The following is a 42,990-nucleotide window of genomic DNA, read 5'->3' as shown; positions in this document are numbered from 1 at the left end:
AGAAGCAAAAGCCAAAGCAACGGCAACAGCAACAGCAACAGCAACAGCAACAGCGGGAGCGGGAGCGGGAGCGGGAGCGGGAGCGGGAGATTTGCCTGGGAAAGACATTGGCATGTCTTTCCGAGACTGCGGCATCGCGCCGCAGGCAGTCAACCCTTGGCAAAACCCTGCAAGCCCGTAGAATCGCGCTTCCTTTTCGCCCGTCGCCTTGAACGGTGGCAACCGGCAACCAAGACCGAGTCCGCGCCTGACCCCATGAACGCTCATGTGAAATAGGCTCAACCCTCCCCGCCCGGCCGTCTTCTCGCATGGCCAAGCGGTTGAGTCTTGCCCAGGTCGCATCCGTGCAGCCTCTACCCTATCCGGGTCGATCGGCGTGCGCGCTCGAAAAGGCCAACCTTCGCATATCCAACTTGAGGTACCTATGTCTGCGCGTTTGCTGGCCATGGCGCTGGCGCCGCTGCTCGGGCTGTTCATCATTGCCCTGGGCAACGGCTTCATGTCTTCTCTGACCACCCTGCGACTCGGCGAGGCTGGCGAGTCTGCCACCACCATCGGCATCGTCTCGTCCACCTACTTCATCGGCCTGACCCTGGGCGCCATCTTCAATGATCGGCTCATCCTGCGCATCGGCCATATCCGCGCCTACACCAGCTTTGCATCGCTGATCGGCGTCACCATCCTGCTGCAAGGCCTGTTCTATGACGTGACCTGGTGGTCGGTGCTGCGCCTGATCAATGGCTGGGCGGCCGTGGGTGTGTTTCTGGTGATCGAAAGCTGGTTGCTGCTGGCCGGGGACGCCAAGATCCGCGGTCGCCTGCTGGCCTTGTACATGATCGCTTTCTATGGCGCCGGGGTGCTGGCCCAGGCAGGGCTTGGCGAGATTACCCGCCTGGGCGAGACGGCGCCCTTCATGCTGGCGGGTGTGCTCACCGCGCTGTCGGTGTTGCCGATCGTGATCCTGCCACGGGTCTCGCCACTGCTGGACCAGGTCGAGCCGCTCAAGCCGCGGCAGCTGCTGGGCGTGGCACCCTCGGGGCTGGTGGGATGTTTTGGTTCCGGCGTGGCCATAGCCGGGATCTACACGTTGCTGCCGCTGTACCTCCAACGTATCGGGCTGGACGTTGGCGAAGTGGGCAATATGATGGCCTGGGTCATCCTCGGGGCCATGCTGCTGCAATACCCCGTGGGGCGTTGGTCGGACCGCAGGGACCGCCAGGACGTGCTGATTGCCCTGGCTGCGGTGTGCGCTGCGCTGGCGCTGGGCACCGTATTCCTGCCCTCGGATGCGTTCCTGCTACCGGCGATGCTGTTTCTGCTGGGCGGCGGGGTGTTCACCCTGTACCCGGTGGCGGTCAGCCATGCGGCCGACCGTGCCCCATCCGATGCCCTGGTGCCCATGATCCAAGGGCTGCTGCTGATCAACTCGCTGGGCTCGGCGATGGCGCCGATGGCGATTTCGCCCGTCATGACCGAGTTTGGCGAAGCCGGGCTTTTCTGGGCCTTTGCCGTGGTCAACCTGTTGATGGTGGGCTTTTTCCTGTGGCGGCGCGGCAAGCGTCCGGCCGCGGAACACCCTGCCCCGTTCACCGCCTCCACCACCTTCTCGCCTACCGGCGCTGAACTGCGGGTTACCGAGGACCTGATGCATGCTGCCCAGGAGCATCCTCCGATGGAAACGGCCGAACCCAAGCCATCGCATCATGGCGAGACCTGTTGAGGTAAGCGTGCCGTTAACGACCATCCGTCGCCCTTAGGGCACCTCCTGTGCAGGTCTTTGCCAAACCAATGACAGATTCCATGCACAGGAGCTTCGCCATGATTCGCATTCGTAGCCTTTCGCTGTCCGTTGCTTTCGCCTTGGCCACCCTGGCCGGTACCAGTCAGGCCGCTACTGACACTACCAACACCGATATGCACCCGAAAACCGACCAGATGGGCGGCAAGACCGCAGGTGAAGGCAGCAGCGTGAACACCCCAGGCAGCAGCCGTGACAATGACAGCAGCAACGCCGGCGCAGCAGGTGCCCATGACGGTGCGGCAGGCGGCTCCAACAGCACCGGCGAAGCCACAGGCTCCGGCGCAGGTGCCACCGGTGGGCAAGCTGAAGATCAAGACAGCCACTAAGACCACGGTCTCGTGACCCTCTAACGTAATCATCCCATCGATTGCGCTCATAGCATTTTTCCATTGAATGGCCCGCGCAATGTGCAGTAAGCTCGGGTTCATTCACTGGAGAGCAGCATGCAAGCAACCATCCACACACTCGTCCTTGCCACTGGCCGCGCTTCGCGCCCAGTATCGGCTGTGACCGTGTCTGTAAATGCACCTGCCTCCTATTACTTCGGGTATTGGTTTAGCCACTAGGCGCCGATACCCACACGGCGTCCACCTTCGAGGGGCCGCCGAACATGAGAATACTCAAACCCCCGGTCGGCCTCCCGACAGGGGGTTTTGTTTTTTCAGGCCTACACCCAAACGATTCAGAGGACAGATTCATGAAATACGACACCTATTACGTAGCTGGCACCTCCACCTGGCGATTTAGCCACGTCCGCTCGGGCCAGCCTGCCGCCTCCGATCGGTTCTGCACAGGTGGCACAGCCCCAACCAATAGCCAATCACCGATCTGTCGAACACCTCGATAGGGCCGACCGCGCAGGATATAGCGCCTGCCGTCCGCCCAAGGAACCCCCCCATGCAAGCATCCAGCCTCGCCCTGCCTCCGACCCAACCTCAAGCTGCCAATACCGCTGTCAGCCGCCGCCTTCCCAGTCCGCACCTGCTCAAACAGCAGATGCCGCTCTCTGCCTCGCTCGCTCATCAAGTCCAGGCGCACCGCCAAGCCATTTGCGACATTCTCGAAGGACGCGACCACCGCCTGCTGGTGATCGTAGGGCCGTGCTCGCTGCATGATCCGCGCTCGGCGCTGGAATACGCCGATCGCCTGGCCGCGTTGAGCCGCCAGGTCGATGATCGCCTGCTGCTGGTGATGCGTGCCTACGTGGAAAAGCCGCGCACGACAGTGGGCTGGAAGGGCCTGGCCTACGATCCTCACCTCGATGGCAGCGACGACATGCACGCAGGCCTGGCCCTGTCGCGGGGGCTGATGCTGGGCATGATCGAACGGGGCCTGCCGGTCGCGACCGAGTTGTTGCAACCCATGGCTGCTGGCTACTTCGACGATGTGCTGGCCTGGGCTGCCATCGGCGCCCGTACCACCGAATCACAGATTCATCGGGAAATGGTCAGCGGGCTGGCGCTGCCGGTGGGCTTCAAGAACGGCACCGATGGCGGCGTGGCCATCGCGACAGACGCCATGCGCAGCGCTGCCCATGCCCACCGGCATTTCGGCATGGATGCCCAGGGCTACCCTGCGATCGTCGAAACCCTGGGCAATGCGCACACTCACCTGGTGCTGCGCGGTGGCCATCAGGGCCCGAACTACGACGCCCACAGCGTCGCCCTAGCCCGCCAGGGGCTCGCCAAAGCGGGTCTGCCTGCGCGCATCATGGTCGATTGCAGCCATGCCAACAGTGGCAAGGACCCGGCCCGGCAACCGGCTGTGTTCAACGAGGTGTTGCAACAGCGGTTGAATGGGGACGCCTCGATCGTGGGCATGATGATCGAAGGGCACCTGTTCGAGGGTTGTCAGGCGCTCGGCAAAGGGGCGCTGAAATACGGCGTGTCCATCACCGATGGCTGCCTTGGCTGGAGCGCCACCGAAACGCTGTTGCACGATGCGGCACGACGTCTGGGTGAGCGGCAGGCCGAACCCTGCGAGACACAACCGGTTGAAGTGCGTTAGGCTTTGCCTCTTTACCCTCCCAAGGAGCAGTACCCCATGGCACGTGCAACCGCCCGTCACATCCTGGTCAACAGCGAAGATAAGTGCAAAGAACTCAAGGCCCAGATCGAAGCGGGTGCTGACTTCGGTGAAATCGCCAAGGCCAATTCCACCTGCCCGTCCAGCCGCCAGGGTGGTGACCTGGGCTCGTTCGGTCCAGGCCAGATGGTCAAGGAATTCGATACTGTCGTCTTCAGCGCCCCGGTCAACACCGTACAGGGTCCGGTCAAGACCCAGTTCGGCTACCACCTGCTGGAAGTGACCAGCCGCCAGGACTAAGTCCTGCGAAGCAAGCCCGGTAGGAGGGAGTGGCTCAAAGCTGCTGCATTGGCGCCATGCGAAGGTACCCACGGAACCTTTGATCAGCCGCTCCGCTCCTACGCTCAGCCCATCCCGGGCGATGCCCAATGGCTTTCTTCGTTCCAGTCAGCGCCGGAGCGCTGCTAGGGAGCTTTGCATGACCCTCAAAGGCAAGACAGCAGTGATCACAGGTTCCACCAGCGGCATTGGCCTGGGCATTGCCCATGTGCTGGCGCGAGCGGGGGCCAGCATCGTGCTCAACGGCTTTGGTGATCCTTCACCGGCCATCGCCAGCCTTGAACAGTTAGGGGTGCAGGTGCGGCATCATCCCGCTGACCTTGCCGATGCTGCTCAGATCGAGGCCCTGCTGGCCTTTGCCGAACAGGCATTCGGTGCCGTGGACATCCTGGTCAACAATGCAGGCATCCAGCATGTGGCACCCGTCGAGCACTTCCCGGTGGACAGCTGGGACAAGATCATTGCCTTGAACCTGTCTGCGGTCTTCCACGGCACTCGCCTGGTGTTGCCAGGCATGCGCGCCCGCAACTGGGGGCGCATCATCAACATCGCCTCGGTTCATGGGCTTGTCGGCTCCACAGGCAAAGCCGCGTACGTCGCCGCCAAGCATGGGGTGATTGGCCTGACGAAGGTCGTAGGGCTGGAAACTGCCATGAGCGGCGTGACCTGCAATGCCCTGTGCCCAGGCTGGGTGTTGACGCCGCTGGTGCAGCAGCAAATCGACGCACGTGCAGCAACCGGCATCGATCCCCAGCAGGCACAGCGGGACTTGCTCGCGGAAAAACAGCCTTCGCAGGCGTTCGTAACCCCTGAGCACCTCGGCGAACTCGTGCTGTTTCTGTGCAGCGAGGCTGGCAGCCAGGTACGCGGTGCAGCCTGGAACGTGGACGGTGGATGGCTGGCGCAATAAGCCATGCCGGTTCGCACGGCTAGCGGTGCGTCGGGCATAATGCCTGCTTTCTCTCGCTGCATGCATAGGTAGATCATGAAAGCCCAAGCCCGCCACATCCTGGTCAAGACTGCTGACGAAGCTGAAAAGCTCAAGCAGCGCATCGCCAAGGGTGAGGCGTTCGATGTGCTCGCCAGGAAGTTCTCCCTCTGCCCCTCGGGCAAGCGTGGCGGCGATCTCGGGGAGATTCGACCTGGGCAGATGGTCGGTGCGATCGACCAGGTCATCTTCAAGAAACCCTTGCGCGTGGTGCATGGGCCTGTGAAGAGCAAATTCGGCTATCACCTGGTACAGACGTTCTACCGCGACTGAGTCTCAACACTGCCACCTCAGTACCCAGCAACTAGCAGTTCTGCCAGTTGTCGCCTTCAAGCCTGCCTCTGTAAAAAGTGCCTGACCCCGCGCAACCGATTCTGCGCGCTGGCTTGGGATGGAGGCTTCGCTATGCGTGTACGACTGATTGTGGGATCCCTGAGTTTACTGGGCGCAGCCCTGCCATCTGCTCAGGCAGCTTGCACATTTCCCCCTGGCGCCGGTAACGACACGTATGTCTGCGACAGCGGGTCATCGCCTTCGCTCGTCGATACCGAGGGCGACAACCGCCTGGTGTTTCCGGCGAATGGCACCGGCGCCATCGAAGGCGATGTCACCTTCGGTCCAGGCCGGGACAGTATCGATATGGGCTCCGGCACGATCGCCGGCAATGTCAATCAGGGCGGCGGCATCGATGACTTCGTCATGAGCGGCGGCGTGATCGAGGGCAACGTCAACCAAGGTGACGGGCTGGACACCTTCTATATGTCCGGCGGCTGGATCAAGGGCACCTTCGACAGCGGCGACTACGCCGAAATGGATGGCGGGCGGATCGGAAACGTCAACCTGCGCCTGGACAAGAATACCTTCATCATGCGCGGTGGCAGCGTTGACAGGAACGTCATCGCCGCGTTCGACACCGATTACATCGAAGTCTTCGACGGCACTATTGGCGGCAATATCAGTGTCAGCGGCGGCGACGACAGCGTTTTGATTCATGGCGGCAGTGTCGCGGGGGATGTACTGCTCAGCACGGGTAACGATCGCTTCGTCTGGGATGGCGGGACGATCGGCGGGAGAGTCGATGCCGGGCCGGGCGACGACACTGCGCTGCTCTCCGGGCTCAACCCGGAAACGCTGACGATCACGATCAATGGTGGCGAAGGCAACGATGCGCTCACATTCGACAATAGCCGCGTGGTGGGCGGTGCTCGTTACCTCAATTGGGAGACGGTGGCGTTGACCAATCTAAGCCAGCTGGCGCTCGACGACACCCTGGTGCTTGGAGACGCCGGCACCGGAACCGGCAGGCTCACGCTCGACAACAACAGCGTCCTAGCCTCCAGCGAGGGCGTGATCACAGCGTTTGGTCCAGGGCAAAGGGCATCGGTGAGCAACGCCGGTACGCTCAACCTCACCGAGGGTGGCGATGCCCTGGGCCGTCTTACTCTCCAGGGCGACTATGTCGGCGAAAATGGCTTCTTGCGCGTGAACAGCGTATTAGCCGGCGACAATTCGCCCTCAGATCGCCTGGTGGTCAGCGCTGGCTCCATAACGGGGACGACCGGCCTGATCGTCAACAACCTGGGTGGAGCCGGCGCGCCGACATACCAGAACGGCATTCAGGTGGTGGAAGCACGCGATGGTGCCACCAGTACGGCGACAGCCTTTGTGCAAACGCAAACCCTTTCAGCGGGCGCTTACGACTACCGATTGTTCAAAGGCGGCGTCACCGCCGGCAGCGAGAACAACTGGTACCTGCGCTCGACGCTGGTGGCGCCACCGGTGGTGACAGCGCCGGTTGAGCCCGAGGTGCCTGGCGAGCCGGACCCCGAGCAACCGGCTGCACCGCAGCCGGCGATCACCCCGCCGGTTGCCGCTCCGGCCCCAGGGCAACTGGACTTGCCCGCCCCAATCGCCGGCAACCAAAGCCTGCCACTGTATCGTCCCGAGGTCGCGGTCTACGCCGCCGCCCCCAGGGGGGCTGCTGTCGTGGTGCGCCAGGCACTGGGCACTTTCCATCAGCGTCAGGGTGACCAGCAACTGCTGGAGGGCCAGGGCGCATTGCCTGCTGCTTGGGGTCAGGGGTACGGCGGCGCGCTCCGTCAACAGTGGAGCGGTACTGTCAGCCCCAGCCTCGATGGCGACCTGTATGGCTTCAAGGTTGGTCAGGACGTGTACGCTCATGTGAGTGATACCGGCGCCCGTCAACACGCAGGGGTGTACGTGAGCCAGTCTCGCTTGACGGCCGGAGTCAAGGGCTTTGCATTGGCACAGGAGGACCGCAGCGTCGGTGACCTGCGCCTGGATGGCAAGAGTGCAGGTGTGTACTGGAGCTGGGTAGGTGCAGACGGTGGCTATGTGGATGGCGCTTTGCAGTACACCCGTCTGGATGGGCGGGCGCGCTCGGACCGAGGCGACAAGCTGGACCTGGATGGGGACGCCTGGGCCGCTTCGCTGGAAGCCGGCGTGCCCATAGCCTTGTCATCGCACTGGGCAATCGAGCCGCAGGCTCAGGTCATCGCCCAGAAAACCAAGTTCGATACCACCAGCGATCGTGTATCGCACATCGACCATGACGCGCAGGTCGAGCTCACTGGCCGCGTTGGGCTACGCCTTGAGGGGCGATTCAAGGCCAACGGCACCCGGCTGCTGCAGCCCTACGCGCAAGTGAACCTGTGGCATGGAGACGGCGGGCGGGACACGCTGGTGTTCGACAACACGGACAAGGTAAAGACCGATTACCGCTATACCGCCCTGCAAGCCGAGGCAGGTGTTGCAGCGCAACTCAACACATCATTGAGCGTGCACGGCGGGGTTCAGTACACGACGCACCTGGACAGCCGTGAACAGGAGGCTAGCGGCGTCAACCTGGGTGTGCGCTGGCAGTTCTGACACGCAAGAGGGGCGCGAGGGTAATACGCGCCCTGGCCTTCTTCAACGCCGGACGACCAACAGCCCTGCTCCAGCGCTTGCCAGCATCGCGGCACTGGTGCGATTGAACAACCTACGCGGCCGCGGCCTTGAAAACCATCGCTGCAAATAGGCGCCGATTGCGGCGTAGAGCGCGATAGCTGCCCACTCCAGCAGCAGAAACAGAGCGCCCAGTAGCAGGAACTGTTGACCTACAGGGACGGGGCTGGCGACCGATACGAACTGTGGCAAGAAAGCCGTGAATATCAAGATGGCTTTCGGATTGCCTGCTGCAACCATGAACTCCTGACGCGCCAGACGCCAACTACTGCATGGCGGGTACCCAGCCTCGACGGCCGCGGCCACTGGGGCACGCCACAGTTGCCACGCCAGGTAGAACAGATACACCGCCCCCACCACCTTTATCGTCAGGAATAGGGTTTCGCTGGTATGCAGGACCACGGCCAGGCCCATGGCCGCAAGGCCTATCATGCCGCTGAAGGCCAGCAGGCGTCCTACCCCGGCAAAGCACGCGGTACGCAAGCCATAGCAACTGGCGTTGTGAAGCGACAACAGGTTGTTGGGGCCTGGTGCCATGTTCAGGGCAAAGCAGGCCGGTATGAAAAGCATCAGGCTGGCAATGTCCATCTCTCTCTCCTCTGAATTCACGGGTTGTATCGCAGGTACCGGGCCGCAGCGTCAAGGTACAGCCACGTGCCACAACTGTACGGGCGAGCAGCGGCTGTTTAAGCTGTCGGTCATCACAAGGACCCTTCGATGCCCCATTCCACTATCACCCTGTGGCGAGACCCGCGCTTGCCGCAGGTCGAGAGCCGCCGCGCCTGTAACAGCCGAGCCTGCTACAAGGCCCATAGCCATCCGACATTCTCTATCGGTGCCGTGGACGCAGGCTCCAGCTTGTTCACGGGTGCAGGCTGCGGTACCGAGCGGCTCACCCCCGGTACGCTGGTGGCGGTCCCCGCGCACCGGGTCCATGCCTGCAACCCCGAGGCAGACCAGCCCTGGAGCTACCAGATGGTGCATGTGGATGCGAGCTGGCTGGCCGAGCTGCGCACTGAGTCCGGCCTGCCCTGCGGCGCCCCTGAGCAACCGGCGCGTGTCAGCCGGGATGCCGAGGCGTACCGCCGGTTCTGCCAACTGAATGCCGTGCTGTTTTCCGAGGCGACCCCGGTGCAAAAGGAGGCCGAGTTGATCGCTTTTCTGTGCGACATGGATTTCGATACTTTCTCGCCCTCGGCCGCAGCACCCGTCCTTCAAGCGCCGGCGCTGCAGGGCTTGCTCATGGACCTGCGCGACCAGGACCCGACTCGCCTGACCGTGGAGTCACTTGCCCGTGAGGCCGGCCTTGGCCGTTATCAACTGATTCGCGCGTTCCGCGCTGCCACAGGTCTGACTCCGCACGCCTACGTGCTCAACGCCAGGATCAACCAGAGTCGTCGACTGCTCCGGCAGGGTCACCGATTGGTGCAAGTCGCCCACGACCTGGGATTCGCTGATCAAAGTCATTTCCAGCGGGTATTCAAGGCGCATGTCGGGATCACACCCGGGCTATACCTCAAGGGGCAGACCACGAAGTAAGGCTGCGCGGTCATCACCTGCAATATTGTTCAATACGCGGGGTTCATGTGCCCGCACACTCGGGCAACTGACCTCAAGCGCCGAGTAACCTGCGACCATGCAAGCGTTTATCCTGATTGCCCTCGCCCACTTCCTGGCGCTGTTGTCGCCAGGGCCGGACTTCTTCCTGATTGCCCGAACTGCCATTGCCAGCGGCTGGCGCGTGGCCAGCGGTGCATGCCTGGGCATTGCATTGGGCAACGGGGTATTCATCGTGCTGGCATTTACCGGAGTATCCATACTGCACGAGGGCAGCGTGCTGTTCGACCTGTTGCAACTGGCTGGTGCGGTTTATCTCATCTACCTGGGTATTGCCTTTGTGCGTCATGCCGGCAGTACCAGCGTCTGCGCGACTTCGGGCAGCACATCGCCCACTTGGTGGCGCAACCTGCAGATGGGCCTGCTGTCAGGCCTGCTCAATCCTAAAAATGCCTTGTTTTATGCAAGCCTGGCCAGCCTGGTGGCGGGCAGTTCCACGGTGTGGAAGGTGTCGTACGGAGTCTGGATGCTCTGCGCGGTGCTTGCCTGGGACTTGCTGGTCGCCGTCGGCATAGGCCACCCGCGGGTGCTGCGGCGATTCAGCGCCGCCCTGCCCTTGCTCGAACGGTTGTCGGGCCTCGTGTTGCTGCTGCTCGGCATGGGTTTGCTGATCACGCTGGCCTGGCGTTGACGAGCGTCAGCGTACGCAGGTCCATCAGACTGAAATGCCCACTGGTCCATCCCCCGGTATCCAGATGCCACACATTGCCCAGCTGCCTGACAGACTGGACGGTGGTATGGCCGACCAGCAGGGCACGCAGCCCATTTATGGGCGTGGTATCGCCCTGCTTCAAACGTCGCCTTGACCACAGGCAGGTTTCAAGTACGTCTGGATCGTCGCCCAGTTCGAGCCAGGTACCCAGGGTCGACCAGTCATCGAACGGGCTGTCGGCATGCAGCAGGCCCACAGGGCCGCTTGCCGACTCGACCTGCAAAGCGATTGGCATCTGTTCGAAGCGTTCGACGAAGCGCAGCTGCTCAGCGGCCGCTGAATCGATGAACCATCCACCCCCGGCCGCACGGTACATGTCCAGGTCCAGCCGGCCGCCACGCACCAGGTTGATCGCCAGTGACTCGTGGTTGCCCTGGACCGCGTAGAACCATGGCTGCTCCAGCCAGTGCAGGGCTGCCCGGCTCATTGGACCGCGATCAACCAGGTCGCCAACGCTGAACAGCCGATCCTTGCCCGTATCGAAACCGACGGCGTCCAGGCTTTGCTGCAACCGGTCGAAATGGCCGTGTATGTCTCCCACGGCCAGGTCTCGACCCAGAACATTGGCGCCAACAACCTGGAAACGCTGCATGACCTGATCCCTTAGCAAGTAGGCAAAGACCCTAGGCCCTTGCCTGGACAGCATGGCACAAGCGTCTGGTCGGGAGTATGCTCGGCGATCACTTACCAGGGAAGGAAGTGTCATGAAGCTGTGCGCTGCGCAACTGGGTTCACTCAAGGGCGATGTGGCTGCTAACGTCAGGCGTCATCTGGCCTGCATCGAACAGGCCGCGAACGTGGGCGCTGCCGTGATCGTCTTTCCCGAGTTGTCGTTGACCGGTTACGAACCCAGCATTGCCCGTCAGGCTGCGCTGCCCCTATGCTCTCCACATCTGGACCCGCTGCAAGCGGCAAGTGACCGCCTGGGCATCATCGTTGCGGCGGGATTACCACTGCCAACCCCGAACGGCATCCAGATCGGCATGCCGATCTTTACCCCGAGCGCCCCGCGCCAAGCCTATGCTAAACAGCGCCTGCACGAAGATGAACTGCCCTACTTCTACGCTGGGGCGAGCACCTCGCTGATCCAGGCGGCGCAGCACCGAATCGCGCCGGCCATCTGCTATGAATCCATGTTCATGGCCCACGCTGCATCGGCCAAAGAACGAGGGGCAGACATCTATCTGGTCAGTGTGGCCAAGACGGCAAAAGGCGTAGGGGAAGGACACGCGCATTATCCGCAGGTGGCGCGAGAACTGGGCTTGATCGTGCTGATGGCCAACTGCGTTGGACCTGCCGACCATTTCGTGGCGGCCGGTGGTTCTGCGGCATGGGACAGTGAGGGCCGCCTGCTGGGTTGCCTGGACCCTCACAGCGAAGGCATGCTGCTACTGGACACCGAGGCTGGCACTGCCAGCATCATGCCGCTGGACGCGCCAGCGTGATCTACCTGGTAATGGCCCTGGCGAGCTACGGGCTAAGCTACTACGTGGTCGGATTGCTACTCGATGGCCAGGTGGCTGACATCGCCGAGGGTATGCGCCATCGCACCGATGCCCCGACCCCAGGTCAATACCTGCGCGCCGTTGAGCAACGGTTGCGCCGGGTGCGCTGGGAGTACTCGCTCATGGTAGGTACGGTCCTGACGGCGACGTCGTGCGCCGGCGTCTACTGGCTAGGCTGAAGCTGCAAGTGCAATGGCAACGTTTGCCGGCCTTCGAGGGCCAGTAGCAACTGCTTGGCTGCCAGCCCACCGGCAAAGCCGGTAAGCCCGCCGCTAGCCCCTATGACGCGATGACAGGGTGCGATGATCGAAATCGGATTGCGCCCATTGGCAGCCCCCACCGCCCGCACGGCACTGGGGTTGCCGATTTGCTGGGCGATCTGACCGTACGTGCGGGTTTCCCCGAAAGGAATACTCAGCAGCGCGTCCCACACCTGGCGCTGGAGTGCCGTTCCTGTGAATGACAAAGCCAGATCGAATCGTTGACGTCTGCCGGCAAAGTATTCGCCAAGTTGACGTGCGGTTTCGATCAGAACAGGGCAGCGGTCTTCACGCTGCAGCGGGCCAAGGCGTACCCTGTTCTCTCGTTCCTGCTCCCACAGCACCGCACTCAGCCTTTGATCCTGAGAGACGAGGGTCAGCGTGCCAACTGGCGATGGCATGAGGGTGTACAAGCTGGGCATATCGCGACTCGGGATCCAAAAGGCAGCTTGCGACGGGGTGCTTATGACAAAGCGACTAACCGTAATGGAACTGAATTACTGCGAATCAGCACCGGTCAACACTTGTGAACGCTGCAAGAAACTGACGAGGTGAATCATGACTATCGAAGCTGAGACGCTCGCACAACTCGCACAAGCCCTGAAAGCACAAGGGGCCAGGTTGATCGCTGACCTTACGTTCATCCGCGCGCCTTACCGGTGCGGCAAGCGCTGGGTATGCAATGTAGTACGCCGCAAAACCGCACGCAAGCCTGCACTGCTCCAATGAACGGCGGGCGAAACCACCACACACTTCAGTAGGCGAAGGACCGCCCTTTTTCCTGCAATCACCTACGTAAGCAAATCCGCCCACCACTGGTGTCAATCAAGACATTCGCGTGCCGCCACCCTCAGCTTGTCGCCCGACAGAAAGCTGCCTTTGTAGAACGTTGCACGGCTACCCTCGCCCGATTCGATCACCTCCAACACATCATCGGTCGTCACCGCACTTGGCGCTGTCATACGTACGCCATGGGGTATGGATTTCTGCGTTGAATTGGGTGCCAGTGCCTGCCACTGCGGCATTACGCAGGCTGCATACTGCTGGGGCGTTTTGGATGTGAGTTTGCTGGCAGTGGGCTTGCCTGGTGAGGCGCAGCCCACAAGTGCTACGCACAGCGCCGGCACGACATAAAGGTAATTAGGCATTTCTTTGGCCTCGATCAGTTGCGGGCATTTTAGCAAGCAGAGCAGGAACGAGTAATGGACCATCGTCGAATGCTGAAAACATCGCGGTTGCCCTTTATTGAACTACCTACGGAACGAATGCAGCCTGTGTTGTTTCTGATGAGCAATCATGCACGGCCACGGTGATGTGGCACTGATTGACTGATCTAATTTGGCTATTCGTTGGAGTCCTACATGGTGTGGTGGCTTGAAGTGCTTGCACAGTTTGCAATCTCCACTGGTCTGGCCATGGTGTGCATCCTGGTGTTCTGGACCTATGGGCTGGCGTTCGGCAGGCTTTACATGAAGCTGCTCGCTTGTCTGCTGGCCAGTGTTCTACTGATGGTTGCTGCATTCCCGCACGGGGTGAATTTTGCTACAGGACTGGGCGCATCAGTGGGCAACAGTCACTCACTGTCGTTGTTCCTGGCTGACGCCACCGGGGTTATCGCTGCGGTTCTGATCGCATCTTTTTTCTTCAATCCGGAACGCTTGATAGAGTAGCCGGCGCTGCGCGCGCTGTCGCCTGACAGTTCTGCCAGTAGCATGGGCAGGTAGAGACTGGCAATGTCATCAGGCCAATCCCGGCACAAGAACGCCTTACCTAAGGATGCCGAACCCATGAAAGAGCCGTCCAAACAAACGCGGTTGTTTTACCAGAGCGGTAAGCTGGTGACCCTTGTAAGTCCCGATCAGCGTCAGCAGATTTTTCGCACCCCTGATACAGCGCTTGCAGAAGCCCGTGCTGATGGCGGCCCTGCCCTACTGGGCACGGACGCTCAAGGATCGGTGCTGATGGTGCAGTCCGAAGACCAGGCACCGTCCTGATGGGGCGCGCGGCCAGGTGGAGAAACAGAGTGCGTCCAGGCGCTCCATCGCCCTGCGCCGTTGCCGCAAGCGTCGCCAGGCGCAGCGGACGCGAACATGCTAACGTTGACTCATCTTTCAGCGAGTCAACGTGTTCATGGAATCACTCGATTGCATCAAATCGGACTTGGTCAAAACCGCAGATCATCTAGAAGCGCTTGGCAAAGCCCTCAATGGCCATGCGCGCTTCATACAGGCGCGGGGTGCCCATCCTGATCAGATCGACGTGGACGCGCACATCCAAGCCCTTGCACAGGTGACCGAAGCCCTGCGCGAGGTAGCAACCAAGATGCAGAGCTCGCTTTGCCCTACGGTGCCTAACAAGTAACGCATTGTGTTCGATCCCCATGCACTGCAGATCGCCTCAACGAAACCTGAGCTTGACCACCTTGCTCAAAGCCCACCCGCTGAACACGTAGAACAGGTCCAAGTACAAGCGGCCGGCATAATTGGGCATTGGGTGGTTATCGATGAGCTGCTCAGGGCCGGGGTTAGGCGGCATGAGCGTGTAGAATGCATTCGGGATCAGAGCCAAGGCGATCAACAGCAAATAGGTTGCCCTTCTGATCCACTGCGCGCTTGGTGTAGGCTTGGCTGACCATTTGACGCCGTAGTATGCGATCAGACCTGCTACGGGCAATACCCAGAAATGTGTTGGAATACCAATGAACATTTCAGCCACAGCACTTCTTGTTTCCACGCAAGTTCCTCCAATTGAATAAGCGAAGTATTGCGGTTGGGTTTGTCAAAAGCAAAGCACCCATGACGCCTCTACCCGCCTGGCTGCTATTCGAGCGTTCAGTTGACCTCTTGAGTGAAGGCATCTGTCACTTCCGGAGCGCAGTCACTGTCGCTGGGTTTGCATCCAGCGTGGATGCAAACCCAGTACACGTTCCGTATCGCGCGTAGTAGCGTTCGGCTTTCGACGAACTGCCAGGGTCCGTTGCTATTGCCCACGGACCGGGCCACTCACGAACTGGGAAGTCAAATGGAACACGTTCATTCCGTCAGCCAAGACGTCATCGATTCAGCACTCATCGCGTTTTCACGTTTCAAAATTGGTGAAATCAAGGTATTCGATCTTGAAAGTTCAATGAGTTATGAAGCCGGGCAAGCGCTTGCCCGCAGCGGACTGGTGCGATTCTCGATTCACAAGATGCCTTCGGGGCGGTACCGCATCAGTGACGAAGGCGAAAACGCGATTACCGAAGCAGGCCGAGCACGGCTAGAGGTGATCAGGGGCTGAGTCGACGATTGGCTGCGATCGATCACCGAAGATGCAGCGGCACGGGGTGACCCGTGCCGCCTCGCTCCATCAGATACCCTGACTCCAGTGAGCGGCGATCGCCAATATAACGAAAGCCACCACCGCTTCCACAACGAGGTAGATACCGTAGAAATCCTCTGAAAACATACGCAACTATCCGCTTGAAAGACGACTGTCCACGGCCGGGCGAGCCGGCGCGTAAGTCAGATAAGCGATGGCATTCAGAAGTTCACGCCCAGTGAGCACTATCAGGCAACGCCGGGCGGTATCCCATCTTTGTTCTTGTCCTTGAGCCTCGCTTTTTCCTCCTCGGTGGCGTGAGCCGGTACCTCATTTTTCTTGGGTTCATGCTGCTGATCAGTCATGCTCAAGCTCCTCAACGTGTCATGCGTTAGGCATTGGTCGCGCCCAGCAGTTCAGGCGCATACGCAGCCATCACGTTCCATGATCACGCTTGGGGATGCCCAGGGAATTGCACGAAGCCACTTCACGGGCCTTCATGACGCCCCAGGCCAATGCCCGGGACATGGACTCCTTTGGGCGGTCGTCGAACGCCTCCTCATAGACAGGCATGCCGCCCGGGGCATAGACACCGATGAACAATTGAACCCGGCCGTTTCGCGACAAGCGAACCTGAACATTGATCGACGTTCTGTCGATCAACGTCTCTTCGTGCGCGCGGTGGTGCAACGTAGGATCAGCCCAGGACCAGAACACACTGCCGCGCATCCGCATCGCGCCTCCTAATACTTTAGTCTAATGGCCACTACGGGGGACATTAGCGGCCCGCCGCTTGGGCTACTAGCAAAATATGGCATCGAGCGTTATCGATCAGACGAGCGGAAAACGTCAGTGCCATAATGCAGGACCATGCCGACAGGGAGCCATTGGCGATGCCTGGACACACTGCACATCTGCCGCGAGCATAAATCATGAACACGTTAGTTACCTTCTTCTCAGCCGCGGTGATGCCACTGTTGGCGATTAGCCTGACGGTCATGGCGCACCGGCACGTCATGAAGAAATGGCGAGCGAAGATCGATACCGAACTTGCAGATGCCTTGAGCACCTTAGGGGTCACTAGGTACACATTACTGGTCGACAAATTAACCTCGCCCAGTACGGACAGAACCGCCCAGGTCTATCGCATCCTCCGTGGCGAGCGTGGAGACCATTATCTGTTCATGAAAATTGGAGACCAGCCAGGCCTGCTCAAGCCGCTGAGCAAGGAACGGGCTTTGTTGGCTGTGCGGGTCAATGGTTAATATGCCTTGAAGGACGCATCAGCCTGACTTCGATAAGCACAGAGCGTCAGACTCAGACCGATAGCCTTACTCGTTAAAGGACCAAGAGGTATCAACTCCATGGATGGTCATCCCACGCTTTTTACTGATCGGCTGGTGCTCACGCGTCTGTGCTTGGAGGACGTTGCCTTCATCCAAGAGCAATTCCCCCAATGGGAGGTGGTGCGCTATCTGGATAGTCGGGTTTCATGGCCTTACCCAGTCGACGGCGCCCTGGCCTATGTTCGCGACATTGCGCTGCCGGGAATGGCGGCAGGTTGTGAATGGCATTGGATGATTCGCATGCGTGATGACCCTGACTGCAGACTGGGCAGCATTAGCCTGTTCGAACAGCCCGGAAACAACAGGGGTTTCTGGCTGGCACCGCAGTGGTGGGGTCGCGGTTATATGCGTGAGGCGTGCGCAGTCGTCACCGCCTACTGGTTCGAAACACTGGCGCGGCCGATCATGCAGGTGCCCAAGGCGGTGGCCAATCACGCATCTCGTCGAGTATCAGAATTTGAGGGCATGCGCTTGGTGGGCTTGCAGAAAGGATGGTTTGTAAGCGGCTTGATGGATGTTGAACTCTGGCAGATGACGCGGGCTGACTGGTTGGCAAATACCGCAGCTTACAGGGCTGATGGTCGCGGTATTGGTTGAACTGGAAAGGAGCCATTTGATTCGACTCACCTGTGCCCTGCTTATTGCCAACGCCGTCCTAACCGGGACACTTGGTGGATGAGGTTGCAATGAATAAAGGTCTACTAATCGCGCTGATGGCGACCCTGCTTACAGGATGCAATCACTACTTCAACAGCCCCTATGGCAGTCGCTGGGATCAGCGAAACATCCCCTGCGACGCCACACCACCCAACCAGCCTGGGTGCTACGACAATGTGCATCAAGAGGGGCTTCTCAACAGGCTTTTCGAAAAGGGCTAGTCATGCCTACCTTCTTCACGCGCTTGTTCAAGCGCAAAAATAAGTCAGGGCAGGCTGGGCTCAACCGTTCAACCGATTCCAGCCAGATCAGCCATGCCTGCTCCTTTGCGTTCACGAACAACGACGAGCCAGCGCCCATTACCTGTTCGGGACGACACCATGACGGCCATCATGTCAGCAACAGCGACCCTTCGAGTGACAGCCATTCTGGCGACAGCGCATCGAGTTCCAGCAGTTGTGACTGACGATGCGTCATCTTCTGGGTAACCAGGTCGCGATCAGCCAGATCACACCAGTCGCCAGCACCCAAGGCCACCTGCTTGCGGGGTTCATTGCCATTGCGACCAACGCGATAACGATCAATGCTGCCCCAGCCCATCGCTTGCGTGCTGGTGTAAACCATCTCTGAAAACGCTTATGCATGCATGTCCCGTTTATAGGCAGGTCAGGGAACAGCACCGCCCGCCTGCTTCATTTCCTGCAAGGCTATCCGCCTGTGCTGCAGCGCTGACTGATCTTCGATCCTACGCACCGCCAGTGTTCTCAATACCTCATAAGCAAGCGCGTTACAGGCAGGCTCCGATACGCCGTCCCCATGCTTGATGTCGATAGCCGCTTGCCGGCGCTCAATCTCCATCCTTGCGGGGTCATACTGAAATGCTGCCGCATGCTCTTCAAGCATCACACTATTGGCAGCAGCCAGGTCGACATCCAGCAGTCCGGTGATCGCGCACTGCTCCCCAGTAATGGATGACAGCGCAAAGCCCTTGTACTGAGCCTCCTCCATCACTGGCCGTGCAGGTTGCGCAGTACAGCTTGAAAGCATGACAGTGGCCATAATTAGGCATTGATAGTTTTTCATCAGGTCATGTCAGGTCTAATAAAGTTGATGAGCCATGCATTACAATCGGCCTCGTCAAATCCGCGCTCAAGGCACTGCACGCTCGGCCACGATACTGATGACGCGTAGGCTTCCTATCACGCCTACCGCGCCCCTTTCCAACTATTACCTGTTAAGGATGATGCCATGATCATTCGCCAGGCCACTAATGTCGACCATCCGCAGCTGCTGGACATTTGGCTGCGCGCTGTGCGCGCTACCCACCATTTCTTGCAGCAAGCCGATATTGAGGCATTGCTTGTTCAACTGCGCGATGTCTACCTGCCTGCTGTCGAATTATGGATCGCGGAAGAGCCCAAGGACGGACCGCTTGGGTTCATCGGGCTTAATGAAAGCCACGTAGAAATGCTGTTTATCGAACCCGATCGGCGAGGTGAAGGCATCGGCCGCGCGCTATTGGATCATGCCCGCGGTTTGCGCGGTCAAATCAGTGTTGATGTGAATGAGCAGAATCCGGAAGCGGTTGGGTTCTATCTGCATTATGGCTTTATCCAAACAGGCCGCTCCCCTCTGGATGGCGAGGGTCGCCCCTTCCCCTTGCTGCACCTGAGCTTGCCTGGCTAGCACTGTTGTCAGGGAGCGCTCTATTTCGCTCGTTGGTCAGGACGAAAAGCTCATCGGACCCCAACTGCTCACCTAGAGAGGCAGAGAAATGATCGACCATCTTGATCACCTCGTTTTGACAACCATCGATGTCGAGGCATGCAAGGATTTCTACACCCGCATCATGGGCATGAAGCTGGAAAACTTCGGTGCTGGGCGCTTGGCTATGCGCTTCGGTGAGCAAAAGATCAACGTGCACGTGCGTGGCCACGAATTCGAACCCAAAGCTCACTTGCCGGTACCGGGCGCACTGGACCTCTGCTTCATCGCCTCGATCAGCCTTGAGGAAGTCGTGGCCCACTTGAAAGCACAACAGTGGCCAATCATTGAAGGCCCCGTTCAACGTACCGGCGCCACAGGACCTATCCGATCCATTTATGTGCGCGACCCGGACCTCAACTTGATAGAGATATCGGAGCGGCTCTAGTCGGTTTCGCAAAGCAGAACGTGGAAATCCAGACAGGCCTGGATTGGCCTCAAGAAATTGAGCAGGCTATCGGGGGCTGCCGGTGGCAGCCCCAAATGATCAGGAAAAGAGCTTGAACGCTACCCAGCTCGTCGCCAGGGCGAACACTGCGCCTGCAGCAGCCGACAGAAAGATGCTGCGCGCTTGGTGTTGCGTGCCCTCACGGACCTCGCTGCCCAGCTGTGCTAGGTTCTCTTTCATCTGCTTGATAACTTGATCATGGCTCATGGTCGTCCTCGCTTGGGATGCCAGGTCACGCCTGTCGCAAGACCCTATGGCGCTAGTGTCGACCGAATCGGCGTAAAGCTCAAGACCGCTCGGCGCAAGCCTGTTTTCTCAGTGGGCAGGCTAGAGCTTTTGAATGAAGGCAGCAGCGGTAACGATGACGGTGACTAGCCCTCCCACCGCGACAAATGGGTAAAACAGCGTCTCGCGCTTCATTTTGTTGGCCTCGGCGATCAATTTTCGCGCCTCGGCAGTGAGCTTGTGAATTTCAGCCTGAAGCTTCTCAAGCTCCAGCTCCTCCTTCTCGGTCATTGGTCGTCCTTCCATGCCTCGAGCCGCACCCCGTCGTGCGTCCTGCGTGCTGCATTATGTGCGCTTGAGTTAGATAATGCAGCATGCCGCTATTTTGCAGTTTGGCAGCTTTTCCGACTTCATGAGATTCCACACGGCGCCTGGGGCAGCCGCCGTTAGCGGCTGCACCTCGCTGCATGACATCCAGATTGACGCACCAGCAATACCCTTTGCTATTCCAGCCGAACAAAGGTGGGCTGTGGATCGGCGAGACAAGTGTTACAATCCGCCAGTTCAAATCAGCGCCCAAGGCGCTGAACATCCGTGACCGCCGGCAGTACGCCCCCCCACACCTACGCAACCATGTGCTTGATGCCTGGGATGAACCCTGCGTTCATTGCAAATCAGCTCGGCCATAGCGTTGAGATGTTGCTCTCGACCTACGCGAAATGGATCAGCTCCTCCTCGGACCGGAGGGAGCTGGAGAAGCTGCCGCCCCGCGTCACGATTGGCCCATGCGTGGTCCAACCGTGACGCAAGGGGCTAAATACACCTCTGCCCCCCGCAGGACAAGCACTTGATCTCCACAGCAAACATCACCATGCGCTATGCCATGGGGTTTTGCGGGTGGGAATGTGTCGATTTTGCTGGGCCAGACTCCTCTCACTTCCTCACCGATACTCATGAGTTGGTTCGCGAATTGGTCCGATGGCTTTCATCCGGCCATGATGCCGATCCGGCATAACGCACGTCGTTCCCGGCGTATGCTCCGCTGATTCAAAGTCTGCTATCGACCCACAGCGGACTTTCAGACCGTATCTGCTTGCATCACACATATGTATATTCGTATATTCGGATTTCCATATGTTATGGTGCAGCCATGATTACCCCGCCCGATGTGTTCAAGAACTTATCCGACGAGACCCGTGCTCGCGCCACCTTGCTGATCGCTAGCCTCGGTGAACTCTGTGTCTGCGAACTGATGTGCGCTTTGCATGACAGCCAACCCAAGATAAGTCGCCACCTAGCGCAGTTGCGCAGCAGTGGCATGCTGTTGGACCGTCGACAGGGTCAATGGGTGTACTACCGCCTAAATCCGGATCTTCCCGACTGGGTGCATGAAATGCTGCAGGTAACCTTGCAGGCCAACTCACAGTGGTTGGCAGAAAACTCGCTTCGGCTGCAAAACATGGACGGCCGCCCCGTTCGTGACGCTGCCTGCTGCTGATCAACATCGGGCGAGGCTTTCATGCTGATTGCAATTGCCGTCTTTGTGTTCACCCTAATCTTGGTAATTTGGCAGCCGAAGGGACTTGGGGTTGGCTGGAGTGCCGCACTCGGTGCCCTCATCGCCTTGGCGTCGGGTGCCGTTTCGCTGCACGACATCCCAACCGTGTGGGCGATTGTCTGGAACGCCACCGCCACCTTCATCGCCATCATCATCATCAGCCTGTTGCTGGACGAGGCAGGTTTTTTCGAGTGGGCCGCGTTGTATGTGGCGCGCTGGGCAAACGGCAGCGGCTACCGCCTGTTCGGCTTCTGCGTGCTGCTCGGTGCTGCCGTGTCGGCGCTGTTCGCTAACGATGGTGCGGCGCTGATACTCACGCCCATCGTCATGTCGATGCTTCTCGCGCTGCGTTTTTCTCCTGCCGCGACGCTGGCTTTCGTCATGGCCGCCGGCTTCATCGCCGATACGGCGAGCCTGCCGCTGGTAGTCTCCAACCTGGTGAACATCGTCTCGGCCGACTACTTCAGGCTGGGTTTCAGCGAGTACGCCTCGGTGATGGTGCCGGTGAATTTCGCCAGCGTGGGCGCAACGTTGCTGGTGCTATTCCTGTTCTTCCGCCGTGACATCCCTAAGCAATACACGGTCGGGGCCTTGAAAGTCCCAAGCGAGGCGATTCATGACCGCGCAACCTTCAACGTCGGTGGCTGGGTGCTGGTGGTGCTGTTGATCGGCCTGTTTGCCCTGGAACCACTTGGTATCCCGATCAGTGCGGTAGCCGCAGCCTGTGCGGCGATCCTCTTTGCCGTCGCCGCTCGCGGGCACCGCATTTCGACCCGTCGGGTGCTACGCGAAGCGCCTTGGCAGGTGGTGATCTTTTCTCTTGGCATGTACCTAGTGGTCTACGGGCTGAAGAACGCCGGCCTCACCGATATGCTCACTCACTTACTCGACAGACTTGCGCAGCAAGGGCTGTGGGCTGCCGCCATCGGCACTGGGTTGATCGCCGCATTACTATCCTCTGTCATGAACAACATGCCCAGCGTGCTGGTTGGCGCCCTGTCGATCCAGGCCAGCGAGGCGCAAGGGCTGGTGCGTGAGGCGATGATCTACGCCAACGTCATCGGTTGCGACCTCGGCCCAAAAATCACCCCTATCGGCAGCCTCGCCACGCTGCTCTGGCTGCACGTGCTTGAGCGCAAAGGCGTGCGCATCACCTGGGGTTACTACTTCAAGGTCGGCATCCTGCTGACGCTGCCGGTTCTGTTGGTCACTCTTTCGGCCCTGGCATTGCGCCTGAGCCTCTGACATCCGCCACGAAGCGGAGGAGCCCCCATGCGAGTCCTGTTCATGTGCACGGCCAATAGCTGCCGCAGCATCCTTTCCGAGGCAATGTTCAGTCACTTGGCGCCTCCCGGATTTGAAGCCGTCAGTTCCGGCAGTTTTCCGAAGGGCCAAGTGTTGCCTCGTACCCTGACCACTTTGCAGCATGCCGGCATCTCAACCGAAGGGCTGAGCAGCAAGGGCAATGACGCGTTCGTGGACTGTCCTCCTGGCATCGTCATCACGGTGTGCGACAAGGCAGCAGGTGAAGCTTGCCCGGTGTATTTCGGCCCTGCACTGAAGTCTCACTGGGGGCTGGAGGATCCGTCCGATGTCGTGGCTGACCATGCATCGGTCGAAGCAGCATTCCGCGCCACGCTGGCTCGCATCGAGTTACGCTGCCGGGCGTTCTTCGCCCTTTCTTTTGGCACCCTTAGCCGCGACGAACTCAAACGCGAGCTGGATCGCATTGGCGCTCTGTAACCAGGAGGAAGCATGTCCGATCAACTGCCTAATCTCGATCTCTCGCTGTTTGACCTACCGACAGCGACAACCTCTATCAGCGAGCACAAGCCGCGCATCCTTTTATTATACGGATCGACCCGCGAGCGCTCATTCAGCCGCCTACTGGTGGAAGAAGCAGCGCGCCTGCTTGAGCACTTCGGCGCAGAGACCCGCATCTTTAACCCCTCTGGTCTGCCGCTACCTGACGACGTGCCGGTGGAGCATCCCAAGGTGCAGGAGCTGCGTGACCTGGTGCAGTGGTCGGAAGGCCAGGTCTGGTGCTCGCCGGAGCGTCACGGCGCAATGTCCGCCGTGTTCAAAGCCCAAATCGACTGGGTTCCCCTCGCGCTTGGGGCCGTGCGCCCCACCCAGGGCAAGACACTGGCGGTAATGCAGGTCTGCGGCGGCTCGCAGTCATTCAACGTAGTCAACCAGCTGCGGGTGTTGGGCCGCTGGATGCGCATGTTCACGATCCCCAACCAGTCGTCGCTCCCAAAGGCCTATCAGGAGTTCGACGATGTGGGCCGCATGAAGCCGTCTGCGTACTACGATCGCGTGGTGGACGTCATGGAAGAACTGGTCAAATTCACCCTGTTGTTACGTGATCGCCAGCAGTTTCTGGTGGATCGGTATTCGGAACGCAAAGAAAGCGCCGAGCAGCTTTCCGTCCGAGTAAATCAGCGCTCAATCTGAGGCAGACATGTGCATTGAAGTCAGACAAGCCCGGCCCGATGACGCTGCGGCGATCCAGGCCATCTACGCCCCTTTCGTGACGACGGCGGCAGCGAACTGGGCTGCGTCGCTGCGCAGCCGCTGGCCAGCAGCGTCAGCGCTAGCACCACCGGCAGCCGCGACAACTCTTTGATCATGGGCAGTGGCTCTCGCCTCCTCCTGCGCCCGCGCGCCTTGACGTTGCTGCTGACGAGCGTCACGCTCACCGATCACCTCGGCAAGACGGTCGCCGCTATCGCGCTTGGCCGACACTTGGCCAGCCTGCGCCTGCTCTACACTCCGGCCGTGCTCGTAGGCGCCCCAGTGGCTGGCCACCAAGACCACGGCAGCCGCCAAGCCAACCCAGGGGCTCATGCCACGGTCCCGCCCAGCTCTACCCACCGCCCCAGCAGCTTGTCTAGGCGGTGCGGGTTTTGCCCATAGGTGTTCCTGGGGAAGCTCGTCCAGATGTTCGAGCATTTGGCGATCGCTTGCTGAATACTGCCAGCCTTGATGTCATCCAGCGCGCGCCGCCCCCGGATCTGCTGTGGGGCTATGCGATCCTGGTTCTCAGGACGCACGTCCGAAGGACAGTCGCTTTGGGCAAGGTCGAGGAGAGAACGAAGACAGGAAGGGACCGTTTTGTGCTGCTGAACGATCGGGCATTGCGTGCTACCCAGTTCGCCAGGCAATACGCCGATCGCCGCAGGAATGGCAAAGGAGCGGTGGCCGTAACGCCGTTTGTTTTCCCGCCTTCCAAGAGCGTCGAGTATGTCAAGCAGACCTCTGACCTGCATAAGCAGTGGGTACAGGTGCTCAGTGAGCTTGGGATTCGACGTCGCCGCCCATATAACTGCCGCCACACGTATGCGACAATATGCTTAATGTCTGGTCTGAATCCCGCATTTATCGCCCAACAGCTGGGTCACAGCGTTCAAATGCTGCTATCCACCTATGCTCGTTGGCTTAACTCAAGCTCCGACTGGAGCGAGCTGGAAAAACTCAAAATTGGTATCAAATCGGTATCAGGTTGAGATCCAGCCCCGTAAGTGACTGATAGGTTAGCCCTTTGATCTCTACCGCCAACATCACCATGCAATTCGGCTCCAAGCCGCTGTTCGAAAACGTTTCGGTCAAATTCAACAACGGCAACCGCTATGGCCTGATCGGCGCCAACGGCTGCGGCAAGTCGACCTTCATGAAGATCCTGGGCGGCGACCTGGAGCCTTCTGGCGGCCAGGTGATGCTCGAGCCGAACACGCGCCTGGGCAAGCTGCGCCAGGACCAGTTCGCCTACGAAGAATTCACCGTGATCGATACCGTGATCATGGGCCACGGCCATCTCTGGAAGGTCAAGGCCGAGCGTGACCGTATCTATTCGCTGCCTGAAATGTCCGAAGAAGACGGTATGGCGGTCGCCGAGCTGGAAACGGAGTTCGCCGAAATGGACGGCTACACCGCCGAGTCCCGCGCAGGCGAATTGCTGCTGGGCCTGGGTATTCCGCTGGAGCAGCATTTCGGCCCCATGAGCGAAGTGGCGCCAGGCTGGAAACTGCGCGTGCTGCTGGCCCAGGCGTTGTTCTCCGACCCGGACGTACTGCTGCTCGACGAGCCAACCAACCACCTGGACATCAATACCATCCGCTGGTTGGAAACCGTGCTCACCGCGCGTAACAGCACCATGGTGATCATTTCCCACGACCGCCACTTCCTCAACAGCGTGTGCACCCACATGGCTGACCTGGACTACGGTGAGCTGCGCCTGTTCCCCGGCAACTACGACGAGTACATGACCGCCGCCACCCAGGCCCGCGAGCAGTTGCTGTCGGACAACGCCAAAAAGAAAGCCCAGATCGCCGAACTGCAAACCTTCGTCAGCCGCTTCTCGGCCAACGCCTCCAAGGCCAAGCAAGCCACCTCGCGGGCCAAGCAGATCGACAAGATCCAGCTGGCCGAGGTCAAGCCGTCGAGCCGGGTCAGCCCGTTCATCCGCTTCGAGCAGACCAAGAAACTGCACCGCCAGGCTGTGACGGTCGAAAAAATGGCCAAGGCCTTCGACGACAAGGTGCTGTTCAAGGACCTCGGCTTCACCGTCGAAGCCGGAGAGCGCGTCGCGATCATCGGACCCAACGGCATCGGCAAGACCACCTTGCTGCGTACGCTCGTGGGCGAGATGACCCCGGACAAGGGCGAAGTCAAATGGACCGACAGCGCGGAAGTGGGCTACTACGCCCAGGACCACGCCCATGATTTCGAAGACGACATGACCCTGTTCGACTGGATGGGCCAGTGGACATCGGGTGAGCAGGTGATCCGCGGCACGCTGGGGCGCATGCTGTTCTCCAACGATGAAATCCTCAAGTCGGTCAAGGTCATCTCCGGTGGCGAACAGGGCCGCATGCTGTTCGGCAAGCTGATTCTGCAAAAGCCCAACGTGTTGGTCATGGACGAACCGACCAACCACCTGGACATGGAATCGATCGAAGCGTTGAACCTGGCACTGGAAAACTATCCAGGCACCCTGCTCTTCGTCAGCCACGACCGTGAATTCGTCTCCTCGCTTGCGACCCGCATCATCGAGCTGTCAGCCGATGGCGTGGTGGACTTCAGCGGCACCTACGACGAATACCTGCGCAGTCAGGGCGTGGTGGCTTGATTCAGCGTAATCGCTGAACGCCTCTGAGGCTGCGGCGCATCGAGCGTCTGCTCGAAAAACGCAGCCGTCTCGCGTTGCAGCGAACGATGGATGTGCCGGCGGTCCACACCCTCGGCATCCTTGCACAGCGCCGGCATGCGCAGGGCCTGCTCGGCGTCGCAATGCGCCATGAATACGAAATGACCGGCGCCTGCCAGCAGGCGGTAGTCAGGTGTGAGGGGTAACTTGCGAGCCAGGGCCTGGGCGTTGCGATCCACCGCCACGAGCTGGTCCTTGTCGCCGCTGTAGATGAGCGCCGGCAGGTGCACATCGACCAGGGCGTGGCGTCCGAACAGCAGGCTCAGCGGCGCCATCAGCATCACTGCGCCGACGCGTGAGTCTGCCTGTGGCGAAAGTTCGCTGCGGTCGGCAATCAATACACCGTGGGTTTTGCAGGCATCGTGATCATCCGGTCGCTCGAGGCAATACGCACGCAGGCGATCAAGGTCAGGGCGCGCGCCGGCCAGGATCAAGGCAGTTTCGCCGCCAGCCGAATAGCCAATCAATCCGACTTTCCCGCCATTGAGCCGAGGCCCAAGCAGTGCATCGCTGCGCGCTGCGGTGATAGCAGCGCTGACTTGCAGCGGCCGACCGTACAGATTGCTCAGGGTGCCCAGCCGGCTGGGGTCGCGGGCATTGTCGCCTGGGTGGACCACGGCCACCACTACATACCCTTGCTTGGCCAGTGAGGTTGCCAAATAGTGCAAGGCCAGTGGGCTACCGGTGTTGCCATGCGAGAGCACGAGCAACGGAAAACGCCCTTGGGCCACAGGCGCCTCTTCAGCCACCTCCAGCGCGTAACCGTCGATGTGGCTGGCGCGGGTATGCCCCTTGGCGGGATAGAACGCCAAGGCTTGCATCGGGCGGTTGTCTACCGGGTCGGTCAGGGTCATGTGATGCAGCCCTGCCACCCAGGGCCCAGCATCAGCGGCGCCCATCGGGCCAACGACCATGGCCAGTGCCAGCAAGCAACGAGAAAGGATCATGGGGGCTCTGCGCATCTGCCACTGAATAGCTTGAGCTTAATCGCTGCCCTCCCGTCAAAAATGAAAAACCGATGAAACATCGGCTGCGCCATGGAAGATCCGTTCTGTGTTTGTGCGCGTCATCGAACCCATGGCATATAGGCAGGTCAATCAGACGTCGTCGATCATTCGCAATCGTGGAGAGCCGAGCATGAGCACACCCGCTTACCAACCCCCGAAGGTATGGCGCAACGAAGCGGCCTCGGGGGGCCACTTCGCCAGTATCAACCGGCCGGTCGCCGGGCCTACCCATGACAAGGACCTGCCAGTGGGCGAGCAACCGCTGCAGCTTTATTCGCTGGCGACACCCAATGGCGTCAAGGTCACCATCGCCCTGGAAGAGCTGCTGGAACTTGGCCATGCCGGCGCTGAATACGATGCCTGGCTGATCAGAATTGGCGAGGGTGACCAGTTCTCCAGCGGATTCGTACAGGTCAACCCCAACTCGAAGATCCCCGCATTGCTTGACCGCAGCGTCGAGCCGCCGGTGCGGGTATTCGAATCAGGCTCCATCCTGCTGTACCTGGCCGAGAAGTTCGATGCCCTGCTCCCGCAAACGGCCGCCGAGCGCACCGAAGCCCTGAACTGGCTGTTCTGGCAAATGGGCGCGGCGCCGTACTTGGGTGGTGGGTTCGGGCACTTCTACGTCTATGCCCCTGAAAAGATCGAGTACGCGATCAATCGCTTCACCATGGAAGCCAAGCGCCAGCTGGACGTGCTCGACCGCCGTTTGAGCGAGACCACCTACCTTGCCGGCGGCCATTACAGCATCGCCGACATAGCCGTGTGGTCATGGTACGGCCAGCTGGTGCTGGGCAACCTCTACAACGCTGCTGAGTTTCTCGCGGTTCACGAATACCCCAACGTTCAGCGCTGGGCCCAGGCGATCGCTGCACGGCCCGCCGTGCAGCGGGGCACGCGGGTCAACCGGACCTGGGGAGATGAATCCAGCCAGGTACCGGAGCGGCATTCGGCAGCGGACCTGGACTGAACGGCCCGCTGATGTCGGGCGGCCCTGATTGCGGGGCCGCCCAGGCGTCAACGAAGCGTCCTCGCTCAATGCCCGCATGCATGCACCCGTTTGCCCGTGCGCACACCTGCGCACGCTTTAACCTTCTTGTACACTCCCTGCATCAGCCTGATGCCATTCACCTCTAGGGCCGCTGCGCGGCCCATCGCGGCACGAGGCCGCTCCTCCATTGCTCTGTGAGCCTATGAACTCAGGTGTCACGCGGTCATTGTAGGAGCGGCCTTGTGCCGCGATGGGCCGCGCAGCGGCCCCAACGATCCTGGATGAACAGCATTACCGCATTAGCCCAACCTGCATTTTCTGGTGAACGCATGATCGAGGTAACCGAGGTTTCCATCGCCGAGCTGCGCAGCGCGCTCGAGTCGGGCCGCACGACGGCGGTCGAACTGGTCAAGGCCTACCTGGCCCGCATAGACGCCTATGATGGCGCCGACACCGACACCGCCCTCAATGCCGTGGTAGTCCGCAATCCTGATGCACTGGCCGAGGCCGAGGCCTCCGACGCCCGCCGGGCCCGTGGAGAGGTGCTCGGGCCATTGGACGGGATACCCTACACCGCCAAGGACAGCTACCTGGTAAAAGGCCTGACCGCAGCGTCCGGCAGCCCGGCCTTTAAGCATCTGGTAGCCCAGCGCGACGCCTTCACCATCGAACGGCTGCGCGGGGCCGGGGCCATCTGCCTGGGCAAGACCAACATGCCACCCATGGCCAACGGTGGCATGCAGCGCGGCGTCTATGGCCGCGCCGAGAGCCCCTACAATGCGGCATACCTGACCGCGCCCTTCGCTTCAGGCTCTTCCAACGGTGCCGGTACCGCGACAGCTGCGAGCTTCAGCGCTTTTGGTCTGGCCGAGGAAACCTGGTCCAGCGGCCGCGGCCCTGCGTCGAACAATGGCCTGTGCGCCTACACACCCTCACGCGGGGTCATTTCGGTAAGGGGTAACTGGCCCCTCACGCCGACGATGGATGTGGTCGTGCCATTCGCCCGCACCATGCATGACCTGCTGGAAATTCTCGACGTGGTCGTGGCCGATGACCCTGATACCCGGGGTGACCTGTGGCGGCTGCAGCCTTGGGTGTCGATCCCGAAGCCCTCGCAGGTACGCCCAGCCAGCTACCTCGACCTGGCAGCGGGCACCGCCGCCTTGCAAGGCAAAAAGTTTGGCGTACCGCGCATGTACATCAACGCCGATGAGCACGCGGGCACGTCGGAAAAGCCGGGTATCGGCGGCCCCACTGGCCAGCGTATCCATACGCGGGCAAGTGTCATGACGCTCTGGCAGCACGCTCGCCAAGCCCTGGAAAACGCCGGTGCGCAGGTTGTGGAAGTCGACTTCCCGCTGGTCTCCAACTGCGAAGGCGACCGCCCCGGCGCCCCCACCGTCTACACCCGTGGCATCGTCAGCAAGGCTTTCCTGCACGATGAGCTGTGGGAACTCTCCGGCTGGGCGTTCGACGATTTCCTGCGTGCCAACGACGATCCGAATCTCAATCGGCTGGCGGATGTGGACGGCCCGCAAATCTTCCCACACGACCCCGGCACTTTGCCTAACCGTGAGGATGATCTGGCCGCTGGCATGGACGAGTACGTCACCATGGCCAAGCGCGGCCTGAAGACGTGGGATCAGATCGAGACCCTGCCTGACGGCCTGCGTGGCCTTGAACAGACCCGCAAGATCGACCTGGAAGACTGGATGCAAACCCTTGGGCTGGATGCCGTGCTGTTCCCTACTGTGGCCGATGTAGGGCCTGCCGATGCTGATGTGAACCCGGCGTCGGCTGACATTGCCTGGAGCAATGGCGTGTGGGTGGCCAACGGCAACCTGGCCATACGCCACCTGGGCGTGCCCACGGTCACCGTGCCCATGGGCGTGATGAGCGACATTGGTATGCCGGTAGGCCTGACCTTCGCGGGGCGGGCCTACAGTGATAATGCACTGTTGAGCTTTGCCGCAGCGTTCGAAGCCACGGGTTCACGACGGATCATTCCACCACGCACCCCAGCCTTGGGCTGAAAGCACAGGTAAGCGCCAGTCAACTCGCGCAAATCAACATTATGTGTAAATATGCACAAAATGTTGATTTGAAGAGTTCGCATGGCCCTGTTGCCCGAAGATGAACGCCGCTTGACCTTGAGCGTGCTCAAAGCCTCTATCGAGGCCTTGGGCAGTGTCGTCACTCACAACACCGAAATTCTGCTTCACGACCTGGACCAGCCCGAGCGGTCCGTCGTGGCCATCGTCAATGGGCACCTTTCTGGCCGGCAGGTGGGCAGTCCTATCCTGGCTGTGCCGGAGCAGGATCAGGGCCTGCAAGCCTTGCTGAAGGCCGCGGCCGATCAGCAAGGCTGTGGGCCCGTTGTGCTGCCCGACTATCCGACCGCCATCAAGGGCCGCACGCTGCGCAGCGCTACCGCGATCTTTAGCGACAGCGCTGGCCACCCTTTCGCCAGCCTTTGCGTCAACACCGATGTCACCGGCCTGGACGCTGCCATGGGCTTTCTACAAAGCTTCGCGCCCATGGGCAGCTCGCCCGCAGCGGCAGAGCCCGCGGACATGGAGGCGCTGATGAGCGAGATCATCCAGGCGGCGCTGCATGACACCGGCCAAGGCCGCATGACCCGGCAAGCCAAGATCGAAGCGGTCCGCGTGATGCAGGAACGCGGGCTGTTCATCGTCAAGGGCGGCGTCGAGAAAGCGGCCAACGCCCTCGGCGTGACCCGCTATACCGTCTACAACTACCTCGAACATTTGCGCGGAGCCTCCCAGTGACCTTGCACATCCGTACCCCCCTCATCGAATCACGCCCACTGTCGCTGGCTGCCGATTGCACTGTCTGGCTCAAGCTCGAGGCATTGCAGCCCTGCGGCTCCTTCAAGCTGCGCGGCGTCGCCCACGCCTGTGAGTTCCACCATGCCCGCGGCGCGAAACGGTTCGTGTCTTCCTCAGGCGGCAACGCCGGGCTCGCCGTCGCCTATGTCGGGCGCAAGCTCGGCGTTCCCGTGACCGTGGTCGTGCCCGAGACCACCACCGTGCGTGCCCAGGAATTGCTGCGTCTTGAGCACGCTGAGGTCATCGTCCACGGGCAGTCCTGGCAGGAGGCCAATGCGTTGGCGCTGAGCCTGATGGGTGACGATGCCGCGTTCATTCACCCGTTCGACGACCCTTTGCTGTGGGAAGGCCATGCCAGCCTGGTCGATGAGGTGGCCGAAGCCGGCATCAAGCCCGATGCGGTTGTGCTTTCGGTGGGCGGCGGGGGTTTGCTGAGCGGCGTCGTGCAGGGGCTACAACGTAATGGCTGGGCCGATGTGCCGATCCTGGCCGTGGAAACCCATGGCGCAGCCTCCCTGCATGCCGCCATCGAAGCCGGCGAATTGGTGACCTTGGAGCGGTTGGATACGATTGCCACCACCCTGGGCGCGAAACAGGTAGCCGAGCACGCGTTTCGCTGTACCCAGCAACACCCCGTGCAAAGCCTGCTGGTCAGTGACCGACAGGCCCTGGAGGCGTGCGAGCGCTTTTTGCTGGATCACCGCCTGCTGGTCGAGCCCGCCTGCGGCGCCGCCTTGGCGGTAGGGTATGAGGCCAGCGCGCTGGCAAGCTACCGCAATGTACTGGTGGTCGTGTGCGGGGGCGCCACGGCTACCTTGGCGCAGATCCAGGCATGGCGTGCAGCGCTCGAGGCATGAACCAGCCTGCCGGGAGCGGTCATGAACCGCTCCTTGCATAACCCCGCTGCACTCTGCACGTATAGACACGGCCCAAAAAAAGCCCGTGATACACACGGGCAACTGAGCATCAACGCAATAACCTGTGTTCTCAGCCCTTCTTCAATGCCTGCTCCTTGTGCATGGCCATGTGCCCGGTCTTGTCGCTCTTGACCTCGTACTGTGGCTCCTCTTTTGAGCAATGCCGCTGACGCCCCATGAACTCGACGTCCTGGGTATGCACTTTTTCTACGGTGCCGTGTACGACCCCGGCCTCGGAATTCCAGTGCACCTTGTCACCTTTCTTGAATGTATTGCTCATCGATTTCTCCTTGTAACCTGCGCGGGAGGATTGAGAGTGTCATCTGTCGTTGTTCTACTGAGCACGCCGAGCATAAAAAGATTCAGTCACGGCAACGATGCCCGGACGAAATGCAATTGCACCCTTTCGGTCTGCGGCGAGTGAAGGCACAATGCGTGTCCTTTTTTTGGCCGGCCTTGCCGAGGGCCTCTAAATGATCAATACGCCGTACTACCTCATCGACAAGACCAAGCTGCTGAGCAACATGCAGAAGATCGCCTATGTGCGCGAACACTCGGGTGCCAAAGCGCTGCTGGCGCTCAAGTGCTTCGCCACTTGGTCGGTGTTCGACCTGATGCAGCAGTACATGGACGGCACCACGTCGTCTTCGCTGTACGAGCTCAAGCTCGGCCGCCAGAAGTTCGCCGGCGAAACCCACGCCTACAGCGTGGCGTGGGCCGACGACGAGGTCCAGGAGATGCTCGAGAACTGCGACAAGATCATCTTCAACTCCATCGGCCAGCTGCAACGTTTCGCCGAGCAGTCCGAAGGCAAGGTACGGGGTCTGCGCGTCAACCCACAAGTCAGCAGCTCGGACTATCAGCTGGCCGACCCGGCACGCCCGTTCAGCCGCCTAGGGGAATGGGACCCTGCCAAGATCGAAACCGTAATCGATCAGGTATCGGGGTTCATGTTCCACAACAACTGCGAGAACGGCGACTTCGCCTTGTTCGACCAGATGCTGACTCGCATCGAGGAACGTTTCGGCCACCTGCTGCACAAAGTGAAATGGGTAAGCCTGGGCGGCGGCATCCATTTCACCGGCGAAGGCTATGCGCTGGACGATTTCTGCGCGCGTCTGAAGGCGTTCTCGCAAACCTATGGCGTACAGGTTTACCTGGAGCCAGGTGAAGCCGCGATCACCCAGAGCGCTTCGCTGGAAGTGACTGTGCTGGACACGCTGTACAACGGTAAGCACCTGGCCGTGGTCGACAGCTCGATCGAAGCGCACATGCTCGACCTGCTGATCTACCGCCTCAATGCCAAGATGGCGCCCAACGACGGTGAGCACACCTACATGGTATGCGGCAAATCGTGCCTGGCCGGCGATATTTTCGGTGAATACCAGTTCGAACGCCCACTGGCGATCGGCGACCGCCTGTCCTTCGTGGATGCTGCGGGTTACACCATGGTCAAGAAAAACTGGTTCAACGGTTTGAAGATGCCATCCATCGTGGTCAAGCAACTCGACGGCAGCGTCGAGGTGGTGCGCGAGTTCGGTTTCGAAGACTACGTTTCCAGCCTGTCGTAAGACAGGCCTCGTCTGTAAGGAGCAACAGGTAAATTGAAGAAGAACGTTCTTATCATTGGTGCAGGAGGTGTCGCCAAGGTGGTGGCCCACAAGTGCGCGCAGCATAACGACGAACTGGGTCGTATTGCCATCGCGTCACGGAACATCTCCAAATGCCAGGCCATCATCGACAGCGTCAAGGCCAAGGGTAGCCTCAAGGTACCCGCCGACATCCAGGCCTTTTCGCTCAATGCCCTCGACGTCGAGGCGACCAAGGCATTGATCCGCGAAACCGAATCGCAAATCGTGATCAATGTCGGCTCTGCATTCCTGAATATGTCGGTGCTGCGTGCATGCATCGATACCGGCGCTGCCTACCTGGATACTGCCATCCACGAAGAGCCGGGCAAGATCTGTGAAACCCCGCCATGGTACGGAAACTACGAGTGGAAACACCTCGAAGAGTGCCAGGCCAAGAACATCACGGCCATTCTCGGTGTCGGTTTCGACCCGGGTGTGGTCAACAGCTACGCAAAGCTTGCGCAGCAGCAGTATTTCGACCGCATTGATTCGATCGACATCCTCGACGTCAATGCAGGCTCGCATGGCAAGTACTTTGCCACCAACTTCGACCCGGAAATCAATTTCCGCGAGTTCACCGGGCAGGTGTGGAGCTGGCAGAACAGCCAGTGGACCAGCAACACCATGTTCGAAGTCAAGCGCACCGATGACCTGCCCGTGGTGGGTTCGCAAAACCTGTACCTCACCGGTCACGATGAAGTGCACTCCATCTCCAAGAACCTGAACGTACCCAACGTCCGGTTCTGGATGAGTTTCGGCGAGCACTACATCAATGTGTTCACGGTCCTGAAAAACCTGGGCCTGCTCAGCGAGCAGCCGGTCAAGACCGCAGAAGGCCTGGAAGTGGTACCGCTGAAAGTGGTCAAGGCCGTGCTGCCTGATCCAGCGTCCCTGGCGCCTGGCTACACCGGCAAGACCTGCATCGGTGACCTGGTCAAGGGCACCAAGGACGGGCAACCGCGTGAAGTGTTCATCTACAACGTGGCCGATCACGAGGAGGCGTACGCCGAAACGGACAGCCAGGGTATTTCGTATACCGCTGGCGTACCACCGGTAGCCGCTGCCTTGCTGGTGGCTCGCGGCGAGTGGGATGCCAAGCGCATGGTCAACGTCGAGGAGCTGCCTGCCGAGCCGTTCCTCAAGACGCTGGACGTGATGGGCCTGCCAACCCGTGTGAAGGACGAAAAAGGCGACCGTCCGTGGGACGCTGAAGCCTGATTCACCCAAGAGGGCGCCTTCGAGGCGCCCTCTTCTTTTATCGACAAACCCCACCATGTCTTTCACGATCGCTGAAACCCAGTAGCTGCCCGCGCCATCAACCACTCATCGGATAACCTAGGAATCTGCTCGGATATTTCGCCAGGCGGCGTTCAGCACTTGCAATTGACCTTAGCCCTCAATACTGTATGAATATTCAGTACGACAGGTAAGAGTCATGCAACTGATCGCCAAACTGGGCATTCTTGCCGATGCCGCCAAGTACGATGCATCTTGCGCCAGCAGTGGTGCGCCAAAGCGCAGCTCGCGTGGCGGCAACGGTTTGGGCGCTACCAACGGCATGGGCATTTGCCACAGCTACACCCCAGATGGTCGCTGCGTGTCTCTGCTGAAGATTCTGCTTACCAACTTTTGCCTGTACGACTGCCAGTATTGCGTCAACCGACGCTCCAGCAATGTGCCCCGCGCACGGTTCAGCCCTGAAGAAGTGGTGCGTCTGACGCTGGACTTCTACCGGCGCAACTGCATCAGTGGCCTGTTTTTGAGCTCGGGCATCATCCGCTCGGCTGACTACACCATGGAGCAGCTGATCAGGGTCGCGCGGTTGCTGCGCGAAGAACATAACTTCCGTGGCTATATCCATCTCAAGACCATTCCGGACGCCGATCCGCTGTTGATCGAAGAAGCAGGCCGTCTGGCCGATCGCTTGAGCGTCAACATCGAACTGCCTACCGACGACAGCCTCAAGCGCCTGGCACCGGAAAAGCAAGCATCGACCATCCGTCAAGCCATGGGCGTGATTCATCAAGGGCAGCAAGCGGTAGCCAACGAGCCTCGCGCCCCGCGCTTCACCCCTGCCGGTCAAAGTACCCAGGTCATCGTCGGGGCTGACAGTACTGACGACAGCACACTGCTGCGCAATGCCGAATCGCTGTACCAGGGGTACGGCCTCAAACGTGTCTACTACTCAGCCTTCAGCCCCATTCCCGACAGCCCTGGCAGCGTGCCACTGGCCGCCCCGCCTCTGCTGCGTGAACACCGCCTGTACCAAGCCGATTTTCTCTTGCGCGGGTACGGGTACAAGGCCGGCGAGCTGTTGGGACAAACCGGCAACCTGGCGCTGGATATCGATCCCAAATTGGCATGGGCGCTGGCCAATCGCGAAGTGTTCCCGCTGGATGTGAACCGCGCAGAGCCCGCGCTGCTCGCCCGCATTCCAGGCATAGGCCTGCGCAGCGTGCAGCGCCTGGTCGCCTTGCGCCGTGAGCGGCGTATCCGCTATGACGACCTGATCCAGCTGCGTTGCGTGCTCGACAAGGCCCGGCCCTTTATCGTGACCAGCGATTATCGCCCTGCCCAGGCCGACCTTCGCAGCAGCCTGCTGCGTGCCCGCCTGCGTGAACCACAGGCACCGGTTCAAATGGGGCTATGGGGGTGATAGCGCTCGATTGCGATGACCTGTTCGGCGTCTGGCGGGATCAGGCCAGAGCCTTGCTGAGCCATGGCGTCGATCCGTCACAAGTCACCTGGTCCCAAGGGCCCATGACCGACATGCTGGCCGACACCACCACGCTGCCGGCCGGTACGGGCCCGTTTCGGGCGAAGGTGCCGGCGGCCTTGCTCGGTCAACTGGAGGAAGCGGCACGCTATCACGGCGAGCAGCGGTGGAATCTGTTGTACGAAGTGCTGTGGCGGGTCGCTCACGGCGACCGCACGGCGATGCTGGCCGGTGATCGGCTGGGCAGCGAGCTGCATCGACGCATCAAGCAAGTCAGCCGCGAAGCCCATCACCTGCATGCGTTTTTGCGGTTCGTGCCGCTGCCTGAAGCGTTGGTCGAGCACTTGCAATTGGACCTGGTCGCTTTTCACGAACCTGCTCACGACATTCTGCAAAGCGCCAGCCCGCATTTTGCCGACAGGCTGGGGCGGCTGCGGTGGCTGATCGCGACGCCACGCGATGGCATCCGCTATGACGGCCGCCGCTTCGACTATCAGCGGCAATGCCCGGAGCTCTGGCGGCAATGGGCGCAGCACGCAGAAGACCCTGGCGCCGAATTGTGGCGAACCTACTACCGCCACACCTTCAACCCCGCCCGCCTGAACCCCAATGCCCTGCGCCTGCACATGCCTGGCCGCTTCTGGCGCCACTTGCCAGAAGGGATGCTTATCCCTCAACTCGAGGGCCTGGCACGCCAAGGCAAGCAGCGGGACGGCCAGGCCTTGGAAGTCGCAGCCCAGGCTGGCAAGCAGATCAACAAGGCCTCGCGGAACAGTTGACTGCCGGAGCCCGAAAAGCGCGCCTGCCACAAACCCCGTGTTGAGCCGTAATGCTGTTCACTTAGGGCCGCTTCGCGACCCATCGCGGCACTAGGCCGCTCCCACCCTGACTGCGTGACGCTTGAGTCAAAGGGCTCACAGGACAGTGTGGAAGCGGCCTTGTGCCGCGATGGGCCGTGAAACGGCCCCAACGATCTTAAGTGAACAGCACTACGTGTTGAGCCGAACGTTCCGCGTGCCCTGCCGTCATAACCTGAGCCGGTGCCGACACGCAAAGAGGACGCGAGATGACCCAACCCGACCCGTCATACGTCAAGTGGCTTGAAGAACGCTCCATGCTGAAGGCATCCCAGGAGCGGGCCAGCCTGTACTCCGGGCAAGCGCGACTGTGGCAACAGCCCTACGCCCTGGCCCAGCCGCGCCGTGCGACAGAAATCGCTTCGGTCTGGCTGACGGTTTACCCCGATGCGATCATCGCGCCCGACGGTTGCTCGGTGCTGGGCGCTTTGGCCCATGAAGCGCTATGGAAGCGCCTGTCAGAAATTGGTATTCAAGGTGTCCACACCGGGCCAATCAAGCGTTCCGGCGGTATCAGCGGGCGCGAGCTTACGCCGAGCGTGGACGGCAACTTCGACCGGATCAGCTTTGACATCGACCCGCTCTACGGTACCGAGCAGGAACTGATACAGATGAGCCGCATGGCCGCCGCCCACAATGCCGTCACCATCGATGACCTGATCCCGTCGCACACCGGCAAAGGCGCCGATTTCCGCCTGGCCGAGCTGGGGCTGGCGCCCTACCCAGGCCTCTACCACATGGTCGAGATCCGTGAAGAGGATTGGGGGCTGCTTCCTGACGTGCCCGAAGGCCGCGATTCGGTCAACCTGCTCCCCGCTCAGTGCGACGAGCTCAAGGCACGCCACTACATCGTCGGTCAGCTACAACGGGTGATCTTCTTCGAGCCGGGCGTCAAGGAGACCGACTGGAGCGCCACGGCGCCAATCACGGGCGTGGATGGCAAGACCCGCCGGTGGGTTTACCTGCATTATTTCAAGGACGGTCAACCCTCCCTGAACTGGCTCGACCCGACCTTCACGGCGCAGCAGATGATCATAGGCGATGCCCTGCATGCCCTGGACTGCCTGGGCGCACGTGGTTTGCGCCTGGATGCCAATGGTTTCCTGGGTGTCGAAACACGCGCCAGCGGCACCGCCTGGTCGGAAAGCCACCCCTTGTCGCTGGTCGGTAACCAGTTGATCGGTGGCATGATCCGCAAGGCAGGGGGGTTCAGCTTCCAGGAGCTGAACCTCACCCTCGATGACATCGCCCAGATGTCCAGCGGCGGGGCCGACCTGTCCTACGACTTCATTACCCGACCGGCCTATCAGCACGCGCTACTGACCGGCGATACCGAATTCCTGCGCTTGATGTTCAAGGAAATGCACGCCTTCGGCATCGACCCAGCCTCGCTGATTCATGCGTTGCAAAACCATGATGAGTTGACGGTCGAGCTGGTGCATTTCTGGACCCTGCATGCACATGACATGTACCTGTACAAGGGCCAGACCTTGCCCGGCAGCATCTTGCGCGAGCATATCCGGGAGGATATCTACGAGCGCCTGTCCGGTGAGCATGCACCTTACAACCTGCGGTTCGTCACCAATGGCATCTCTTGCACCACGGCCAGCTTGATCACCGCTGCCTTGGGTATCCGGGAGCTTGATGACATCACCTCCGAGCAAGTTGAATCGATTCAGAAGCTGCATCTGCTGCTGGTGATGTACAACGCCATGCAGCCTGGTGTGGTGGCCATATCCGGTTGGGACCTGGTGGGTGCCCTGCCCTTGCCTGCCGAAGCGGTGGCTGAGCGGATGACCGACGGCGACACACGTTGGATACACCGCGGCGGTTATGATCTGGCAGGTCTGGACCCAGAGGCCCAGGCCTCAGTGCGCGGTATGCCGCGTGCCCGTGCCTTGTACGGCAGCCTTGATGAACAACTCGAGCGCAGTGACTCGTTCGCCAGCAAGGTCAAAAAGCTGCTCGCGGTTCGCCAGGCATATGGCATCGCCACTAGCCGGCAACTGCTGGTGCCCGACGTGACCTCGCCTGGCCTGCTGGTGATGGTGCATGAACTGCCTGCAGGGCGCGGTATCCAGATAACCGCCCTGAACTTCAGCCAGGACGAAATCAGTGAGGAGCTGCAACTGACCGGTTTCACGCCAGGTCCTGTGGTGGACATGATCAACGAAACGGTCGAGGGCGATTTGACCGAGGACGGACGCTTGATGGTTAATCTGGACCCCTATGAGGCGTTGTGCCTGCGCATCGTCAACAGCAGTGGTCACGTCTGAGGTGCGGTGACTTGCATTTGCGGGCGCCTGGGCATAGTTTGCGCAAGTCAACTTACCCGTGCCCAGGAGCAACGCAATGTACACCGGCATCGTCCAGGCCGTCCGCCCTCTGCTTGATGTAGCCCGTCACCCTGGCCACAACCAGTTCACCATCGACCTCACCCCGGCACTGCTCGACGATCTGAAGATCGGTGCCAGTGTCAGCGTTGAAGGGACCTGCCTGTCGGTCACCGAGATCGAAGGCACACGCGTCCGCTTCGACGCCATGACGGCAACGCTGGAGCGCACTAACCTGCGTTGTTTGCAGGCCGGCCAAGGAGTGAACATCGAGCGTTCGGCGAAAATGAACGCAGAGGTGGGCGGCCACCTCATGGCTGGCCACATCGCCACCACTGCAGACATCGTAGACATCTCCATCGCTGCCACCGGTGCATACATCAAGTTCCGCATGCCGCCTGAATGGGCCAAGTACGTCTTTGCCCGCGGCTTCATTGGCGTCAATGGCTGCAGCCTCACCGTCGCCGACATCGAGGACAACGTGGTCACTGTCAACCTCATTCCAGAAACCCTGCGCCAGACCACGTTTACCCGTTATCAGGAAGGCGACTTGCTCAATATCGAAGTCGACCACCACACCATGGTGCTGGTCGATGTCGTGGAGCGCACCATTCGCAATACCCTGGCCCGCGAGCAACGGTAGACCCGAGGACTGCACATGCTACCTGCCGCCGCAGCCACACCTAGTTCCAGGCGCCGTCGTGTCCACCGGTTACGAGGCCGCGTAGGGCTCGGTCTGGTGGCCGGCCTGTCGGTACTGGCAGGGATGACCGATGCCATCGGTTTGTTGGCCTTGGGCGATTTCGTCTCGTTCATGAGCGGCAACACCACGCGCCTTGCCGTCGCCATCAACGACGTCAATGGCCCGATGATCCTGCGCCTGGCAGGCGCGCTGCTGGGCTTCGTGGCTGGCAATACCTTGGGTGTGGTGCTGGCGCACAAGTGCCGGCGCCGTGCCTGGCCCGTACTGCTGGTGGTAGCGGTGCTGCTTGGGTTTGCGGGGATGCTGCCAGCGCCGGATACCTCAATACTCTTGTTGGCCGCCACACTGGCGATGGGGATGATCAATGCCGTGGTTGAGCAGGTCAACGGTCTGCCGATTGGCCTGACCTATGTTACCGGTGCCCTTTCGCGATTTGGCCGTGGCCTGGGCCACTGGATGCTGGGCGCTCGCCGCCATGGCTGGCGGGTGCAACTGGTGCCTTGGCTGGGCATGCTGCTGGGAGCAGCATGTGGCGCTTGGTTGCAGAAACACCTAGGGCTGCAGGCTATGGTCGGCAGTTGTGTGCTGACCTGCCTGCTGACCCTGGTGTCGCTGTTCATCCCTCGTGCCTGGCAGCGACGCTACATGCCCCGCTGATCAATCGATACGTGGATGCTGCTGCACCAGCAGCTTGCGCTTGGCTTCCAGTTCAGCGATCTGGGTATCGATGTCTTCGATCTTCTGCTCGATATTGTCGTGGTGCTCCTGAAGCAGTTCGCGAGCCTCGTCGATGTCAGACGCTGCTGGCGCCGCGCCACGCAACGGCTTGTTGGCCGTTTCTTTCATGGTCACCCCAGTGATGAAACCAATCACGGCAATCACCATCAGGTAGTAGGCGGGCATGTACAGGTTGCTGGAGCTTTCCACCAGCCAGGCGGCCAGAGTCGGGGTAAGGCCTGCAATCAGCACCGAAATGTTGAAGGCACTGGCCAAGGCGCTGTAGCGGATATGCGTCGGGAACATCGCTGGCAGGGTCGATGCCATCACGCCAATGAAGAAGTTCAGCAGCACGGCCATCAGCAGCAAGCCGGCGAAGATGAAGCCCAGCACACCGCTGTTGATCAGCATGAAGGCAGGAATTGCCGCCGCAAAAAGGCCGACGCTGCCCAGGATGATGAAGGGTCGACGGCCGAACTTGTCGCTCAGAAGACCGATTATCGGCTGCACGAACAGCATGCCCACCATGATCGCGATGATGATCAGTACACCATGATCTTCGCTGTAATGCAGGTTGTGGGACAGGTAGCTGGGCATGTAGGTGAGCAGCATGTAGTACGTGACGTTGGTCGCGATCACCACGCCGATGCAGGTGATCAGGCTACGCCAGTGCTTGGTCGCCACTTCCTTGAACGACACCTTCGGCCCGGAAGCCAGGCCTTCACGGTCGCCTTGCTCCAGTTTGTCGACATGCTGCTGGAAGGCTGGGGTCTCCTCCAGCGCGTGACGCAAGTACAGGCCAATCATACCCAGCGGCAAAGCCAGGAAGAACGGCAAGCGCCAGCCCCATTCAAGGAATTTCTCTTCACCCATCACGGTGGAGATCATCACCACCACGCCGGCGCCCAGGACGAAGCCGGCGATGGAGCCAAAGTCCAACCAGCTGCCCAGGAAACCACGCTTGCGATCAGGTGCATACTCGGCCACGAAGATCGACGCGCCGGTGTACTCACCGCCTACCGAGAAGCCTTGGGCCATCTTGGCCAGCAACAGCAGGATCGGTGCCCATATGCCGATACTGTCATAGGACGGTATCAGGCCAATGGCGAATGTGCTCAAGGACATGATGACGATGGTGGCGGCGAGAATCTTCTGTCGCCCGAAGCGGTCGCCGAGCGCGCCGAAGAACAACCCACCCAGTGGTCGGATCAGGAACGGCACGGAGAAGGTGGCCAGCGCGGCAATCATTTGAACGCTGGGGTCGGCATTGGGGAAGAACACTTTGCCCAGGGCATAGGCGACGAAGCCATAGACGCCGAAGTCGAACCACTCCATCGCGTTGCCCAGCGCAGCGGCGGTAATGGCCTTACGCATCTTGGCGTCGTCGACGATGGTGATGTCCTTCAGGCCAATCGGCTGAACCCTTTTCTTGCGAGATTTCATTTATTTATCCCTGACGGTGACTGCTCTAAGGGATCAGATACAAAGGGACACTAAATAATTCAGCGCTTAGCGTTTTTTTGTGAAAGCAGGCACAAGGTGGGATGC

Annotated in this window: 51 protein-coding genes and 3 pseudogenes; 39 read left to right on the top strand and 15 right to left on the bottom strand. The window is 60.4% G+C overall.

Annotation, left to right across the window (positions count from 1 at the left end; genetic code table 11):
• The 8 genes from ACF8E5_RS13195 to ACF8E5_RS13160 all read left to right on the top strand — a co-directional run.
• Nucleotides 1-212, top strand: a 212-nt coding sequence (locus tag ACF8E5_RS13195; RefSeq protein WP_392475387.1) for a hypothetical protein, incomplete at its 5' end; no start/stop codon positions are given.
• A gap of 212 nt (nucleotides 213-424) precedes the next feature.
• A complete protein-coding gene (locus tag ACF8E5_RS13190) occupies nucleotides 425-1,720 on the top strand; it encodes an MFS transporter (RefSeq protein ID WP_326383704.1) in 1,296 nt (431 codons plus the stop codon).
• A gap of 98 nt (nucleotides 1,721-1,818) precedes the next feature.
• Nucleotides 1,819-2,127, top strand: coding sequence for a hypothetical protein (locus tag ACF8E5_RS13185; RefSeq protein WP_027916365.1), 309 nt, complete (start codon nucleotides 1,819-1,821; stop codon nucleotides 2,125-2,127).
• 571 nt (nucleotides 2,128-2,698) lie between these two features.
• Nucleotides 2,699-3,808, top strand: a complete 1,110-nt coding sequence (locus ACF8E5_RS13180) for a 3-deoxy-7-phosphoheptulonate synthase (RefSeq protein ID WP_197844085.1) — start codon at nucleotides 2,699-2,701, stop codon at nucleotides 3,806-3,808.
• Between the two features lie 36 nt (nucleotides 3,809-3,844).
• Nucleotides 3,845-4,126 (top strand): peptidylprolyl isomerase, encoded by a 282-nt coding sequence (locus ACF8E5_RS13175; protein ID WP_197844084.1) that lies wholly within the window; start codon nucleotides 3,845-3,847, stop codon nucleotides 4,124-4,126.
• A 178-nt stretch (nucleotides 4,127-4,304) separates the two neighbouring features.
• Nucleotides 4,305-5,075 carry a 3-hydroxybutyrate dehydrogenase gene (hbdH, locus tag ACF8E5_RS13170; protein ID WP_326383705.1) on the top strand — a complete coding sequence of 257 codons (771 nt, stop codon included), beginning with the start codon at nucleotides 4,305-4,307 and terminating at the stop codon, nucleotides 5,073-5,075.
• A 75-nt stretch (nucleotides 5,076-5,150) separates the two neighbouring features.
• Complete coding sequence (locus tag ACF8E5_RS13165; protein ID WP_027916368.1) at nucleotides 5,151-5,426, top strand: peptidylprolyl isomerase; 276 nt, start codon at nucleotides 5,151-5,153, stop codon at nucleotides 5,424-5,426.
• Nucleotides 5,427-5,558: 132 nt separating this feature from the next.
• Nucleotides 5,559-8,042, top strand: coding sequence for an autotransporter outer membrane beta-barrel domain-containing protein (locus ACF8E5_RS13160; protein WP_392475386.1), 2,484 nt, complete (start codon nucleotides 5,559-5,561; stop codon nucleotides 8,040-8,042).
• Nucleotides 8,043-8,084: 42 nt separating this feature from the next.
• Here ACF8E5_RS13160 and ACF8E5_RS13155 read toward each other — a convergent pair whose 3' ends face one another.
• Nucleotides 8,085-8,708: a LysE family translocator gene (locus tag ACF8E5_RS13155; RefSeq protein WP_392475385.1), complete on the bottom strand. Its 624-nt coding sequence runs from the start codon at nucleotides 8,706-8,708 to the stop codon at nucleotides 8,085-8,087.
• A 129-nt stretch (nucleotides 8,709-8,837) separates the two neighbouring features.
• On the opposite strand from ACF8E5_RS13155, the gene ACF8E5_RS13150 reads away from it, so the two are divergent.
• Nucleotides 8,838-9,659, top strand: coding sequence for an AraC family transcriptional regulator (locus ACF8E5_RS13150; protein ID WP_392475384.1), 822 nt, complete (start codon nucleotides 8,838-8,840; stop codon nucleotides 9,657-9,659).
• A gap of 97 nt (nucleotides 9,660-9,756) precedes the next feature.
• Nucleotides 9,757-10,368, top strand: a complete 612-nt coding sequence (locus ACF8E5_RS13145; RefSeq protein WP_078478575.1) for a LysE family translocator — start codon at nucleotides 9,757-9,759, stop codon at nucleotides 10,366-10,368.
• Here the strand turns inward: ACF8E5_RS13145 and ACF8E5_RS13140 are convergent.
• Entirely contained in the window at nucleotides 10,349-11,041 is a 693-nt protein-coding gene (locus tag ACF8E5_RS13140) for a metallophosphoesterase (RefSeq protein ID WP_058638251.1), read from the bottom strand. The genes ACF8E5_RS13145 and ACF8E5_RS13140 overlap by 20 nt on opposite strands.
• A gap of 112 nt (nucleotides 11,042-11,153) precedes the next feature.
• On the opposite strand from ACF8E5_RS13140, the gene ACF8E5_RS13135 reads away from it, so the two are divergent.
• Nucleotides 11,154-11,894, top strand: coding sequence for a carbon-nitrogen hydrolase family protein (locus ACF8E5_RS13135; RefSeq protein WP_058638252.1), 741 nt, complete (start codon nucleotides 11,154-11,156; stop codon nucleotides 11,892-11,894).
• The gene (locus ACF8E5_RS13130) at nucleotides 11,891-12,133 is read left to right on the top strand and encodes a hypothetical protein (protein ID WP_058604143.1); all 243 of its coding nucleotides are present in this window, start codon (nucleotides 11,891-11,893) and stop codon (nucleotides 12,131-12,133) included. The genes ACF8E5_RS13135 and ACF8E5_RS13130 overlap by 4 nt, the downstream gene beginning before the upstream one ends.
• Here ACF8E5_RS13130 and ACF8E5_RS13125 read toward each other — a convergent pair.
• Nucleotides 12,118-12,636 (bottom strand): methylated-DNA--[protein]-cysteine S-methyltransferase, encoded by a 519-nt coding sequence (locus ACF8E5_RS13125; protein WP_392475383.1) that lies wholly within the window; start codon nucleotides 12,634-12,636, stop codon nucleotides 12,118-12,120. The two genes, ACF8E5_RS13130 and ACF8E5_RS13125, sit on opposite strands and share 16 nt — an antisense overlap.
• Before the next feature lie 136 nt (nucleotides 12,637-12,772).
• On the opposite strand from ACF8E5_RS13125, the gene ACF8E5_RS13120 reads away from it, so the two are divergent.
• Entirely contained in the window at nucleotides 12,773-12,943 is a 171-nt protein-coding gene (locus ACF8E5_RS13120; protein WP_023533860.1) for a hypothetical protein, read from the top strand.
• Nucleotides 12,944-13,035: 92 nt separating this feature from the next.
• Here ACF8E5_RS13120 and ACF8E5_RS13115 read toward each other — a convergent pair whose 3' ends face one another.
• Nucleotides 13,036-13,362: a hypothetical protein gene (locus tag ACF8E5_RS13115; protein ID WP_058638381.1), complete on the bottom strand. Its 327-nt coding sequence runs from the start codon at nucleotides 13,360-13,362 to the stop codon at nucleotides 13,036-13,038.
• A 213-nt stretch (nucleotides 13,363-13,575) separates the two neighbouring features.
• Between ACF8E5_RS13115 and ACF8E5_RS13110 the strand changes: the two genes are divergently transcribed.
• From ACF8E5_RS13110 to ACF8E5_RS13100, 3 genes are all read left to right on the top strand, one after another.
• The gene (locus ACF8E5_RS13110) at nucleotides 13,576-13,884 is read left to right on the top strand and encodes a hypothetical protein (protein ID WP_197844078.1); all 309 of its coding nucleotides are present in this window, start codon (nucleotides 13,576-13,578) and stop codon (nucleotides 13,882-13,884) included.
• Nucleotides 13,885-14,001: 117 nt separating this feature from the next.
• Nucleotides 14,002-14,208, top strand: a complete 207-nt coding sequence (locus ACF8E5_RS13105; RefSeq protein WP_058638256.1) for a hypothetical protein — start codon at nucleotides 14,002-14,004, stop codon at nucleotides 14,206-14,208.
• Nucleotides 14,209-14,344: 136 nt separating this feature from the next.
• On the top strand, nucleotides 14,345-14,575 hold the full coding sequence (locus tag ACF8E5_RS13100; RefSeq protein ID WP_058638257.1) for a hypothetical protein: 231 nt from the start codon (nucleotides 14,345-14,347) through the stop codon (nucleotides 14,573-14,575).
• Nucleotides 14,576-14,611: 36 nt separating this feature from the next.
• Here the strand turns inward: ACF8E5_RS13100 and ACF8E5_RS13095 are convergent, their stop codons facing one another.
• The gene (locus ACF8E5_RS13095; protein ID WP_058638258.1) at nucleotides 14,612-14,920 is read right to left on the bottom strand and encodes a hypothetical protein; all 309 of its coding nucleotides are present in this window, start codon (nucleotides 14,918-14,920) and stop codon (nucleotides 14,612-14,614) included.
• A gap of 315 nt (nucleotides 14,921-15,235) precedes the next feature.
• Here ACF8E5_RS13095 and ACF8E5_RS13090 point away from each other — a divergent pair, with 315 nt between their 5' ends.
• Entirely contained in the window at nucleotides 15,236-15,493 is a 258-nt protein-coding gene (locus ACF8E5_RS13090) for a hypothetical protein (RefSeq protein ID WP_196185495.1), read from the top strand.
• Nucleotides 15,494-15,949: 456 nt separating this feature from the next.
• On the opposite strand, the gene ACF8E5_RS13085 is transcribed toward ACF8E5_RS13090, so the two are convergent.
• Entirely contained in the window at nucleotides 15,950-16,249 is a 300-nt protein-coding gene (locus ACF8E5_RS13085; RefSeq protein WP_145256033.1) for a hypothetical protein, read from the bottom strand.
• A 197-nt stretch (nucleotides 16,250-16,446) separates the two neighbouring features.
• Here ACF8E5_RS13085 and ACF8E5_RS13080 point away from each other — a divergent pair, with 197 nt between their 5' ends.
• Nucleotides 16,447-16,779 (top strand): hypothetical protein, encoded by a 333-nt coding sequence (locus ACF8E5_RS13080; protein ID WP_058638261.1) that lies wholly within the window; start codon nucleotides 16,447-16,449, stop codon nucleotides 16,777-16,779.
• Nucleotides 16,780-16,878: 99 nt separating this feature from the next.
• Nucleotides 16,879-17,457, top strand: a complete 579-nt coding sequence (locus ACF8E5_RS13075) for a GNAT family N-acetyltransferase (protein WP_058638262.1) — start codon at nucleotides 16,879-16,881, stop codon at nucleotides 17,455-17,457.
• Between the two features lie 450 nt (nucleotides 17,458-17,907).
• On the opposite strand, the gene ACF8E5_RS13070 is transcribed toward ACF8E5_RS13075, so the two are convergent.
• Nucleotides 17,908-18,141, bottom strand: a complete 234-nt coding sequence (locus ACF8E5_RS13070) for a hypothetical protein (protein ID WP_326383707.1) — start codon at nucleotides 18,139-18,141, stop codon at nucleotides 17,908-17,910.
• Between the two features lie 42 nt (nucleotides 18,142-18,183).
• Nucleotides 18,184-18,600 carry a hypothetical protein gene (locus tag ACF8E5_RS13065; protein ID WP_392475382.1) on the bottom strand — a complete coding sequence of 139 codons (417 nt, stop codon included), beginning with the start codon at nucleotides 18,598-18,600 and terminating at the stop codon, nucleotides 18,184-18,186.
• A 165-nt stretch (nucleotides 18,601-18,765) separates the two neighbouring features.
• Between ACF8E5_RS13065 and ACF8E5_RS13060 the strand changes: the two genes are divergently transcribed.
• Entirely contained in the window at nucleotides 18,766-19,203 is a 438-nt protein-coding gene (locus ACF8E5_RS13060; RefSeq protein ID WP_058638265.1) for an acetyltransferase, read from the top strand.
• An 88-nt stretch (nucleotides 19,204-19,291) separates the two neighbouring features.
• On the top strand, nucleotides 19,292-19,669 hold the full coding sequence (locus ACF8E5_RS13055; protein WP_058604129.1) for a VOC family protein: 378 nt from the start codon (nucleotides 19,292-19,294) through the stop codon (nucleotides 19,667-19,669).
• Nucleotides 19,670-19,768: 99 nt separating this feature from the next.
• On the opposite strand, the gene ACF8E5_RS13050 is transcribed toward ACF8E5_RS13055, so the two are convergent.
• The gene (locus ACF8E5_RS13050) at nucleotides 19,769-19,936 is read right to left on the bottom strand and encodes a hypothetical protein (protein WP_165919287.1); all 168 of its coding nucleotides are present in this window, start codon (nucleotides 19,934-19,936) and stop codon (nucleotides 19,769-19,771) included.
• Nucleotides 19,937-20,056: 120 nt separating this feature from the next.
• Entirely contained in the window at nucleotides 20,057-20,245 is a 189-nt protein-coding gene (locus tag ACF8E5_RS13045) for a hypothetical protein (RefSeq protein WP_027916391.1), read from the bottom strand.
• A 176-nt stretch (nucleotides 20,246-20,421) separates the two neighbouring features.
• Here ACF8E5_RS13045 and ACF8E5_RS13040 point away from each other — a divergent pair.
• The 5 genes and pseudogenes from ACF8E5_RS13040 to arsH all read left to right on the top strand — a co-directional run bounded on the left by ACF8E5_RS13040 (nucleotide 20,422) and on the right by arsH (nucleotide 23,969).
• Nucleotides 20,422-20,771 (top strand): annotated as a pseudogene (locus ACF8E5_RS13040) (integrase).
• Between the two features lie 333 nt (nucleotides 20,772-21,104).
• Nucleotides 21,105-21,452, top strand: a complete 348-nt coding sequence (locus tag ACF8E5_RS13035) for a metalloregulator ArsR/SmtB family transcription factor (RefSeq protein ID WP_058638266.1) — start codon at nucleotides 21,105-21,107, stop codon at nucleotides 21,450-21,452.
• Nucleotides 21,453-21,473: 21 nt separating this feature from the next.
• On the top strand, nucleotides 21,474-22,757 hold the full coding sequence (locus ACF8E5_RS13030) for an arsenic transporter (protein WP_058638267.1): 1,284 nt from the start codon (nucleotides 21,474-21,476) through the stop codon (nucleotides 22,755-22,757).
• Between the two features lie 27 nt (nucleotides 22,758-22,784).
• A complete protein-coding gene (locus tag ACF8E5_RS13025) occupies nucleotides 22,785-23,255 on the top strand; it encodes an arsenate reductase ArsC (protein ID WP_326383711.1) in 471 nt (156 codons plus the stop codon).
• Nucleotides 23,256-23,267: 12 nt separating this feature from the next.
• Nucleotides 23,268-23,969, top strand: a complete 702-nt coding sequence (gene arsH / locus ACF8E5_RS13020; protein WP_058638269.1) for an arsenical resistance protein ArsH — start codon at nucleotides 23,268-23,270, stop codon at nucleotides 23,967-23,969.
• Between the two features lie 63 nt (nucleotides 23,970-24,032).
• On the opposite strand, the gene ACF8E5_RS13015 is transcribed toward arsH, so the two are convergent.
• Both ACF8E5_RS13015 and ACF8E5_RS13010 read right to left on the bottom strand, forming a co-directional pair.
• A complete protein-coding gene (locus tag ACF8E5_RS13015) occupies nucleotides 24,033-24,362 on the bottom strand; it encodes a DUF2514 family protein (RefSeq protein WP_145256018.1) in 330 nt (109 codons plus the stop codon).
• A pseudogene (locus tag ACF8E5_RS13010) lies at nucleotides 24,359-24,562 on the bottom strand (glycoside hydrolase); the annotation flags it as partial. The pseudogene ACF8E5_RS13010 and the gene ACF8E5_RS13015, both read right to left, overlap by 4 nt.
• Nucleotides 24,563-24,565: 3 nt before the next feature.
• Here ACF8E5_RS13010 and ACF8E5_RS13005 point away from each other — a divergent pair.
• Nucleotides 24,566-25,021 (top strand): annotated as a pseudogene (locus ACF8E5_RS13005) (tyrosine-type recombinase/integrase); the annotation flags it as partial.
• A gap of 35 nt (nucleotides 25,022-25,056) precedes the next feature.
• Nucleotides 25,057-26,643: an ABC-F family ATPase gene (locus tag ACF8E5_RS13000; protein ID WP_023533837.1), complete on the top strand. Its 1,587-nt coding sequence runs from the start codon at nucleotides 25,057-25,059 to the stop codon at nucleotides 26,641-26,643.
• Here ACF8E5_RS13000 and ACF8E5_RS12995 read toward each other — a convergent pair.
• Complete coding sequence (locus ACF8E5_RS12995; protein ID WP_392475381.1) at nucleotides 26,625-27,668, bottom strand: alpha/beta hydrolase family protein; 1,044 nt, start codon at nucleotides 27,666-27,668, stop codon at nucleotides 26,625-26,627. The genes ACF8E5_RS13000 and ACF8E5_RS12995 overlap by 19 nt on opposite strands.
• Nucleotides 27,669-27,858: 190 nt before the next feature.
• Between ACF8E5_RS12995 and yghU the strand changes: the two genes are divergently transcribed.
• The 4 genes from yghU to ACF8E5_RS12975 all read left to right on the top strand — a co-directional run bounded on the left by yghU (nucleotide 27,859) and on the right by ACF8E5_RS12975 (nucleotide 32,425).
• A complete protein-coding gene (gene yghU, locus ACF8E5_RS12990) occupies nucleotides 27,859-28,698 on the top strand; it encodes a glutathione-dependent disulfide-bond oxidoreductase (RefSeq protein ID WP_058604069.1) in 840 nt (279 codons plus the stop codon).
• 350 nt (nucleotides 28,699-29,048) lie between these two features.
• Nucleotides 29,049-30,752 carry an amidase gene (locus ACF8E5_RS12985; protein WP_392475380.1) on the top strand — a complete coding sequence of 568 codons (1,704 nt, stop codon included), beginning with the start codon at nucleotides 29,049-29,051 and terminating at the stop codon, nucleotides 30,750-30,752.
• 81 nt (nucleotides 30,753-30,833) lie between these two features.
• The gene (locus ACF8E5_RS12980) at nucleotides 30,834-31,508 is read left to right on the top strand and encodes a transcriptional regulator (RefSeq protein WP_392475379.1); all 675 of its coding nucleotides are present in this window, start codon (nucleotides 30,834-30,836) and stop codon (nucleotides 31,506-31,508) included.
• Nucleotides 31,505-32,425, top strand: coding sequence for a pyridoxal-phosphate dependent enzyme (locus tag ACF8E5_RS12975; protein WP_058605460.1), 921 nt, complete (start codon nucleotides 31,505-31,507; stop codon nucleotides 32,423-32,425). Before ACF8E5_RS12980 ends, ACF8E5_RS12975 begins: the two co-directional genes overlap by 4 nt.
• Nucleotides 32,426-32,555: 130 nt before the next feature.
• On the opposite strand, the gene ACF8E5_RS12970 is transcribed toward ACF8E5_RS12975, so the two are convergent.
• Complete coding sequence (locus ACF8E5_RS12970; RefSeq protein ID WP_197844072.1) at nucleotides 32,556-32,765, bottom strand: DUF2945 domain-containing protein; 210 nt, start codon at nucleotides 32,763-32,765, stop codon at nucleotides 32,556-32,558.
• A gap of 193 nt (nucleotides 32,766-32,958) precedes the next feature.
• Here ACF8E5_RS12970 and ACF8E5_RS12965 point away from each other — a divergent pair, with 193 nt between their 5' ends.
• From ACF8E5_RS12965 to ACF8E5_RS12935, 7 genes are all read left to right on the top strand, one after another.
• The gene (locus tag ACF8E5_RS12965; protein ID WP_058605458.1) at nucleotides 32,959-34,056 is read left to right on the top strand and encodes a carboxynorspermidine decarboxylase; all 1,098 of its coding nucleotides are present in this window, start codon (nucleotides 32,959-32,961) and stop codon (nucleotides 34,054-34,056) included.
• 33 nt (nucleotides 34,057-34,089) lie between these two features.
• A complete protein-coding gene (locus ACF8E5_RS12960) occupies nucleotides 34,090-35,334 on the top strand; it encodes a saccharopine dehydrogenase family protein (protein WP_196127536.1) in 1,245 nt (414 codons plus the stop codon).
• A gap of 217 nt (nucleotides 35,335-35,551) precedes the next feature.
• Nucleotides 35,552-36,772, top strand: coding sequence for a putative DNA modification/repair radical SAM protein (locus tag ACF8E5_RS12955; RefSeq protein WP_023533877.1), 1,221 nt, complete (start codon nucleotides 35,552-35,554; stop codon nucleotides 36,770-36,772).
• Nucleotides 36,763-37,611, top strand: a complete 849-nt coding sequence (locus ACF8E5_RS12950; protein WP_058638277.1) for a TIGR03915 family putative DNA repair protein — start codon at nucleotides 36,763-36,765, stop codon at nucleotides 37,609-37,611. Before ACF8E5_RS12955 ends, ACF8E5_RS12950 begins: the two co-directional genes overlap by 10 nt.
• Nucleotides 37,612-37,898: 287 nt before the next feature.
• Complete coding sequence (gene treS, locus ACF8E5_RS12945) at nucleotides 37,899-39,965, top strand: maltose alpha-D-glucosyltransferase (protein WP_392475378.1); 2,067 nt, start codon at nucleotides 37,899-37,901, stop codon at nucleotides 39,963-39,965.
• Between the two features lie 76 nt (nucleotides 39,966-40,041).
• Nucleotides 40,042-40,665 carry a riboflavin synthase gene (locus ACF8E5_RS12940; RefSeq protein ID WP_058605453.1) on the top strand — a complete coding sequence of 208 codons (624 nt, stop codon included), beginning with the start codon at nucleotides 40,042-40,044 and terminating at the stop codon, nucleotides 40,663-40,665.
• A gap of 15 nt (nucleotides 40,666-40,680) precedes the next feature.
• Complete coding sequence (locus ACF8E5_RS12935; protein ID WP_392475377.1) at nucleotides 40,681-41,382, top strand: YoaK family protein; 702 nt, start codon at nucleotides 40,681-40,683, stop codon at nucleotides 41,380-41,382.
• Here the strand turns inward: ACF8E5_RS12935 and proP are convergent, their stop codons facing one another.
• Nucleotides 41,383-42,885, bottom strand: a complete 1,503-nt coding sequence (proP, locus tag ACF8E5_RS12930) for a glycine betaine/L-proline transporter ProP (RefSeq protein WP_392475376.1) — start codon at nucleotides 42,883-42,885, stop codon at nucleotides 41,383-41,385.
• Nucleotides 42,886-42,990: the final 105 nt, after the last annotated feature.

Origin of the sequence: Pseudomonas sp. WSY_20 (assembly GCF_043104335.1) — a bacterium.
Taxonomy (GTDB): Bacteria; Pseudomonadota; Gammaproteobacteria; order Pseudomonadales; family Pseudomonadaceae; genus Aquipseudomonas; species Aquipseudomonas parafulva_B.
Note: the sequence above shows the minus strand (reverse complement) of the source record. Positions and strands in the feature narration are given on the sequence as shown.

Excerpts from the sequence above, each read along its gene's own strand:
- ACF8E5_RS13190 (WP_326383704.1), top strand. The coding sequence starts at position 425 with ATGTCTGCGCGTTTGCTGGCCATGGCGCTGGCGCCGCTGCTCGGGCTG.
- ACF8E5_RS13185 (WP_027916365.1), top strand. The coding sequence starts at position 1,819 with ATGATTCGCATTCGTAGCCTTTCGCTGTCCGTTGCTTTCGCCTTGGCC.
- ACF8E5_RS13180 (WP_197844085.1), top strand. The coding sequence starts at position 2,699 with ATGCAAGCATCCAGCCTCGCCCTGCCTCCGACCCAACCTCAAGCTGCC.
- ACF8E5_RS13175 (WP_197844084.1), top strand. The coding sequence starts at position 3,845 with ATGGCACGTGCAACCGCCCGTCACATCCTGGTCAACAGCGAAGATAAG.
- hbdH (WP_326383705.1), top strand. The coding sequence starts at position 4,305 with ATGACCCTCAAAGGCAAGACAGCAGTGATCACAGGTTCCACCAGCGGC.
- ACF8E5_RS13165 (WP_027916368.1), top strand. The coding sequence starts at position 5,151 with ATGAAAGCCCAAGCCCGCCACATCCTGGTCAAGACTGCTGACGAAGCT.
- ACF8E5_RS13160 (WP_392475386.1), top strand. The coding sequence starts at position 5,559 with ATGCGTGTACGACTGATTGTGGGATCCCTGAGTTTACTGGGCGCAGCC.
- ACF8E5_RS13155 (WP_392475385.1), bottom strand. The coding sequence starts at position 8,708 with ATGGACATTGCCAGCCTGATGCTTTTCATACCGGCCTGCTTTGCCCTG.
- ACF8E5_RS13150 (WP_392475384.1), top strand. The coding sequence starts at position 8,838 with ATGCCCCATTCCACTATCACCCTGTGGCGAGACCCGCGCTTGCCGCAG.
- ACF8E5_RS13145 (WP_078478575.1), top strand. The coding sequence starts at position 9,757 with ATGCAAGCGTTTATCCTGATTGCCCTCGCCCACTTCCTGGCGCTGTTG.
- ACF8E5_RS13140 (WP_058638251.1), bottom strand. The coding sequence starts at position 11,041 with ATGCAGCGTTTCCAGGTTGTTGGCGCCAATGTTCTGGGTCGAGACCTG.
- ACF8E5_RS13135 (WP_058638252.1), top strand. The coding sequence starts at position 11,154 with ATGAAGCTGTGCGCTGCGCAACTGGGTTCACTCAAGGGCGATGTGGCT.
- ACF8E5_RS13125 (WP_392475383.1), bottom strand. The coding sequence starts at position 12,636 with ATGCCCAGCTTGTACACCCTCATGCCATCGCCAGTTGGCACGCTGACC.
- ACF8E5_RS13120 (WP_023533860.1), top strand. The coding sequence starts at position 12,773 with ATGACTATCGAAGCTGAGACGCTCGCACAACTCGCACAAGCCCTGAAA.
- ACF8E5_RS13115 (WP_058638381.1), bottom strand. The coding sequence starts at position 13,362 with ATGCCTAATTACCTTTATGTCGTGCCGGCGCTGTGCGTAGCACTTGTG.
- ACF8E5_RS13110 (WP_197844078.1), top strand. The coding sequence starts at position 13,576 with ATGGTGTGGTGGCTTGAAGTGCTTGCACAGTTTGCAATCTCCACTGGT.
- ACF8E5_RS13105 (WP_058638256.1), top strand. The coding sequence starts at position 14,002 with ATGAAAGAGCCGTCCAAACAAACGCGGTTGTTTTACCAGAGCGGTAAG.
- ACF8E5_RS13100 (WP_058638257.1), top strand. The coding sequence starts at position 14,345 with ATGGAATCACTCGATTGCATCAAATCGGACTTGGTCAAAACCGCAGAT.
- ACF8E5_RS13095 (WP_058638258.1), bottom strand. The coding sequence starts at position 14,920 with ATGTTCATTGGTATTCCAACACATTTCTGGGTATTGCCCGTAGCAGGT.
- ACF8E5_RS13090 (WP_196185495.1), top strand. The coding sequence starts at position 15,236 with ATGGAACACGTTCATTCCGTCAGCCAAGACGTCATCGATTCAGCACTC.
- ACF8E5_RS13085 (WP_145256033.1), bottom strand. The coding sequence starts at position 16,249 with ATGCGGATGCGCGGCAGTGTGTTCTGGTCCTGGGCTGATCCTACGTTG.
- ACF8E5_RS13080 (WP_058638261.1), top strand. The coding sequence starts at position 16,447 with ATGAACACGTTAGTTACCTTCTTCTCAGCCGCGGTGATGCCACTGTTG.
- ACF8E5_RS13075 (WP_058638262.1), top strand. The coding sequence starts at position 16,879 with ATGGATGGTCATCCCACGCTTTTTACTGATCGGCTGGTGCTCACGCGT.
- ACF8E5_RS13070 (WP_326383707.1), bottom strand. The coding sequence starts at position 18,141 with ATGGTTTACACCAGCACGCAAGCGATGGGCTGGGGCAGCATTGATCGT.
- ACF8E5_RS13065 (WP_392475382.1), bottom strand. The coding sequence starts at position 18,600 with ATGAAAAACTATCAATGCCTAATTATGGCCACTGTCATGCTTTCAAGC.
- ACF8E5_RS13060 (WP_058638265.1), top strand. The coding sequence starts at position 18,766 with ATGATCATTCGCCAGGCCACTAATGTCGACCATCCGCAGCTGCTGGAC.
- ACF8E5_RS13055 (WP_058604129.1), top strand. The coding sequence starts at position 19,292 with ATGATCGACCATCTTGATCACCTCGTTTTGACAACCATCGATGTCGAG.
- ACF8E5_RS13050 (WP_165919287.1), bottom strand. The coding sequence starts at position 19,936 with ATGAGCCATGATCAAGTTATCAAGCAGATGAAAGAGAACCTAGCACAG.
- ACF8E5_RS13045 (WP_027916391.1), bottom strand. The coding sequence starts at position 20,245 with ATGACCGAGAAGGAGGAGCTGGAGCTTGAGAAGCTTCAGGCTGAAATT.
- ACF8E5_RS13035 (WP_058638266.1), top strand. The coding sequence starts at position 21,105 with ATGATTACCCCGCCCGATGTGTTCAAGAACTTATCCGACGAGACCCGT.
- ACF8E5_RS13030 (WP_058638267.1), top strand. The coding sequence starts at position 21,474 with ATGCTGATTGCAATTGCCGTCTTTGTGTTCACCCTAATCTTGGTAATT.
- ACF8E5_RS13025 (WP_326383711.1), top strand. The coding sequence starts at position 22,785 with ATGCGAGTCCTGTTCATGTGCACGGCCAATAGCTGCCGCAGCATCCTT.
- arsH (WP_058638269.1), top strand. The coding sequence starts at position 23,268 with ATGTCCGATCAACTGCCTAATCTCGATCTCTCGCTGTTTGACCTACCG.
- ACF8E5_RS13015 (WP_145256018.1), bottom strand. The coding sequence starts at position 24,362 with ATGAGCCCCTGGGTTGGCTTGGCGGCTGCCGTGGTCTTGGTGGCCAGC.
- ACF8E5_RS12995 (WP_392475381.1), bottom strand. The coding sequence starts at position 27,668 with ATGATCCTTTCTCGTTGCTTGCTGGCACTGGCCATGGTCGTTGGCCCG.
- yghU (WP_058604069.1), top strand. The coding sequence starts at position 27,859 with ATGAGCACACCCGCTTACCAACCCCCGAAGGTATGGCGCAACGAAGCG.
- ACF8E5_RS12985 (WP_392475380.1), top strand. The coding sequence starts at position 29,049 with ATGATCGAGGTAACCGAGGTTTCCATCGCCGAGCTGCGCAGCGCGCTC.
- ACF8E5_RS12980 (WP_392475379.1), top strand. The coding sequence starts at position 30,834 with ATGGCCCTGTTGCCCGAAGATGAACGCCGCTTGACCTTGAGCGTGCTC.
- ACF8E5_RS12970 (WP_197844072.1), bottom strand. The coding sequence starts at position 32,765 with ATGAGCAATACATTCAAGAAAGGTGACAAGGTGCACTGGAATTCCGAG.
- ACF8E5_RS12965 (WP_058605458.1), top strand. The coding sequence starts at position 32,959 with ATGATCAATACGCCGTACTACCTCATCGACAAGACCAAGCTGCTGAGC.
- ACF8E5_RS12955 (WP_023533877.1), top strand. The coding sequence starts at position 35,552 with ATGCAACTGATCGCCAAACTGGGCATTCTTGCCGATGCCGCCAAGTAC.
- ACF8E5_RS12950 (WP_058638277.1), top strand. The coding sequence starts at position 36,763 with ATGGGGGTGATAGCGCTCGATTGCGATGACCTGTTCGGCGTCTGGCGG.
- treS (WP_392475378.1), top strand. The coding sequence starts at position 37,899 with ATGACCCAACCCGACCCGTCATACGTCAAGTGGCTTGAAGAACGCTCC.
- ACF8E5_RS12940 (WP_058605453.1), top strand. The coding sequence starts at position 40,042 with ATGTACACCGGCATCGTCCAGGCCGTCCGCCCTCTGCTTGATGTAGCC.
- ACF8E5_RS12935 (WP_392475377.1), top strand. The coding sequence starts at position 40,681 with ATGCTACCTGCCGCCGCAGCCACACCTAGTTCCAGGCGCCGTCGTGTC.
- proP (WP_392475376.1), bottom strand. The coding sequence starts at position 42,885 with ATGAAATCTCGCAAGAAAAGGGTTCAGCCGATTGGCCTGAAGGACATC.